General features: G+C 60.2%; 41 protein-coding genes and 1 tRNA gene. 25 read left to right on the top strand and 17 right to left on the bottom strand.

Annotated elements, in window-relative coordinates:
* Positions 1–139 precede the first annotated feature (139 nt).
* Positions 140–1,345, bottom strand: coding sequence for a tyrosine--tRNA ligase (tyrS, locus tag ACFOZ5_RS14725; protein WP_379888628.1), 1,206 nt, complete (start codon positions 1,343–1,345; stop codon positions 140–142).
* Positions 1,346–1,631: 286 nt separating this feature from the next.
* Here tyrS and ACFOZ5_RS14720 point away from each other — a divergent pair, with 286 nt between their 5' ends.
* Entirely contained in the window at positions 1,632–3,059 is a 1,428-nt protein-coding gene (locus ACFOZ5_RS14720) for an OapA family protein (RefSeq protein ID WP_379888626.1), read from the top strand.
* Between the two features lie 3 nt (positions 3,060–3,062).
* Complete coding sequence (locus ACFOZ5_RS14715) at positions 3,063–4,169, top strand: anhydro-N-acetylmuramic acid kinase (protein WP_379888624.1); 1,107 nt, start codon at positions 3,063–3,065, stop codon at positions 4,167–4,169.
* A 7-nt stretch (positions 4,170–4,176) separates the two neighbouring features.
* On the opposite strand, the gene erpA is transcribed toward ACFOZ5_RS14715, so the two are convergent.
* The 4 genes from erpA to argC are packed head-to-tail and all read right to left on the bottom strand — an operon-like array spanning position 4,177 to position 6,907.
* Positions 4,177–4,530: an iron-sulfur cluster insertion protein ErpA gene (gene erpA / locus ACFOZ5_RS14710; protein WP_379888622.1), complete on the bottom strand. Its 354-nt coding sequence runs from the start codon at positions 4,528–4,530 to the stop codon at positions 4,177–4,179.
* 60 nt (positions 4,531–4,590) lie between these two features.
* The gene (locus tag ACFOZ5_RS14705) at positions 4,591–5,097 is read right to left on the bottom strand and encodes a bactofilin family protein (protein WP_379888620.1); all 507 of its coding nucleotides are present in this window, start codon (positions 5,095–5,097) and stop codon (positions 4,591–4,593) included.
* Position 5,098: 1 nt separating this feature from the next.
* On the bottom strand, positions 5,099–5,839 hold the full coding sequence (locus ACFOZ5_RS14700; protein ID WP_379888618.1) for a DUF6776 family protein: 741 nt from the start codon (positions 5,837–5,839) through the stop codon (positions 5,099–5,101).
* A 30-nt stretch (positions 5,840–5,869) separates the two neighbouring features.
* Positions 5,870–6,907, bottom strand: coding sequence for an N-acetyl-gamma-glutamyl-phosphate reductase (gene argC / locus ACFOZ5_RS14695; RefSeq protein ID WP_379888616.1), 1,038 nt, complete (start codon positions 6,905–6,907; stop codon positions 5,870–5,872).
* A gap of 178 nt (positions 6,908–7,085) precedes the next feature.
* Between argC and ACFOZ5_RS14690 the strand changes: the two genes are divergently transcribed.
* The 5 genes from ACFOZ5_RS14690 to hemL all read left to right on the top strand — a co-directional run bounded on the left by ACFOZ5_RS14690 (position 7,086) and on the right by hemL (position 12,122).
* Entirely contained in the window at positions 7,086–8,861 is a 1,776-nt protein-coding gene (locus ACFOZ5_RS14690; RefSeq protein ID WP_379888636.1) for a chloride channel protein, read from the top strand.
* The gene (gene hemJ, locus ACFOZ5_RS14685) at positions 8,858–9,286 is read left to right on the top strand and encodes a protoporphyrinogen oxidase HemJ (protein ID WP_379888634.1); all 429 of its coding nucleotides are present in this window, start codon (positions 8,858–8,860) and stop codon (positions 9,284–9,286) included. The genes ACFOZ5_RS14690 and hemJ overlap by 4 nt, the downstream gene beginning before the upstream one ends.
* Positions 9,287–9,324: 38 nt before the next feature.
* Positions 9,325–10,092, top strand: a complete 768-nt coding sequence (thiD, locus tag ACFOZ5_RS14680) for a bifunctional hydroxymethylpyrimidine kinase/phosphomethylpyrimidine kinase (protein ID WP_379888632.1) — start codon at positions 9,325–9,327, stop codon at positions 10,090–10,092.
* The gene (thiE, locus tag ACFOZ5_RS14675; RefSeq protein WP_379888614.1) at positions 10,089–10,757 is read left to right on the top strand and encodes a thiamine phosphate synthase; all 669 of its coding nucleotides are present in this window, start codon (positions 10,089–10,091) and stop codon (positions 10,755–10,757) included. The genes thiD and thiE overlap by 4 nt, the downstream gene beginning before the upstream one ends.
* A gap of 84 nt (positions 10,758–10,841) precedes the next feature.
* Complete coding sequence (hemL, locus tag ACFOZ5_RS14670; protein WP_379888612.1) at positions 10,842–12,122, top strand: glutamate-1-semialdehyde 2,1-aminomutase; 1,281 nt, start codon at positions 10,842–10,844, stop codon at positions 12,120–12,122.
* A 20-nt stretch (positions 12,123–12,142) separates the two neighbouring features.
* Here hemL and ACFOZ5_RS14665 read toward each other — a convergent pair whose 3' ends face one another.
* The 4 genes from ACFOZ5_RS14665 to ACFOZ5_RS14650 form a co-directional block, all read right to left on the bottom strand.
* Complete coding sequence (locus tag ACFOZ5_RS14665; RefSeq protein ID WP_379888610.1) at positions 12,143–13,465, bottom strand: tetratricopeptide repeat protein; 1,323 nt, start codon at positions 13,463–13,465, stop codon at positions 12,143–12,145.
* Positions 13,466–13,536: 71 nt separating this feature from the next.
* Positions 13,537–14,019, bottom strand: coding sequence for a hypothetical protein (locus ACFOZ5_RS14660; protein WP_379888608.1), 483 nt, complete (start codon positions 14,017–14,019; stop codon positions 13,537–13,539).
* Complete coding sequence (locus ACFOZ5_RS14655) at positions 14,016–14,699, bottom strand: anti-sigma factor family protein (protein WP_379888606.1); 684 nt, start codon at positions 14,697–14,699, stop codon at positions 14,016–14,018. The genes ACFOZ5_RS14660 and ACFOZ5_RS14655 overlap by 4 nt, the downstream gene beginning before the upstream one ends.
* A gap of 14 nt (positions 14,700–14,713) precedes the next feature.
* A complete protein-coding gene (locus ACFOZ5_RS14650; protein WP_379888604.1) occupies positions 14,714–15,250 on the bottom strand; it encodes an RNA polymerase sigma factor in 537 nt (178 codons plus the stop codon).
* 302 nt (positions 15,251–15,552) lie between these two features.
* On the opposite strand from ACFOZ5_RS14650, the gene ACFOZ5_RS14645 reads away from it, so the two are divergent.
* Positions 15,553–16,482, top strand: coding sequence for a DUF4382 domain-containing protein (locus ACFOZ5_RS14645; RefSeq protein WP_379888602.1), 930 nt, complete (start codon positions 15,553–15,555; stop codon positions 16,480–16,482).
* 57 nt (positions 16,483–16,539) lie between these two features.
* On the opposite strand, the gene ACFOZ5_RS14640 is transcribed toward ACFOZ5_RS14645, so the two are convergent.
* Complete coding sequence (locus ACFOZ5_RS14640; protein WP_379888600.1) at positions 16,540–17,103, bottom strand: tetratricopeptide repeat protein; 564 nt, start codon at positions 17,101–17,103, stop codon at positions 16,540–16,542.
* Positions 17,100–19,424 carry a penicillin-binding protein 1B gene (gene mrcB / locus ACFOZ5_RS14635; RefSeq protein ID WP_379888598.1) on the bottom strand — a complete coding sequence of 775 codons (2,325 nt, stop codon included), beginning with the start codon at positions 19,422–19,424 and terminating at the stop codon, positions 17,100–17,102. Before mrcB ends, ACFOZ5_RS14640 begins: the two co-directional genes overlap by 4 nt.
* 123 nt (positions 19,425–19,547) lie before the next feature.
* On the opposite strand from mrcB, the gene ACFOZ5_RS14630 reads away from it, so the two are divergent.
* Positions 19,548–21,131, top strand: coding sequence for a bifunctional aminoglycoside phosphotransferase/ATP-binding protein (locus ACFOZ5_RS14630; protein ID WP_379888596.1), 1,584 nt, complete (start codon positions 19,548–19,550; stop codon positions 21,129–21,131).
* Positions 21,131–21,475, top strand: a complete 345-nt coding sequence (locus tag ACFOZ5_RS14625; RefSeq protein ID WP_379888595.1) for a Rieske (2Fe-2S) protein — start codon at positions 21,131–21,133, stop codon at positions 21,473–21,475. Before ACFOZ5_RS14630 ends, ACFOZ5_RS14625 begins: the two co-directional genes overlap by 1 nt.
* Here ACFOZ5_RS14625 and sfsA read toward each other — a convergent pair.
* Positions 21,470–22,192 carry a DNA/RNA nuclease SfsA gene (gene sfsA, locus ACFOZ5_RS14620; protein ID WP_379888594.1) on the bottom strand — a complete coding sequence of 241 codons (723 nt, stop codon included), beginning with the start codon at positions 22,190–22,192 and terminating at the stop codon, positions 21,470–21,472. The two genes, ACFOZ5_RS14625 and sfsA, sit on opposite strands and share 6 nt — an antisense overlap.
* A 182-nt stretch (positions 22,193–22,374) precedes the next feature.
* Between sfsA and dksA the strand changes: the two genes are divergently transcribed.
* The 10 genes from dksA (at position 22,375) to pgi (ending at position 34,773) form a co-directional block, all read left to right on the top strand.
* A complete protein-coding gene (gene dksA / locus ACFOZ5_RS14615; protein ID WP_379888592.1) occupies positions 22,375–22,815 on the top strand; it encodes an RNA polymerase-binding protein DksA in 441 nt (146 codons plus the stop codon).
* 58 nt (positions 22,816–22,873) lie between these two features.
* Positions 22,874–23,755 (top strand): tRNA glutamyl-Q(34) synthetase GluQRS, encoded by an 882-nt coding sequence (gene gluQRS, locus ACFOZ5_RS14610; protein WP_379888590.1) that lies wholly within the window; start codon positions 22,874–22,876, stop codon positions 23,753–23,755.
* Positions 23,756–23,852: 97 nt separating this feature from the next.
* Positions 23,853–24,029 (top strand): hypothetical protein, encoded by a 177-nt coding sequence (locus ACFOZ5_RS14605; protein ID WP_379888588.1) that lies wholly within the window; start codon positions 23,853–23,855, stop codon positions 24,027–24,029.
* Positions 24,019–26,976, top strand: coding sequence for an ATP-binding protein (locus ACFOZ5_RS14600; protein WP_379888586.1), 2,958 nt, complete (start codon positions 24,019–24,021; stop codon positions 26,974–26,976). Before ACFOZ5_RS14605 ends, ACFOZ5_RS14600 begins: the two co-directional genes overlap by 11 nt.
* An 8-nt stretch (positions 26,977–26,984) precedes the next feature.
* Complete coding sequence (locus tag ACFOZ5_RS14595) at positions 26,985–28,385, top strand: sigma-54-dependent transcriptional regulator (RefSeq protein ID WP_379888630.1); 1,401 nt, start codon at positions 26,985–26,987, stop codon at positions 28,383–28,385.
* An 833-nt stretch (positions 28,386–29,218) separates the two neighbouring features.
* On the top strand, positions 29,219–30,580 hold the full coding sequence (pcnB, locus tag ACFOZ5_RS14590) for a polynucleotide adenylyltransferase PcnB (RefSeq protein ID WP_379888584.1): 1,362 nt from the start codon (positions 29,219–29,221) through the stop codon (positions 30,578–30,580).
* Positions 30,577–31,080: a 2-amino-4-hydroxy-6-hydroxymethyldihydropteridine diphosphokinase gene (gene folK, locus ACFOZ5_RS14585; protein WP_379888582.1), complete on the top strand. Its 504-nt coding sequence runs from the start codon at positions 30,577–30,579 to the stop codon at positions 31,078–31,080. Before pcnB ends, folK (ACFOZ5_RS14585) begins: the two co-directional genes overlap by 4 nt.
* A gap of 379 nt (positions 31,081–31,459) precedes the next feature.
* Entirely contained in the window at positions 31,460–32,251 is a 792-nt protein-coding gene (gene panB / locus ACFOZ5_RS14580) for a 3-methyl-2-oxobutanoate hydroxymethyltransferase (protein ID WP_379888580.1), read from the top strand.
* Positions 32,251–33,099, top strand: a complete 849-nt coding sequence (gene panC, locus ACFOZ5_RS14575) for a pantoate--beta-alanine ligase (RefSeq protein ID WP_379888578.1) — start codon at positions 32,251–32,253, stop codon at positions 33,097–33,099. The genes panB and panC overlap by 1 nt, the downstream gene beginning before the upstream one ends.
* A gap of 24 nt (positions 33,100–33,123) precedes the next feature.
* Positions 33,124–34,773 carry a glucose-6-phosphate isomerase gene (gene pgi / locus ACFOZ5_RS14570; protein ID WP_379888576.1) on the top strand — a complete coding sequence of 550 codons (1,650 nt, stop codon included), beginning with the start codon at positions 33,124–33,126 and terminating at the stop codon, positions 34,771–34,773.
* 9 nt (positions 34,774–34,782) lie between these two features.
* Here the strand turns inward: pgi and folK (ACFOZ5_RS14565) are convergent, their stop codons facing one another.
* Positions 34,783–35,280, bottom strand: a complete 498-nt coding sequence (folK, locus tag ACFOZ5_RS14565) for a 2-amino-4-hydroxy-6-hydroxymethyldihydropteridine diphosphokinase (protein WP_379888574.1) — start codon at positions 35,278–35,280, stop codon at positions 34,783–34,785.
* Positions 35,277–35,636 (bottom strand): dihydroneopterin aldolase, encoded by a 360-nt coding sequence (folB, locus tag ACFOZ5_RS14560; RefSeq protein ID WP_379888572.1) that lies wholly within the window; start codon positions 35,634–35,636, stop codon positions 35,277–35,279. Before folB ends, folK (ACFOZ5_RS14565) begins: the two co-directional genes overlap by 4 nt.
* A gap of 108 nt (positions 35,637–35,744) precedes the next feature.
* On the opposite strand from folB, the gene plsY reads away from it, so the two are divergent.
* Complete coding sequence (gene plsY, locus ACFOZ5_RS14555) at positions 35,745–36,338, top strand: glycerol-3-phosphate 1-O-acyltransferase PlsY (RefSeq protein WP_379888570.1); 594 nt, start codon at positions 35,745–35,747, stop codon at positions 36,336–36,338.
* A 22-nt stretch (positions 36,339–36,360) separates the two neighbouring features.
* Here the strand turns inward: plsY and tsaD are convergent, their stop codons facing one another.
* Positions 36,361–37,413, bottom strand: coding sequence for a tRNA (adenosine(37)-N6)-threonylcarbamoyltransferase complex transferase subunit TsaD (gene tsaD, locus ACFOZ5_RS14550; RefSeq protein WP_379888568.1), 1,053 nt, complete (start codon positions 37,411–37,413; stop codon positions 36,361–36,363).
* Positions 37,414–37,636: 223 nt separating this feature from the next.
* Here tsaD and rpsU point away from each other — a divergent pair, with 223 nt between their 5' ends.
* The 4 genes from rpsU to ACFOZ5_RS14530 all read left to right on the top strand — a co-directional run bounded on the left by rpsU (position 37,637) and on the right by ACFOZ5_RS14530 (position 41,972).
* Positions 37,637–37,852, top strand: coding sequence for a 30S ribosomal protein S21 (gene rpsU, locus ACFOZ5_RS14545; protein WP_007153483.1), 216 nt, complete (start codon positions 37,637–37,639; stop codon positions 37,850–37,852).
* A 176-nt stretch (positions 37,853–38,028) separates the two neighbouring features.
* Positions 38,029–39,783, top strand: a complete 1,755-nt coding sequence (gene dnaG, locus ACFOZ5_RS14540) for a DNA primase (protein WP_379888566.1) — start codon at positions 38,029–38,031, stop codon at positions 39,781–39,783.
* A 191-nt stretch (positions 39,784–39,974) separates the two neighbouring features.
* Positions 39,975–41,813, top strand: coding sequence for an RNA polymerase sigma factor RpoD (gene rpoD, locus ACFOZ5_RS14535; RefSeq protein WP_379888564.1), 1,839 nt, complete (start codon positions 39,975–39,977; stop codon positions 41,811–41,813).
* Positions 41,814–41,895: 82 nt separating this feature from the next.
* A tRNA-Ile gene (locus ACFOZ5_RS14530) sits at positions 41,896–41,972 on the top strand.
* A gap of 911 nt (positions 41,973–42,883) precedes the next feature.
* Here ACFOZ5_RS14530 and ACFOZ5_RS14525 read toward each other — a convergent pair.
* Together ACFOZ5_RS14525 and ACFOZ5_RS14520 are read right to left on the bottom strand one after the other, a co-directional pair.
* A complete protein-coding gene (locus tag ACFOZ5_RS14525) occupies positions 42,884–43,906 on the bottom strand; it encodes a phage integrase (RefSeq protein ID WP_379888562.1) in 1,023 nt (340 codons plus the stop codon).
* A gap of 244 nt (positions 43,907–44,150) precedes the next feature.
* A partial coding sequence (locus tag ACFOZ5_RS14520; RefSeq protein ID WP_379888560.1) for a hypothetical protein occupies positions 44,151–44,398 on the bottom strand: 248 nt, incomplete at its 5' end.

Genomic DNA, 44,398 nt, shown 5'->3' with positions numbered 1-44,398 from the left:
CTCAACCCTAACAACCGCTTACTTCGTCATCCCGGGTCGCCGTTGCCGGCGTTCCCTGTCGAAGTGGGGCGCATTCTACAGCGCTGGCGTTTTCTGTCAACGACCTTTCAGAAAAAAGTTTCAGTTTCTTTAAAATCGATCAATCGACGATCAAAACCCGGGCGATCTTCTTCTTCCCGGCCTGGATGACAACACTTTCACCCCTGGCAAACCGGCGGCCGCTGTCTTCCAGCTGGTCTCCATTGATATAGACAGCCCCCCGCCCCAGGACATCACGGGCGGCAGCGCCGTTCTTTACCAGCCCGGCCAGCCGAAGGACGGCGGAGACGGGAAGATCCTCCTGACCTTCCAATGAGACCTCCACCTCCGGAACGTTCTCGGGAATCGCCCCCAGGGCGACGCGGTTGCCGGCAGACTTGTGCGCACTGGCAGCCGCTTCCGCATCGTGGAAGCGGGTAATGATCTCTTCCGCCAGGATCTTCTTGTAGTCCTGAGGGTTGGCTCCACCCTCAACAGCCCGGCGATATTCCTCTACCTCCGCCAGCGGCCGGAAGCTGAGCAGTTCAAAATAACGCCACAAGAGCTGGTCAGGTATAGAGAGCAGCTTGGTGTACATTTCGCCGGGCGAATCATTCACCCCGATATAGTTGCCCAGAGACTTGGACATTTTCTGGACGCCATCCAGCCCCTCCAGGATCGGCATGGTCAGAATGACCTGAGCCTCCTGCCCGTAATGCTTCTGCAGGATACGCCCCATCAGCAGGTTGAACTTCTGGTCAGTACCCCCCAACTCAACATCCGCCTTCAGGGCTACCGAGTCATAACCCTGTACCAACGGATAGAGGAACTCATGGATGGCGATGGGCTGCTCGGCACGGTAACGCTTGTCAAAGTCATCCCGCTCCAGCATGCGCGCGACGGTGTACTGCCCCGCAAGGCGAATCATATCGGCAGCGGTAAGCTTGCTCATCCAGTCGGAGTTAAAGACGACCGTCGTCTTTTCAGGGTCCAGGATCCGGAACACCTGCTCTTTATAGGTAATGGCGTTCTGCTTTACCTGCTCTTCGGTCAACGGCGGCCGCGTGGCGCTTTTACCCGTGGGGTCGCCAATCATGCCGGTGAAGTCACCAATCAGAAAGATGACTTCATGCCCCAGATCCTGGAATTGGCGCAGTTTGTTGATAAGCACGGTATGCCCCAGGTGAAGGTCCGGAGCGGTTGGATCAAACCCCGCCTTGATCTTCAGCGGGCGCCCCTGGCGAAGCTTTTCGACCAGAGCCTCCTCTGGAATCAGCTCGTCCACTCCACGCTTGATTATCGCCAGCGCCTCATCAACAGATGCCATAAACCTTGAACCCCATAGCAAAAACAGGCGCGTCCGTTACAGTCCCCAACAAAAGTAAGCTGAGCGTAACCGCAAACCCTGATACATTTAGACCGTTGCCGGCTCCCCGGCTCCGAAAAGAAAGCCGGGGGATTATATCAGCCGAATCAGGAAAATCTGCCGTCACACCTTGAATTCAACGTGACAATGCGCGCTTTTTATACGATTCAGCATGCTCTATACTTGAGCCACTACTTGAAACAGATCACACAAGCTACCGACGTAGCGAAAAAAACAGGTTGTTGACGTGATTAAAACGCTCCCCAAGATTCATTTGATCGCCGTTGCAGGTATTAGCCTCGTGGTTGGTTCCGTTCTGGTATTCAGCCCCAGTGCGGACGTTGAAGCCAAACGTATGACGATTGCTCTGGAAACCCCGGGCACCGCAAATACGGCCCCGGCTGATGACGCCAGCCTGGACAGCACCCAACCCGAAGCCCGGACAGACTCAGCCCCCCTGGCTGACGCATCGACTCCGGCGGCAGCTGAACAGACCCCGCCGGTTATAGAAGAAGCAGCCCAACCGGCGCCGCCGTCAGAGCCGGAACTGGAATGGACCGAGTTCAGGATTGAAAGCGGCGACACATTGTCCACACTGTTCAGCGAAGCGGGCTTCAATGATGGCCTGATGCTTTCGGTGATCCATGGCGGGGGCGAAGCCGACAAGCTGCAGCATCTCTACGTCGGTGAGCAACTGGCATTCGGCGCCACACCCGAAGGCGAACTGAAAGAAGTGCGCCTGGAACGCAACCGGCTTGAATCCCTCGTTATTGAACACACCGACGATGGCTACACCGGCGAGGTAGTCACCCGTGAGCCGGAGCCGCGGATGGCCTTCGCATCCGGCGAGATCCAGGGGTCGCTTTACCTGGCCGGCAAGGAAGCCGGGCTTGACGACCGCATCACCATGGAACTGGCCGGGATCTTTGGCTGGGATATCGACTTCGTCTACGACATCCGCAAGGGTGACAGCTTCGAGGTGGTGTACGAAGAACTCTACCTCGACGGTGAAAAGATCGACGATGGCAAGATCGTCGCCGCCCGCTTCGTGAACCGCGGCCGTGAAGTCATTGCACTTCACTACACGGATACCAATGGCGACAGCGACTACTACTCCCCGGATGGCAACAGCATGCGCAAAGCGTTCCTGCGCACGCCGATCAACGCCCGCATCTCGTCACCCTTCAACCTGCAGCGGCGCCACCCGGTGCTTGACGTGGTCCGCCCTCATGAAGGCACCGATTATGCCGCTCCGGTCGGCACGCCCATCAAGGCAGCCGGTGATGGCCGGGTTTCCTTCGCCGGATGGAAGGGTGGCTATGGTCGCACGGTGGTACTGAGCCATGGCGACAACATCACCACCCTGTACGCCCATATGAGCAAGCTCGGCAAGAACATCAACAACGGCACTCGCGTCAAGCAGGGACAGACCATCGGTTATGTTGGCGCGTCCGGCATGGTGACCGGCGCCCACCTGCATTATGAATTCCGCCTGAATGGCGTGGCCCGGAATTCGCGCACCATCGACCTGCCGGAGGCCAACCCGGTACCGGAAAGCGAACTGGCCCGCTTCAAGGCAGCCACCCAGCAACAGATTGCCCAGCTGAACACCCTGGGCGAGGGCTTCCGCCAGATCGCCATGGCCGAGGAAGCCATTTCCGACGACGAGCAGTAATCAATGCCCCTCTACATTGGCCTCATGTCAGGCACCAGCATGGACGGTATCGACGCCGCGCTGGTTGACCTGGATGAGGCCGGGTTAGGGGCAACTCTGCTTGCCACCCATAGCGAACCTATTCCAACCCCTCTCTACCACTCCATCATCAACCTCAGCCAGAATCGCGGCAGCCCTGATGAGCTGGGGCATTGCGACCGGGGCCTTGGCGAGTGCTTTGCCAGGGCAACCCAGAACCTTCTGGAAACCGCTGGTTACGGGGGAGCCGTTATCGCTATTGGCAGCCATGGTCAGACGATCCGCCATCAGCCTGAGGGCGAGCACCCTTTTTCACTCCAGCTTGGCGACCCGAACGTCATTGCCGAGCGCACCGGCATCACCACCGTGGCAGACTTCCGACGTCGCGACATGGCCGCGGGTGGCCAGGGGGCACCGCTGGTACCTGCATTCCACCACGCAGTGTTTTCCTCACCCCATGAGCACCGCGTACTTCTGAACATTGGCGGCATCGCCAATATCAGCTGGCTACGTGCCGGGGCTTCAGAAGCGTCCGGCGGCTTCGACACAGGGCCGGGCAACGGCCTGATGGACGCCTGGTGCCGGCGCCATACTGGCGAGGCCTACGATGAAGGAGGACGCTGGGCTCAAAGCGGCAAGGTTATCGCGCCGCTTCTTGATCAGTTGCTGACCGAGCCGTATTTTTCGTTGCCGGCTCCCAAGAGTACCGGCAAGGAACTCTTCAACCTGAACTGGCTGGATGCCCGGCTGGAGACCCAGCCCGACTACGCTCCGGAGGATGTGCAGCGAACGCTGCTGGAATTGACGGCCCAGTCCGTTGCCACGGCATTGCCGGGGGACCGCCCCCTCAGCCTGTACGTTTGTGGCGGGGGCGCCCTGAACACGGCGCTGATGTCACGACTGGGTGAGTTACTCGACAGCAAGAGTGTAACGGTGAGAACGACCACCGATCTGGGCATTGCCCCCGAGTGGGTGGAAGCCGCAGCCTTTGCCTGGCTGGCCAGGCAAACCATGAACGGGCTGGCCGGTAACGTACCTGGCGTTACCGGTGCCACCGGACCACGAATACTGGGTGCTATCTACCCTGCATGACCGCTTATCAGATCGCGAACGACGACCCGCAGCCACAGGTTGATGTGGCATTGGGGTTCTGAACCACAAACTGGGAACCCTGCAGACCTTCCTGATAATCGACGGTAGCACCAACCAGATACTGGTAACTCATGGGATCCACCAGCAGGGTTACGCCATCCCGTTCGACCGCAGTGTCCTCATCTTCCTGGCTGTCATCGAAGGAGAAGCCGTACTGGAAACCGGAACAGCCCCCGCCAGTGACGAAAACCCGCAGCCTGAGATCGGGGTTGCCCTCCTCCTCAACGAGTTCTTTCACCTTGGCGACCGCGTTGTCACTGAAAAACAGCGGTACCGCTATCTGTTCCTGCACTGCGCTCAATTCTGCCTCCCGACATCATGTTAATGACGTCATTATGGTATTCCTGAGTGTTTTGATCAACTACTCAGCAGCCTTGCGTTCATCAATCGGTACGGCCCCGGGCTCGCCGGGGCTGTCTTCCGGCAGATCATCGCCGGCACGCTCCACTGGCTCCGGCTTTCCGGGGCCGGCGAGGCGTCTCGGTAGACTATCAGGGTCCTTGCTGTGGACCATATTGCCGTTTACCGAGGCACCCGCTTCCATTTCGATCAGGTTATAATAGACGTTTCCGGTAATGGCGGCTTTTCCGGCCAGTTCAAGGTGCGCCAGCGCATACACGTCACCCTTCACCGTACCATTGATCACGATATTGGGGGCAACAATATCACCCTCCACTTCGCCGCACTCCGAGAGACGTAGCAGTGCGTTGTCGGCCTGCTCATCCGACACCACACACCCTTTTACCCGCCCGTCGATATGAAGGCCACCGGTAAAGTGAATATCACCCTCCACTCGGGTTTTCGCTGATATCAGGGTATCGAAACGACCGTGGGGACGTTTGGCTTTTGTTTTTTTCTTGCTGAACATATCAATTCTCCGCCAGCTGCCGCCATTCGAAGGTCCGCTCCGCCTGTGAGGCCTTGCTTCCTTCAGCCTTGGCAACCACCTGAACTTCATAGGGTTCAAAATTGTCAGGCAAGGTCAGCGTCCCTTCCACGTCCTGGAAATAACGGAAGCGGAAACGGACACCCAGATCCTCGACATCCTCTGACAGGTCCCTCAGTGGGATGACTTCCTGTTCACCTTTCTGCTCCCCTATGATATTCACTGCCACCACGCCCGAAATGTAGCTTTTGTTGTCACCTACCTGTGTCAGCACCAGTTTGAAGTCGTACCGTCGCTCGCCACGCACGTCCCTGAGTGTCAGGCGATCGACCTGCAACCCCTTGCTGGCTTCCGACGGTGCCATAATGTTTCGGTAAAAAGTGAGATCCGCTTCCAGATTGGCGATGGTCGACTCAAGGCCGGCAATGGTATTGCGGGCCGCATTCAGGGCCTGTTCATCGATAGCCTGGCTCCTTTCCAGGCGAACCTTTTGCTGCCGGACCTGGTCATACTCCTCCTTTACAGAGGATAGTTCCCGGGCAAGTGAAGGTCGACTCTGGGCAACATCCTCAATGCGGTAACCACCCTGGGACCAGCCCACACCATAGCCAACCAGCCCACTCAGCAAACACAGGATCAGCACCCCAACCACCCGCCAGGGGTGGGGCTTTCGCCGCCTTGGAACAATGACGAATTCTTCCTGGGGATGTCTCGTATCAGCCAAGGTGAAAGCCTCCGGCGACCATCAACAGGGTCATGGCAGCAGAGCGGGTGCCTGCAGGCCAGCCCGCTCGTCTAGACCGAACATGATGTTCATGTTCTGGACCGCCTGCCCGGCCGCCCCCTTGACCAGATTGTCGATGACCGAGCTGACAATCACGATGGGGCTGTCTTCCTGCCGGTGCAACGCCATACGGCAGCTGTTCTCGCCACGGACACTGCGGGTTTCCGGGTGGCTACCGAAAGGCATCACATCCACGAACGGCTCATCCCGGTACCGGTCCTCGAACAGGCCCTGCAGACGATCAAAGTCAGCCGGGTTATCAAGCTCGGCATAGAGTGTGGCCTCGATCCCACGGACCATTGGCACCAGGTGAGGCACAAAGCTGATGCCCACTTTGCCGCCGGCAGCCTGTTCCAGACCCTGACGTATTTCTGGCAGGTGCCGATGGCCAGAGGCTCCGTAAGCTTTGAAGCTTTCGCCCACCTCGCCGTGGAGCATGCCGATCTTGCCCTGACGCCCGGCACCACTGGCACCGGACTTGGCATCGGCCACCAGGTGACCGGTGCGGACCAGGCCGTTTTCCAGCAACGGCAGGAACCCCAGCTGGACAGCGGTGGGGTAGCAGCCGGGGTTGGCCACCAGCTCAGCGTTGCGTATGGCATCACGGGCCACTTCCGGCAGACCGTACACGGCCTTTTCTGCCCATTCCGCCGTGTCATGGGGCATGCCGTACCAGCGTGCCCATACGTCCAGATCCTTGATGCGGAAATCGGCAGACAGATCCACAATACGAACGCCCCGGGCCAGCAGCTCGGGTGCCATACGCATGGCCACACCATGGGGCGTGGCGAAGAACACCAGGTCACACTGTGCCAATACCTCCACATCCGGCTCGGTGAACGCCAGGTCGTAGTAGCCACGGAGATTGGTGTACATATCGGCTACAGCCATGCCGGCTTCCGTTCGGGAGGTAATACAGGCAACCTCCACCTGCGGATGTGTGGCCAGAATCCTGAGCAACTCGACCCCTGTGTAGCCTGTGCCGCCGACAATACCTGCTTTAATCACCGATCTCTCCTGTTTCTGGAAGCGCCTTGCTATAAGTTATTCGGACAAACTCCAAGTCTATCATGATAAACCAGTGTCTTATTGCAGCTGAGCGCGGGCTGGTTACAATGACCCACAAACTGCAGCATTAATGCAACCCTCCCGGGTACCTGAAGGAGCCAGTGCCAATGGCGACGCCATGGAGAAGCTGAAAAAACAACTGAGCGACAACCTGTTTCCCAGGTTCCGGCGCCGTCTTGCCGGGGTTGACGCCCTGCCCCAGCTGGCATTACTGGGTTTGCTGTCGGGAGTGGTCACTGGCGCCGTCATCCTGCTTTTCCGTTTCGCCATTGAATGGCCCCTGAGCCACTTTCTTCCCGCCGGCAATGCCGAAAACTTCGAGGCATTGCACTGGCTCACCCGGGGCGCCCTGCCATTGGCTGGGGCTCTGCTGCTCGGGTTGCTGCTGAACCAGCTGGCCAGTCGTGACCGCAAGGTGGGCGTGGTCCATGTCATGGAACGCCTGAATTACCACCAGGGCTACATTCCCCTCCGCAGCGCTGTAATCCAGTTTATTACCGGCGTGACTACCGTGATTACGGGCCAGTCCGCCGGCCGGGAAGGGCCCGCTGTGCACCTGGGCGCCACCTTCTCCAGTCTGATGGGGCAGTATATGCGGCTGCCCAACAACAGCATCCGCACCCTGGTAGCCTGCGGTTGTGCCGCCGCCATATCGGCCTCGTTCAACACCCCGATTGCCGGCGTTATCTTCGCCATGGAAGTGGTGATGATGGAATATACCATCGCCGGTTTCACGCCGATTATCCTGGCGGCGGTCAGTTCGGCCATCGTGACACACGCGGTCTATGGCGCCGAGCCGGCTTTCTCGGTGCCGGCACTGACCATGAACTCGCTGATGGAGATCCCCTGGATCATCGCCATTGCCCTTGTCATCGGGGTGGCGGCGGCCGGCTTTATTCACCTGCTATCGTGGGCCAGCCGCTATCAGCATCGCTCGATCCTGCTGCGGCTCGGGGCCGCCGGCCTGCTGATGGTGCCCTTCGCCATTCTGATTCCGGAAGTAATGGGCATCGGCTACGACACAGTGACCGGCGCCATTTACGGTCAGGTCGGATTCTGGCTGCTGCTGGGAGTGGGCGTTGCGAAACTGGTGGTAACCGCTTTGACCATTGGCCTTGGCATGCCCAGCGGCATCATAGGCCCAACGCTGTTCATCGGCGCTACTCTGGGTGGAGCCATGGGGCTGATCGGTGCCGCGGTGGCCCCGACAGTGACATCCTCGGTGGGCTTCTACGCCATGCTCGGCATGGGGGCCATGATGGGAGCCGTACTGCAGGCCCCGCTGGCGGCGCTGATGGCTCTGCTGGAATTGACCCGCAACCCCAATATCATTCTGCCCGCGATGCTGATCATCACCACCGCCACGCTGGTCACCAGCGAGGTGTTCGGCAAGAAATCGGTGTTCCTGACCATGCTCCAGAACCAGGGGCTCAGCTACCACAACTCTCCCATCGTACAGGCTTTACGACGGGTTTCCGTGGGGGCGATCATGGAGCGCAGCGTTACCCGGACCGACCGGGAGATCACGCTGGATGACGCCCGCAAACTGCTGAAGAATGAACCCAAATGGCTGGTGGTAGAGGGGAACAGCGGCCCCACGGCGGTGTTGCCATCGGCCGACCTCGCCCGCTTTATGGAACACCTGAAAAAACGGGCGTCGGAGGACGACAGGCCCATGCCCGAGGTGATCGACCTGATGGAGATGCCGGCCAACCGCCGCGACATCGCCCCCATCCAGTATCAGGCCACCCTGGAAGAGGCCCTGGACCAGTTCGAGTCGTCACAGGCGGAAGCCCTGTACGTGCAGCGCCAGGTGGCACCGATGATCCAGCGGATCTACGGCGTCGTTCTTAAATCCGATATTGAAAGTTACTACCAATACCGACGGAGCTGACCATGCTTTGGGTAAAAGCCCTGCATATTATTTCACTGGTGTGCTGGTTTGCCGGCATTTTCTACCTGCCCCGCCTGTTCGTGTATCACGCCGCCTGCGAGGACCAGCCGGGGCGCGACCGCTTCAAGGTGATGGAACGCAAGCTCTACCGGGGCATCACCACCCCCTCCATGATCGCCACTGTCGTCTTCGGCATCTGGTTACTGAGCTACAATGTCTCCGGTTATTTCAGCCAGGGCTGGATTCACGCCAAGCTCGCCCTGGTTGCCCTGTTGATCGTCTATCACTTCTACTGCGGCCACCTGGTGAAAGTCTTCCGGGATGACCGAAACCAGCGTAGCCATGTGTTTTATCGGTGGTTCAACGAGTTGCCGGTACTCGCCCTCGTCGCCATCGTTATACTGGCCGTCGTCAAACCCTTCTGAGGAGGTGCGCCATCAAACTTCATCAACGCCCGCATGTGCTGATCCTGTCCGGGCTGGACCCGTCCGGCGGGGCTGGCCTGCAGGCCGACATTCAGGCCGTTACCGCTCTGGGCGGCCACCCCCTGCCGGTGCTCAGTTGTCTGACCGTGCAGGACACCCGCAACGTCTATAACGCAGCTCCGGTGGATGCCGACCTGATCCGCCAGCAGCTGGAGACCCTGGCCGGCGATTGCCGGATCGACGCTGTCAAAACCGGCGCTATGGGCAATGCCGATGTGGCGGGAGTGCTCGCGGATTTTCTCGAGCAGCGTGCTGAGCTGCCGCTGACTCTGGACCCGGTCATCAAGGCCGCAGGCGGGGGCGATCTGGCCGATGAGGCATTGCTGACCGCCATGAAGACCCGGCTCTTCCCCCGGGCCGAGGTTATCACTCCCAATGCCATTGAACTGACCATGCTGGGTGACCGTGACAGCGAAGAGGCAGCCGCGGGTGCGCTGATGGATCAGGGCTGTTCCGGTGTACTGGCCACTGGCGGTCACGGCACCGGCCCCACCATTATCAACGCCCTGTACCGCCCAGGCCAGGCGGTGCGCTACTGGCAGATTGAACGGGTAGGTGGCGAGTACCACGGTACCGGCTGCACCCTGGCAGCCGCTATTGCCGCAGGCCGCGCGGCCGGGCTGACACTGGAAGAGGCTATCGAACAGGCCCAGCGGTTCGTGGCTGGCGCCATCAACCATGCCCTGGCGGTCGGCCATGGGCAACCGGTTCCGGACCGGGGAGCCGCCTGGCCCGGGGAATCATGACCACACCCGTGTTTGCCAAAGGTCTGCGGCCCGGACTTTATGCCATTACCGACGGCAAGCTGCTCCCGGAGGCCAAGCTGGTACCGGCAGTGGAGGCTGCGCTGCGGGGCGGAGCCGTGCTCGTTCAGTACCGGGAGAAGTCGCTGCCCCACTCGGAGCGTTTACGGCAAGCCAGAGCCCTCAACGAGTGCTGCCGGGCCTACGATGTACCACTGATCATCAACGATGACCCGGAGCTGGCGCTGGCCTGCCGTGCCGCCGGTGTTCATCTCGGCCAGCAGGATATCCCCGTGGCGGAAGCCCGCCGCCTGCTCGGAGATGAGGCCATCGTCGGTGCTACCTGCCACGGACAATTGGCACTGGCCGAGCAGGCAGCAAAGCAGGGTGCTGACTACCTGGCCTTTGGCCGCTTCTACTCCTCAGGCACCAAACCCGGCGCTCCGGCTGCAATACCGGACGTGCTTGCACAAGCCAGCCGTTTCGGGCTGCCTTGCACCGCCATCGGGGGTATTACCGTGAACAACGGGGCGCCCCTGATCCGGGCCGGGGCCGACCTGCTGGCGGTTGTCGGGGGCCTGTTCTCGGGTGACATCGCGCAAATCGAGGAGCGGGCCCGGGCCTTCACCCGGCTGTTTGCGGAACACCACCCCCTTTTCAAACTCTGATAGGATTGCGGTCACTTCGTTTACCGAGTCCTGACCGGACTCCCGACTTCACTCTACTCTGGCGACCCCCAAGGAGCCGCAGACATGAACCATTCGGAAACCCTGTTCGAACAGGCACAAAAGTACATCCCCGGCGGTGTAAATTCCCCCGTTCGCGCCTTCAAGGGCGTCGGTGGCACCCCCATCTTCTTCAAGCACGCAGAAGGGGCGTATCTTTATGACGAGGATGACAAGCGTTATATCGACTACGTGGGCTCATGGGGCCCGATGATCGTGGGTCACTCCAACGAGGCTATCAAGCAGGCGCTGCACAAGCAGATTGACCTCGGGGTCGGCTATGGCGCCCCCACGGCCATCGAGACCGAAATGGCCAAGAAAGTCTGCGAACTGGTGCCCTCCATCGAGCTGGTGCGCATGGTGAACAGTGGCACCGAAGCCACCATGAGTGCCGTCCGGCTGGCCCGGGGCTACACCGGTCGTGACAAGATCATCAAGTTCGAGGGCTGCTACCACGGCCATGTCGATTCATTGCTGGTGAAAGCGGGCTCTGGCGCGCTGACCCTGGGCGTGCCCAACTCCCCGGGCATCCCCGCCAGCCTGGCCGAACACACCATCACCCTCACCTATAACGACAGCGAAGGTGTCCGCAAGGCGTTCGAGGAACTCGGTGACCAGGTGGCCGCCGTGATCGTGGAGCCGGTGGCGGGCAATATGAACTGCATTCCGCCGGTGCCCGGTTTCCTGGAGACCCTGCGGAAAGTGTGTGACGAGCACGGCTCAGTACTGATATTTGACGAGGTGATGACCGGTTTCAGGGTGTCTTTGGGCGGTGCCCAGGGCCACTACGGCGTTACCCCGGACCTGACAGCGCTGGGCAAGGTCATCGGTGGCGGCCTGCCGGTGGGGGCGTTCGGCGGCAAGCGCGAAATCATGGAACACATTTCACCGCTGGGGCCGGTGTACCAGGCGGGCACCCTGTCCGGGAACCCTCTGGCCATGACCGCAGGCCTGACCACCCTGAACCTGATCTCCGAGGAAGGGTTCCACGACCGCCTGACCGAGAAAACCGAGACCCTGTGCGAAGGATTTCGACAGGCCGCCGAAAAGACCGGCATTCCGCTGACGGTGCAGAGCGCCGGCGCCATGTTCGGCCTGTTCTTTACCGACGAGCCGGAAGTGAGCCGGTTCGATCAGGTAATGAACTGCGATGTGGAGCGCTTCAAGGCGTTCTTCCAGGGCATGCTGAAAGAAGGCGTGTACCTGGCACCCTCGGCCTTCGAGGCCGGGTTCACCAGCGCGGCGCTCAGTGATGAGGATATCGCACAAACCGTGGCTGCCGCCGAGAGAGTCATGGCGACGCTGTAAAGACGGATTCGGGAAGACCCTCAAAAGGTCTTCCCGACCCCCAGCCACAGGTTATAGCGATCGTAGTCGTACCCGTCCAGGCTGCTCTGGTTCGATTCATAAAGCCACTCACTGCTTACGAACCAGTCTGCCGTCACCTGCCAGTCCACCAGCACGGAAGCCGACCAGCGCTCATCCTCGCGCTCTTCCGAGACCGCCCCACTGGTGGTCTGCCATTGATAGTCCCCCTGGTAGTCACTACGCCGGAAGGCGGTTTTGCCGGTAAGGGTCAGATCCCCGGTCACGGCCTTGCGCCAGCTCAGTTCTATCCGCTGACGAAAAGGCGAGACACTGGACGCATAGTCGGCCTCCCGGATGTTCTCGCGATCGGCCAGCTCCAGTCCCAGCTCAACGCCCAGCACGCCGCCCCACTGGTTCTGCTGAACGCCGGTTTCAAGTTTATATTGCCAGCCGTCATATTCCGGGAACTCAGGCCCACCTGACACAGCCGCCACCTCCAGTTGCGCATAGCAACGGCTCAGCGCTCCACAATCATTCCTCCTGGCCGTGGTACGCACGCCGTAGTAAGACTCAACACGGTCCGAGTGTAGCCACCAGTGGCGCGTAAACACGGTTGCGCGAAGATCAGCGGCCGATAGCCGGGCCTTTCCGCCTAACCCACCCTCCAGCAGGCTCAGATTGGACTCGGACTCCCCGGGAAAGCGCTGATGGTAAGCGAGACCGTTCCAGGACCAGGTTCCGGAGTTTGTGGAGAAGGCGTCGAAATCAGAGCCCAGGACCAGAAGCCCATCGTAATAAACGTCCGCGGACCCAGAGGATGCCGAATCCGGCAACTGGTCAACATTGGAATCGTAGCCGCCCCCTAACATGACAAGCCCCGTCGGACGCGCTTCTGCCGGTGTGCCGGGAGCGGTTAATCGCTCCAGCTGGCGCTGGGATAACCTGCGGATCTTGTCGTTCTGTGATTCGGTGGACAGCGTCAGGAAAAGATCGCGGGCATCCGCCGGGTTCTCGGTGGCCAGGGCGACCAACCCCAGGTTATATCGGGCCAGGTCACGGTGCGGGGTATCCAGAAGCGACTGGAACTCCCGGGCTGCGGCGTCGTATCGTGCCAACTGGTAGTTCGCCACCCCCAGGTTATAGGTCAGTGCCGTGCTATCGACCCCCGACTCCCGAGCTTTGAGGAGGTAGTGCCGGGCCTGACCGGCGTCACCGGCCTGAAACGCCGCTACGCCCTTTTCGAGCAGCAGCGTCCCCTCACCGGCAGACGGCCCCTGTGCATGACAGACCACTGCCGGGAGCAGAAAGAGTGATGCGGAAAGGATGGCCCTGATACCCTGCAAACTGCGCCTCAACCGATAACAAGAAGTCGCACGAAGTCTACCATGCCATCAGCCAAGAGAGCGCGAAATCATCAAGGTCGATTGCTGTTGCCCGGGCGGTCATCAGGAGGTCCGGCGTGATCAGGACGACCCGGCCGGTCAGGGCGGCCAGAGTTTCCGGGCCTGTCGTCCGGCGAGGCTGACCTGCGGGCGTCCGACCGGCGTTCCCGAGCATTGTCTGAAGCTTCCTCACGCACCTCCGAAGGATTGAATTCCGGCCGGTTACGACCCTGCCCCGGAGGCCCGTCGCCCATGAAGGGGTTGTCGGTATTGCGATTGTTTTCAGCCCCGCCGGAGCTGCCCGGACTATCACGGCCAGGTACCGGCTCGGGTAACTCGATTTCCCGGGTAACGGCCCCGGTCAGATCATCGTCGGTCACCATGCGCATGGTGACACCCAGGTCGTCATCGGCAATCGCAATCGGAGACGCCAGACAGAACACAAGACTCCCCAGCACCAATGTCCGGGGACGACAGCCTTGCCACAGATTGCAGATCTTCACCTTGTCTCTCACTCCTTTGCTCCCGGTTGCACCAGCTCACCGGGTATGGGCGTCCGAAATGTTTTCTTGCGATTGCCGTCATCCAGCCTGGCCACCAGCTCCGCCTCCGCCGGATAGAGCACACGTAAAGGCAGGGTCAGCACATTGTCACCGGCGCTGAGGTCCACATGCCAGCTCAGCGAGTGGCGACCGGGGAACGGCTCCAATTCCACATTGTCAGGCAACTCCAGGGTCAACCGGACATTCTCCAGCGGCTCGCTGGAGGAGAACGCGAGGCGAACCTGTCGCACTTCTGGCTCCCAGGTTTCCAGACGGGATGCGGTCTGCTCCATGGTACCGGTGTGATTCCAGTACGTCAGTGGCCAGAGTACCAGAGCAAACAGAACAACCGCCGCCACCGCGATCCCCCTGCGCCAGGAGTTCAGAAAAGGGTTGTGTTCATCCGTGCCGACCGCCCGGAATACCCGCTCCTCGATATCCTCCGCCATGGGCTCGTTCGGGGCGGCTTCAGCCACCAGTCGCTGAACCTCACGAGCCCAATCCAGATAGGTACCGCACGGCCCACAGAAAGCGGCATGGTTGAACAGACGTACCTGATCGTCGCGGGGCAGGTCCCCGGATAACAGCGCATCCATATTGGCCCGCAGTTCCCCGCAACTCATTTCAATCTCCGAATCCATGTGATCAGACATATCTCATCCATCCATTATTTCAGAAGACGCTGGGGCGCCCCCGAGGGTTCCAGTTTATCTTCCACTTTCTGCCTCAGAGCCGAGCGGATCCGGTGCAAACGGGATTTGAGGGTGCCCACGGGCAGGCCCACCACCTCGGAGAGATCATCAAGCCGCCAGTGATCCACATCATGGAGTAACAGCAAGGTTCTGTGATCCGCGGGCAGGGTGTCGAGCAATTCCCGAACCAGGGGTTGCAACCTGTCCTGCTCCAACCTGCCAACCGGGCCAGGTTGCTCGTCCGGCACGGACTCCAGCCAGGACTGCAGTCCCTCGGGGTCAGCAAATTCCCCCTCAAACCGCAACGACCTGCGAGCACGACGCCGCGTATCGTCCACAAACTGGCGGTACAGGACCTTATTAAGCCACGCCCCGGGCCGGTCCAGCGCCTCCAGCTCACCCAGCTTCCCGTAGAGCTTCACCACCACGTCCTGGACAAGGTCTTCCGCATCTTCCCGCTGCCCGGTCAGGCGGTAGGCGAATCGGTACATGGTACCGAGATGTGGCTGCACACGATCTTCAAACCGCTGACGTCGTGAACGCCTAAAAGGAATCAATGCCACTGCGAAGACCTTTGGTGTTGTTACTGCAAACGTGCCTTATACCAGAAAACCCGCCGGACAATAGCGACCCACTGTCCCCGGATACAAACCGTTGCGTTATTCACATTTCATTACAAAAGAAAAACGGAACCCTCCGGCGCCCGATGTCGTGAAAACAACAGGGTGTCAGTCATCCAAGGCCTGTCGACACCCCCAGACTGACAATCGATCGCACATAGCCCTGACTAACAACCAGGCTCGGAGGAGCATTCATGAAATACCCGGTCATCAAGACTCTAAGCATAGCAACTCTGGCTGCGGCCGTAGCCGCCTGTGGTGGCAGTGGTAGCGGTGGAAGTGACAGCGAAGCAACGACTGGCACTGCATCACTGAGCCTGACCGACGCCCCAACCGGCGAGTTTTCAAAAGTGGTGATCACCTTTACTGGCGTCATACTCAAACCTGCCGATGGTGAAGCCATCGAGTTCCCATTTGACCAGCCCAGGGAGCTGGATCTTCTGACCTTGCAGAACGGGGAGACCGCCACACTTCTTGACGAGGTGGAAGTTGCCGCCGGAGAGTATTCGTGGATTCGACTGACCCTCGATGAGGATAACCTTTATGTTGTCGATGACAGTGATGGCAGTGGCGGCCAGAAAACACTCGCGGTTCCGTCGGGCGCACAGACCGGCCTGAAGCTCGTCAGCGGGTTTACTGTGGCCGCCGGAGGCACCCACAACTTCACGATTGACTTTGACGCCCGCAAATCCATTGTCAATCCGCAAGGTAATGGCGTGGCCGATTACTTCCTGAAGCCGGCACTGCGTCTGGTGAACAACCTTGAGGTGGGAGCCATTGTCGGGGAAGTTGATTATGGCAGCATCAATCAGGATGAAAACCTGACGGCCTGCGACTACGAAGGCTCGGTTTATGTCTACGAAGGCACAGACGTTACGCCAACAGACTTGAACGTCAATACCGAGGGCGGCCCCCTGATGTCTGTTCCTGTCAACAATGAGGACCAGACTGGCCTGTACGATTACAAGGCAGCGTTCCTGCCGGCAGGCGACTATACCCTCAGCTATTCCTGCCAGCACGACGATAACGAGCAGGACGATACACTGGAATTCCTGGGAACACAGACCGTGACTGTCGTCGCCAGTGAGGAAGCCACAGCGCAAACCATCCCGCTGGCCGAGTAAACCCTGAGCTCAAACCGACCGTCCGGGAAAGCCCCTGCCCTGCAGGGGCTTTCCCGTTTACAGCTGGCTGGCCCGGCGCTCCGCCTGCTCGGCACCAGCCACGTTGCCCCGTTCGCGACGGATGCTGGCAAGCAGTTCCCAGCCGGCTTTCTGCAGGCGGGTATTGTTGCCGGACAGGGACAGACCCTTCAGGGTGAACTGCTCGGCGGCACCCAGGTTGCCAGTGCGGACGTAGGCCTCTGACAGCTTGAAGTAGACCTGGGCTGATCGTGGCGAGATACGCTGGGCCCGCTCCAGCTGGCTCAGGGCGGCTTCCGGCTTGCCCTGGGCCATCAGGTCATCGGCCTGCTGGATCAGGCTGGCGGCCGCCGGTGACAGGTCATCACCCTGCTCCTGATAGCCCGGGCTCGGAGCACGATCCTCTTCCTCCCGCTCCGGTTGCTCGGAAAGACGCTCGGTACGGTCACGACCATCCTCCTCTACCGTTGGCGGCTGTGGCGCCCGGTCGGTGTCAGGAGACCGGTCACCACCGCCAGGCGGCGCGTAGATATCCGAGGCACAACCGGCCAGGCCCACGGACAGGGCGCCCAGCAACATCAAATTCCGCAAATTCTGAGTCATTCAAACAATCCTTCAAACCAGCCGCGCAGGCGTCTTGAGAAGTCTCCGCCGCACCCTTCAAAGTCCGTCGGCTCGCTGCCGACGATAAAGGGAATCAGCCTCGCATTTTCGCAGTACTCATCAGTGAGCGCCCGCTTTTCACTGTTTACCCAGTGGTACTCTACGCCATCCGGTACCACCGGTGAAAAACTGTGCTGGGGCGCCCGGGCCATGAACCGGGTCCATACCGGCAACGCTCCGGACGACCCGGTAAGCGAGGTGGGGCCATTGTCATCGCGGCCCACCCAGGTCACCGCCAGCAGGTCGCCACTGAATCCCGCGAACCAGCTGTCGCGACCGTCATCCGTGGTGCCGGTCTTGCCAGCCAGGCCCAGGCTGTCGGGTATGGTGTAATAGGCGGACCGGCCAGTGCCTTCCCGCATTACCTCCTGCATGGCGTACTGTACGAGATGCACCGCTGCGGGGTCCGCCACCTGGTTCACCTCCAGATTGTAGCGGTTAAGCACTTCGCCCCGGGCATCGGTCACATCGCGGATCGTGCGCAGGGGGGTGTTGAAGCCGGATGTTGCCAGCCCCTGGTAGATCTGGGCCACAGCCACCGGCTCCAGGTCCACTGACCCGAGAAGCAGGGACGGATAGGGGCTGATGGCGGACGTCACGCCGAAATCCTGCAGGGTTTCGGTCACTGCCGGCACCCCCACGTCGAGACCGACGCGAACCGCCGGCAGGTTCCAGGACCTGGACAGGGCCATATGCAGCGGCACCTCGCCCCGTTGCTTACGGTCAAAGTTGCGGGGCTCCCAACGCTGGCCGTTCTCGAACTCCAGCGCCAGCCCCGAATCCCGCACCGGCGTGATCAGGGTGTAGCGGTCCGGTGCCGACAGTGCTGTCAGGTACACAAACGGCTTTACCAGGGAGCCGATGGGCCTTTTGGCATCAAGGGCACGATTGAATCCGGCAAAGGATGCGTCGCGCCCACCCACCAGTGCCAGCACCTCCCCGCTGTCGCGGGCGGTGACTACCATGGCCGCCTCCAGACGGGTATCGGTGGCTCGCTTGTCCAGCTCATCCAGGGTGCTGGTCACCGCGGTTTCCGCCTGCTCCTGGATCGCCGGATGCAAGGTGGTGAAAATGCGCAGACCTTCACTCTGCAAGTCTTCCTGGCGGTAGTCCCGCGCCAGGTGTCGCCGCACCAGGTCAATGAAGGCCGGATAGCGGTTCTCGGACCAGGACGGCCGGCGGGTGACCCCGAGGGGTTTGGCCCGGGCCTGGCTGGCGGTCTGTGCATCAATACCGCCATGCTGCTCCAGCAGGTCGATCACCAGGTTGCGGCGATTCTCGGCTCGCTCGGGGTTGCGCCGTGGATCGTAGTAGCTGGGCCCCTTGACCATACCCACCAGCAATGCCGACTCGTGCAACTCCAGATCCTGGAAGCGCTTGCGGAAGTAGAACTGTGAGGCCAGGCCGAAGCCGTTGATGCTGCGGTTGCCCGCCTGCCCAAGGTAGACCTCGTTGAGATAGGTTTCCAGGATATCCGGCTTGTCGTAGTGCCACTCCAGCAGCAGCGACATGATGGCTTCATTGCCCTTGCGGATAAGGGTCTGGTCCCGGGTCAGAAAGAAGTTTTTCACCAGTTGCTGGGTCAGCGTACTGCCGCCCTGCACTATCCGCCCTGCCTTGATATTCGCCACCATGGCACGGGCGATTGACAGAGGGGCCACGCCAAAATGATCGTAGAAATTGCGGTCCTCAGTGACCAGCAACGCCTCCTCGAACAGGGGCGGCGCATCGTCCAGGCTCACCAGCACCCGGTCCTCCCGGTGTGCCGGGTAGATGCCACCGATCTCTGCCGGGGCCACGCGAACCACAGGTGACCGGGCACCTTCCAGCACCTGGAAACCGGCCACCCGATTACCGGAGATGGTCAGGGAAAGCCGACGCCGCGGCTCCTCGCCATCCGCAAAGTCGAAGCCCCGGGTGGCAATAATGAAACGGCTGCCATTCTGCTGCCAGGTACCGGCCTGCCGGCCATCGCCGCTGCGGTACCCGGCCAACGCCAGTTCCTGACGCAGGGCGGCAGTGCTTATGCTGGCGCCATCGTACAGTTCCAGCGGACGGGCATAGACCCGGGATGGCACCTCGAAGCGGCGCCCTTCGAAACGGGAAGTAACCACCGCATCCAGGTAGACGGTCCAGCCGGCCAGTAACACCAACATCACCAGCCCCACGCGCCAGAGCAGGGACCAGAGGCGCTGACTGAATCGGGGGCGGGAGTTTCGGGTGGAGGATTTCTTGCGTTTGGGAGGCGATTTCTTAGGCATCCGAGGATTATAACCAAACCGCACCACCCGCCGTCATCCGTTGTCGGTGTTATTTGTGTAATGTGGCCGTTATGATAGGAAGGTCACGGCATTCCGGACCCAACACTGACCAAGGAGCACACTGTGAGCGACGCACCGGCCGCTACCCTGATCGAAAATCTGCAAGATCCGGCGCTATACGACCATCCGGTCGAGGGTTTCCAGGTCCTGGAAACCCACATCTCACAGGTCATTCTTACCGGCGACTATGCCTACAAGATCAAGAAGCCCATGGATTTCGGTTTTCTGGACTTCTCCACCCTCGAAAAGCGACGTCACTTCTGCGAGGAGGAATTGCGCCTCAATCGCCGGCTGGCGGCTCCCCTCTACCTTGAAGTGGTGCCCATTACCGGCTCCCCGGAAGCCCCGCAATTCAATGGCAGTGACGAGCCGTTCGAGTACGCCATCCGTATGCGCCAGTTCCGCCAGGATCAGCTTTTCGACGGCCTTCAGGAGCGGGGCGAACTGACACCGGCACTGCTCAGCGAACTCGCTGAGCAGGCCGCCCGGTTCCACGATCAACTGCCACCGGTGCCGGACGACAAACCCCTGGGCACCCCAGAAGCCGTGTTCATGGCAATGCAGGAAAATTTTGACCAGATCCGGCCCCTGCTCGACAACGATCCGGCGCTGACCGATCAGCTTGCCGCCCTGGAGGGCTGGACCCGCGCCACCTTCGAGCGCCAGCAGGACCTGATCGCCCAACGTCGGGCGGACGGCTTCGTACGCGAATGCCATGGTGACCTGCACCTGGCCAACATCACCACCTACGAAGGCAGGGTCACGGTATTCGACTGCATCGAGTTCAGCGAACCCTTCCGCTGGATTGATGTGATCAACGACCTGGCCTTCCTGCTCATGGACCTGGAGTCCCGACGGGAATTTGCCCTGGCCAGCCATACCCTGAACGCCTACCTGGAATGGCGGGGTGACTTCGATGGCCTGGCCCTGCTGCCGCTGTACAAGGCCTATCGCGCCATGGTGCGGGCCAAGATCGCCCTGTTCACCCGGGGTAACGACGGCCTGTCGCAACAGGAGAAGGACGGCCTGCTGCAGAAATACCGGGACTACGCGAACCTGGCAGAGCACTACACCGAGATCCCCAATCCGTTCCTGCTGGCCACCACCGGGCTGTCCGCCAGCGGCAAATCCACCGTCAGCCACGCCCTGGCCTGCGAACTGAGCCTGGTGCGTCTTCGCTCAGACGTGGAACGCAAGCGCATGGCTGGCATGGGGCCTCTGGACAGCTCCCGATCCGGTATTGGCGAGAACCTGTACACTGAAGAGGCCAACCGCAAGACCTACCACCGCCTGGCGGATCTGTCGAAGCAGTTGCTGCAGGCCGGCTTCGGGGTCATCGTGGACGCCGCCTGCCTGCGGGAAAACGAACGGGAGCTGCTGGACAGTGTCGCGGAGAACCTGGGCATGCCCTTCGCGCTTATCCATTGTGAGGCGCCGGAAGACACCCGCCGTCAGTGGATCCGCGCCCGCCAGGGTGATGCATCCGAGGCTGACGAAACCCTGCTGGAACAACAGAAACAGTGGGAAGAACCGCTGTCCGAACTGGAAAAAACCCACACCATCCACATCCACACCGACGAGAGCCTGGCCGCCGGCGAACTGGCTCACCGTATCCGCGCACACTTCGGAACGGATAGCGGGTTCTGATGGTTGAGGGATACCCCGACGTTGGCTGGGTGACCGTCTGTCCCGATGAGGAAGTGGCTAACGACCAGTTCCGGGAATTCCACCTGGGCGACCAGCCCTGTTTCCTGTTTCGCCGACGGGGCGAGCTCCACGCCTACCGCAACCAGTGTCCGCACCTGGGCATTCCCCTGAACTGGATGCCGGAAAAGTTCATGGACCTGGACAACTGCTTTATACACTGCGCCACCCACGGCGCCCTGTTCACGCCGGAATCCGGTGACTGCATCGCCGGCCCCTGCCAGGGCGACCGACTTATTCCGGTAAAAGTCAGGGTCAGCGGCGGGGTAATAGAAGCCAGCCTATAGAACAACGGGCAGCTCACGGACCAGGGCCAGGCTCCCGGACGGGTTGCCGTCCCGGGCCAGCTCCGCCTGCCACGCCATGAGTTCCACGCCGGCCGCGGAGGCTTCCCGCAGAAGCTTGCCGTAGGCCGGGTCGATATGGTCCGCCGGTCGCACTTCCGTCACGCCGGTATGATTGACACAGAACAGCAGCACCGCTCGATCTCCGGCCCGCACCTGCGCCATCAGCTCCCTCAGGTGCTTCTGGCCACGGAGTGTCACCGCATCGGGGAAATACCCCACCCCGGCTTCACACAGGGTGACGTTCTTCACCTCCACCCAGGCATCGGCCAGTTCCGCGTGATCCGACAGGTACAGGTCAATCCGGCTTTTTTCCTCGCCATAGCGTACTTCCGATCGAACCGAGCCATAGCCCACCAGCGGGGCGATGGCACCCGCCTCTACCGCTGCCCTGGCCTGGGCGTTGGGGCGGACCGTATTGACGCATGCCAGCTCGCCCGGTGCTGTTTCCACCAGTTCCCAGGTATAGCGAAGCTTGCGCTTCGGGTTGCTGGCCGGGCTCAGCCAGACCCGGGCGTCGTCAGGCTGACACCCCATCATGGACCCGGTATTGGGGCAGTGCGCTGTCACCGTTTCGCCATCCGGCAGTCGCACATCCGCAAGAAACCGCTTGTACCGTTTGAGCAGCCGCCCTTCGATGAGATCTTCCGGGAAATTCATGATGTCCCCATGGTCGGTGGTTAGGATGTACAATGTTTGGTTGAAGGTACTGGCACCCCCGCAACAGATCTGCTATTTTCCGCAGATTCCCGAGGGGCCGTAAGGTTCCCGTTTCAGACGGGCGCAGCACACAAGCAACAATACTGTGCCCTTTTGGAGTTTTAATAGAGAGGCCGGGTCACATGGCAAATACCGCAGAACAGACACGCGAGCGTTTTACCAACTTCACCCCCTATGAAGCCAAGAAGGGTGAAGAATACATGAGCCCCGAGATGCTGCAACACTTCCGCGGCCTGCTGATGCAGTGGCGGCAGGAACTCATGGAAGAAGTTGACCGCACCATGCATCACATGCAGGAAGACGCAGCCAATTACGCTGACCCGAGCGATCGCGCCTCCCAGGAAGAAGAGTTCTCACTGGAACTCCGCACCCGTGACCGGGAACGCAAACTGATCAAGAAGATCGACAAGACCATCGACCGTATCGACAAGGACGACTACGGCTTCTGCGACCAGTGCGGCGTCGAGATCGGCATCCGTCGTCTGGAAGCCCGGCCTACCGCCACCCTGTGCATCGACTGCAAGACACTGGCCGAGATCCGCGAGCGCCAGACCGGCATCTGACCCCTTCGGTTCCACATCAACGTGAGGGTCAGCCGGCCCTCACGCAGGAATGCCTTCCATGACCGCTTCCGGGTATCGCGGGCGTTTTGCCCCCTCGCCCACTGGCCCTCTGCATTTTGGCTCACTGGTCACCGCTGTTGCCAGCTACCTTGAAGCCCACAGTCGCAACGGCGAGTGGCTGGTAAGAATCGAAGATCTGGACCCCCTGCGGGAGAGCCCGGAGGCAGCGGACCAGATCCTCCACAGCCTGACACGGCACGAGCTTCACTGGCACGGCGACGTCCGTTACCAGTCGACCCGACTCGATGGTTACCGGCAACTGGCAAACCAGCTGGTGGAACGTGGCCGGGCCTACTACTGCGGCTGTTCCCGCAAGGAACTGAAGGCCAGCGACGGGCACCACCCGTATCACTGCCGCACGGGCGGCCCCCTGCCCCCGGACAGACCTCTGGCCATCCGCTTTACCCTCAACAACGAAAACGCCCACTGGTATGACCGAATTCTTGGAGCTCAGCACCAGAGCGTCCGGGCCGAGGTGGACGACCCGGTGATCATCCGCAAGGAAGGTTTCGTGGCTTACCAGCTGGCCGTGGTGGTGGACGACATCGACCAGGGCATCACGGATGTGGTCCGGGGCTCCGACCTGCTGGAAACCACAGCCCAGCAACGTCAGATATGCCAGGCCCTGAATGGCACTTCTCCCGACTGGGCCCATATTCCGGTGGTACTCAACCGTCAGGGCCAGAAGCTGAGCAAGCAGAACCATGCTCCGGCACTGGATGACACCCGGCCCGGACGGAACCTCTGGCACGCTCTGTCAACGCTCGGCCAACACCCCCCGCAAACGCTTCAGAACGATACACCAGAGCGGATACTTGGCTGGGCCCTGGCACACTGGTCGCTTGACCACATCCCCCTGCAGCACACCCGGGAGCCGTGAATTCGCTCTTCCGGGGCCGGGGCCAAGACGGGCACACTGACAGTCACCCCTGGCCCATGGTATAAACCCGGGGATCAACGGCCCGGGTAAACATCTGATGTATATCTATCGCCTGGTTTTTCTGCTGATTCTGGCTGTGTATATCTTTTCACCGAACATTCTGGACTGGTGGGTATCACCGGATAACGCCTGGTACTCCCCCTACCTCTTCTGGAGCAGCCTCATTGCCGTAGGCATCTGGCTGGAATGGCAACGGGACCCCAATGAGTTTTAGCCTGCCAGTACTGATTGTTATCAGCCTGGGTTACCTGCTGACGCTGTTCGGTATCGCCCATGCGACCGAACGGGGCCGGCTGCCCGGTCGCTGGGCTCGAAACCCGCTGGTCTATACCCTCAGTCTCGGCGTCTATGCCGGCACCTGGGCTGTGTACGGGGCTGTCGGTGTGGCCGCCGAATATGGTTATGGCTTCCTGGCCTATTACCTGGGCATCAGCGGTGCCTTCCTGCTGGCGCCGGTGCTGCTTAACCCGATCATGCGCATTGGCCGAGCCTACCAGCTCACCTCACTGGCGGACCTGTTTGCCTTCCGGTACCGCAGTCAGTGGGCCGGCACCCTGGTGACTCTCACCACCGGCGTATCACTGATGGCCCTGCTTAGCATGCAGATCAAGGCGGTGGCGGACAGCGCCAACCTGCTCACACCGGCCGCATCACCGGAAGTCATCAGCTTCCTGTTCAGCTTTATCGTGGTGCTGTTTGCCATGTTGTTCGGTTCCCGCCGGGACCAGACATCGGGCAGCCACCAGGGGCTGGTAGTCGCCATCGCCTTCGACTCCATCGTCAAACTCGTTGCGATGCTGTTATTGGGTGGCACCATCCTGTTCTCGGTGTTCGACGGCCTGAGCGGCCTGGAGGAGTGGCTGGCGATTCCCTCGAGTGGTGCCAGTGCACTGAGCCTGACTGTCGACGACGGCAGCTGGCGGGCTCTGATGCTGATGTCCTTTGCCGGCGCGCTGGTGCTGCCGCACATGTATCACATGATCTTCAGCGAAAACCCGAGCCCCCGGTCGCTGTCACGGGCAAGCTGGGGGCTTCCCCTCTACCTGTTGCTGCTGGGCCTGCCGGTACCGCTGATTCTCTGGGGCGGCATGGCCCTGCCGGTCAGCGACGAGCCCACACTCTTTGCCATCAGCACCGCCCAGGCCCTGGGCAGCCCATGGCTGACCATACTGATGTACATTGCCGGCCTGTCCGCTGCCAGCGGACTGATGATTGTCAGCACCCTGGCCCTGGCCGGCATGGTACTGAACCATGTGGTGCTGCCCCTGCGCACCCCCAGGGACCAGGCGGACATCTACCGCTGGCTGCGCTGGACCAAGCGCATGCTCATCGCCATTATCATTTTCGCGGCGCTGCTGTTCCACGAATTGCTCGGGCGCGACCTCGACCTGTCCACCCTGGGCATACTGGCCCTGTCCGGGGTGCTGCATCTGCTACCCGGGGCACTGGGGGTGATCTACTGGCCAGAGGGCAACCGCAAGGGGCTGATCAGCGGCCTGCTTGCGGGCCTGTTCCTGTGGACGGTCACCCTGGTGCTGCCACTGTCCCATGCCGCCGAGCCGCTGAACTGGCTGCCGATCACGCCGGAATACGACAGCTGGCATATCTTTACCTTTATCAGCCTGGGCGTGAACATCGTCATTTTCGCCCTGGTGTCCATCATCAGTCCCACCAGCCCGGAGGAAACCGGGGCAGCCCAGGCCTGTTCGCTGGGGGCCCTGTCCCGCCCACAACGGCGGGAGCTGATTGCCGCTTCGTCAGCGGATTTTGTGCGCCAGCTTGCCGAGCCACTCGGTTTCAACGTCGCCAAGCGGGAAGTGGTCAGGGCCCTCGAACAGCTGGAGCTGCCGCCGGTGGAATACCGCCCCTACCAGCTACGCCGGCTGCGTGACCAGATCGAGATCAATCTCTCCGGCCTGATGGGGCCATCCGTGGCCCAGGACCTGGTACAACGCCACCTGGGCTTCAAACCCATGGCGAGCAGTCGCACAGCCCAGGACATACAGTATGTGGAGCGGGCCCTGGGGGAATACGAAAACCGCCTCACCGGCCTTGCCGGCGAGCTGGACAACCTGCGGCGCCACTACCGGCAGACCCTGCAGAACCTGCCCATACCCGCCTGTTCGGTAGGAGACGACGGTGAAATCCTGATGTGGAACCAGGCCATGGCTGAGCTGACCAGCATTTCCGCCGACGAGGTGGTCGGCGCACGCCTGCTGGCCCTGCCCGCCCACTGGCGGGACCTGCTGGAAGAGTTTGTCCTGGGCCCTGACCTGCGACGCTACAAGCATCGCCTGGACCTCAAGGGGCGACCCCACTGGCTGAACCTGCACAAGGCGGCGCTGGCTGGCCCGGATCACCCCGAAGGGGGCAGCATCATTCTGGTGGAAGACCAGACCGAAACCCGTCTGCTGGAAGACGAGCTGATGCACAGCGAGCGCCTGGCGTCAGTCGGTCGGCTGGCGGCCGGGGTGGCCCATGAGGTGGGCAACCCGGTCACCGGCATCTCCTCCCTGGCCCAGAACCTGAAACTGGAGACTGACAATCCGGACATCCTGGAAACCGCCGACCAGATCCAGCAACAGACCCGGCGTATTTCCAACATCCTGCAATCGCTGATGAACTTTGCCCGTACCGGCAACCACGCACAGGCCAACCGCTATGAGCCGGTGCGAATCCGCCGCTGTGTGGACGAATCCATAAACCTGCTGTCCCTGAGCGACAGGGGGCGCGGCGTTGACTACATCAACGACTGCCCCGAGGATGTGATGATTCTCGGTGACGAACAGCGGCTGGTGCAGGTCTTTGTCAACCTGCTGGCCAACGCCCGGGACGCGTCACCGGCGGGTGGGCGCATCACGGTCAGTGGAAACCGCGACGAATACTCCGCTATTATCGAGGTCGCCGACGAAGGAACCGGCATACCCACTGAACAGCTCGACCATATCTTCGAGCCTTTCTATACCACCAAGGGCGCCAACCAGGGCACTGGCCTGGGGCTGTCACTGGTGTACAGCATTATCGAGGAACACTACGGCACCATCAGCGTTGAGAGTCCCGCCGACACGGAGAGCGGGCGTGGTACTCTGATGCGGCTGAAACTACCCGCCTACGAGGCCGACAGCAATGACGGTGATGAAGGGGATGACCAAGGGGCATGACAGATACGATGCATCGCATACTGATTGTAGAAGACGAAGAGATTATCCGCTCAGCCCTGCGCAAGCTGCTTCAGCACAACGGCTATGAGGTAGCGGTTGCCGAGTCGGTGGAAGGTGCCACCGGCGAGTACGATCTTGACGCTTTCGACCTCATCATCTCCGATCTGCGCCTGCCCGGTGAAGCCGGCACCAGCCTGATCGGACATGCCCCCGGGGTGCCGGTGCTGATCATGACCAGCTATGCCAGCCTGCGCTCGGCCGTGGACTCCATGAAAAAAGGGGCTGTTGAGTACATTGCCAAGCCTTTTGACCACGATGAGATGCTGGCCGCAGTCGAGGGTATTCTGGCGGAGAACACCCGCCCGGCGGAAGCCGGCGACGACGAGGCCACCAAATCCGACAACACCGGCAGCGACCCGGCCGACATCATGTACGGTCAATGCGCGGCCATGCAGCGGGTATTTACCCTGATCCGCAAAGTGGCCCCCACCGAAACCACCGTACTGATCCAGGGCGAATCCGGTACCGGCAAGGAACTGGCCGCCAGGGCTCTGCACCTGTTGTCCCCGCGGGCCAGCCATCCGCTGATCTCGGTGAACTGCGCGGCGATCCCGGAAAGCCTGATCGAATCAGAACTTTTCGGCCATGAGAAGGGCGCGTTCACCGGTGCGGTGTCGGCCCGTACCGGCCTGATTGAGGCCGCCGATGGTGGCAGCCTGTTCCTGGACGAGATTGGTGAGCTGCCCCCCGAAGCCCAGGCCCGGTTGCTGCGAGTGCTGCAGGAAGGAGAGATCCGCAAGGTCGGCTCCACCCAGAGCCGCCAGGTCAGCGTGCGGATGATTGCCGCCACCCACCGCAACCTCAAGGCCATGACCCGCACCGGCGAGTTCCGGGAAGATCTTTACTATCGCCTGAACGTCATGCAGATCCGCATCCCGCCCCTGCGGGAACGCCAGGGCGATGTGCTGGGCCTGTCCAAACGCTTCCTGGCCCGGCAGGCAGACAGGATGAACAAACCTGGCCTCAGCCTGACTCCCGAGGCCATGAAAGCCATGGAGCGCCATCGCTGGCCCGGCAACGTGAGGGAACTGGAAAACGCCATCGAGCGGGCTTCTATCCTGGCGGACGGTGATGTCATCACCCCGGACCAGCTGGACCTGGATATAGAGACCGGTGACGACTACGCCATTCCCAGCAGCCTGGTGGAAGGCGACAATGAGCAGACGCGACCGCCATCACGGGAGGCCGACTCAGGCAGCGACCTGTCTCTGGAGGATTATTTCCAGCACTTCGTACTGGAGAATCAGGACCGCATGAGCGAAACCGAGCTGGCGCAGAAGCTGGGCATCAGCCGCAAATCCCTGTGGGAGCGCCGGCAACGCCTGGGCATACCACGCAAGAAAAGCTGACCCCCACCCCACATTGTCGGTTGATCATCCCCCCCCTCCTCGCTTACCCGCACCAATGCCCGATGGTTACCACGGTGTTACCGGCTGCTCTCCCCTCGGTAACACTTGGGGTGTTACCCGGTGTTACCGCACGAAACACGACATAATGGAAAACCGAGACATGAGTAACACTAACCGCGGATTTTTTATTCCTAAAACCCATTAGAAATTACTATATTGTTGTTTTTTAAGTTATTTTAAAACCTGGCACGCGCACTGCAACACTCTTAGTGCACAACAACAAAAACAATGTGACAAAGCAGCGCTACAACAAAAACAAAAAGCTGCAGAAAAAGCGCCCGGCAACAAAAACAAAAATAGGGCGTGAGCGAACTGAGTGTTTTGGGTGCTGAGCTTTTTTAGTGGTGCCCTGGCTTGTGAGAGCTGCAGTAGTAGAGAAGAAACGCCTTCCAGGTGTCGCTACCACTGCCGAAAGTGATCATGCAGTCACTACCGCTCTCTGTATTCAAAGCGTTCCGTTTGCAGAATTGAGGGCCTCAACTGAGGTCAAAGCAAGCAAATAGCCTGCCAACAATAAAAACCGCAACAACAAAAACAATGCAGATCGTCTACTCTTTCCGGGCGGGTTCGCAACAGCGTTCCCGCCTTTTGATTTTCTGGCCTACCAGTAATGCCACCATGGTCAACACGCCAACATGGGCAAATCCTGCTCAAACCGTTAAACTCTCCCTCCTGTGCGGATGGCACCGACCGAAGAACCGTGCCCGTCCCGACAATATAGAACCACGGTCAGCCCCGGAGCCGGGCCACCAACTAGCAGTTCATGGATTTCAATGCTGAGAAACATACAGAAAAAAGTTCGCGCCCTGTTTCCCTCGAAGGCCCCGGCCAGACCGGTCTACCAGCGACAGGAAATTCCCCGGGATCAGCACAACGTGTCACGCTCGATGATCAGCGAGCCGGCGAAGAAAGTGCTGAACCGCCTCAATAAGGCAGGCTTCGAAGCCTACCTGGTGGGCGGGGGCGTCCGCGATATCCTGCTGGGGGAACAACCCAAGGATTTCGATATCGCCACCGACGCCACACCGGAAGAGGTGCACGAGCTTTTCCGCAACTCCCGCCTGATCGGTCGGCGATTCCGTATTGTTCATGTGCTGTTCGGCCGGGAAGTCATTGAGGTCACCACCTTTCGCGGCAACGCCGACAATGTGGACGCCGACGATGGCGATGACCGCAAGACCAACGAACATGGCCTGCTGCTGCGTGACAACGTCTACGGCAATCAGGAAGAGGATGCCCTGCGCAGGGATTTCACGGTCAACGCGCTGTACTACTGCATCCGCGACTTCACCGTTGTTGATTATGCCGGCGGCGTCGACGACCTCCACAACCGCCAGTTGAGATTAATCGGCGACCCGGAAACCCGCTATCGCGAAGACCCGGTGCGGATGCTGAGGGCGGTGCGGTTTGCCGCCAAGCTGGACTTTGCCATTGAGCCGGTCACCGAAGCGCCGATCCGCGAACTGGCCCCGCTGCTGACCCACATTCCCCCGGCACGCCTGTTTGAGGAAGTGCTCAAGCTGTTTTCCGCCGGTTACGGGGAAACCACCTGGCACCTTTTGCAGCAATATGATCTTCTGGCGCCATTGTTTCCGGAGACGGTCCGCGCCATAGATGAGGGCCAGCCGGACGAGTTGATCGTCAAGGCTCTGCAGAATACCGATGACCGCCTGCGCCAGGGCAAGTCAGTGACACCCTATTTCATGTTCGCTGCCCTGCTGTGGCCAGCCCTGCAGGCGGAATGGCAGCGGCGCCAGGACAACGGTGAACCAGCGCAGCCGGCACTGCACCAGTCCATTGGCAAGGTGATTGGCCGGCAGGTGCAGGCCATCTCCATACCCAAGCGCTTCTCGGGCCCCATGAAAGAGATCTGGGAACTACAGATGCGCTTGCCCCGACGTCAGGGCAAACGCGCCTATGCCATCATGGAGCACCCCCGGTTCCGGGCCGCCTACGACTTCCTGCTGGTGCGGGAAGCCGCTGGCGAGATCGAACCGGGGCTTGGCCAGTGGTGGACGGATTTCCAGGCGGCCGATGACCGTGAACGGGAGCGGATGCTCAGTCAGTTGGGCCAGCAAGGCCCCCGCAAGCGCCGCCGGGGTCGCAAACCGGCCAGCCAGAGGCAGGACGGATGAGCGAGGGGGTTGAGGCCTGGATCGGGCTTGGCAGCAACCTGGAGGAGCCACTCCAGCAACTGGCCAGTGCCGTTACCGCACTGGCCATGCTGCCCCGATCCACACTGCTAGATCAGTCACCCTTCTATCGCAGCCGCCCCATGGGCCCCCAGGACCAGCCGGATTTCGTCAACGGCGTTGTATTACTGCAGACCAGCCTGCCGGCGGAAAGCCTGCTGAACGAGCTGCAACGGCTGGAGCAACAGCAGGGCCGGGTGCGCGAACGCCACTGGGGCCCTCGGACCCTGGACCTGGACCTGCTGCTTTACGGTTGCGAAACCATTCATACCGAGCGCCTGACGGTACCCCACCCCGGCATTGCCGGGCGCGACTTCGTACTGTGCCCTATGCTGGACATTGAACCCGGGGTGACCCTGCCGGATGGCCGCAGCATTCAGGACCTCCTCGCCCGTTGCACTGACAGCCACTTACAGCGACTGGACAGTGTCCCGTCTGGCTAATTCCTTAACCTACTGAGCTTCTGAAAAGCCGAAGAGCTAGGCGTGCTGGTGAAGGTTTGGTGGTTCCAAATCGAGCCAGCAGAACGACGCTATTCGGCTTTTCAGGAGCTCCCGAAGGGCTTGCCTCTGAGGACTCTGAGCCTGTGTTGCCAGTCTTTGATGTGGAACCACACCACACCGGCAGACTGGCGCCTTGGTCAGAGCCCTCAGAGGCAAGCAGTAGATTAAGGAATTAGCCAGACGGGACACTAGGCACCTCTTGCCTCACCACCGCCCCACCATTAACCTTAGAGGGTCCCTGGACGGGAGCAGGTGGCAATAACGCCACAGGATCCCGACGCTCAACCCGTCACATCACTCCAGTAAAGGCGTCTTATCTATGGCCGTTACCATCAACACCCTGCGAGACTACAAGGACAAGGGCGAAGCCTTTGCCGTGCTGACCGCCTATGACGCGGCTTTTGCCCAGGTTGTCAGTGAAGCCGGTGTCGACGTCATGCTCATCGGCGACTCACTGGGCATGGTTCTGCAGGGCAATGACAGCACACTTCCTGTCACCCTCGAGGAAATGTGCTATCACACCCGCTGCGTGGCCGCCGGCAACCGGGGCTCCCTGATCATGGCTGACATGCCCTTCATGAGCTATGGCACGGTTCCCGATGCCCTGGACAACGCTGCCGAACTGATGCGCGCCGGCGCCCATATGGTCAAGCTGGAAGGTACCGACTGGATGAAAGACACCATCGCCGCACTCAGCGAGCGGGGTGTGCCGGTCTGTGCCCACCTGGGCCTGACGCCCCAGTTCGTGAACAAGCTGGGCGGATACAAGGTCCAGGGCCGCGACGAAAAACAGGCGGAGCTGATGATAGAGCACGCTTGCGACCTGGTGGCCGCCGGCGCCGATGTCATCCTGCTGGAGTGTGTGCCCGCACCGCTGGCGGCCCGCATCACCCAGGCCGTGGAGGCTCCGGTGATCGGTATTGGTGCGGGCAAGGACACCGATGCCCAGGTTCTGGTCCTACACGACATGCTGGGCATTCCCGAAGGCCGCAAGGCCAAGTTCGTCAAGAACTTCCTGGTCGAAGGCGGCAGCATTCCCGGCGCTATCCAGGCCTACGTCAAGGCCGTTCGCGAACGCACCTTCCCCGGCGAGGAGCATACGTTCAAGTAATGCGTACCACACATACCATCAAGGAACTCAGGGCGATCGTTCGCAGCTATCGCTCCCAGGGCAAGCGCGTGGGCCTGGTGCCCACCATGGGCAACCTCCACGAAGGCCACCTGGCACTGGTGCGCCGCGCCCGGGAAGCAGCAGATGTAGTGGTCACCAGCATCTTCGTCAATCCCATGCAGTTTGGCGCCGGCGAGGATCTGGACACCTACCCCCGCACACTGGCGGAAGACCAGCGCAGGCTGGAAGCAGAGGGCAACACCCTGCTGTTTACCCCCCCGGTGAAGGAGATCTACCCCGACGGACTGGCCCGACAGACCCAGGTGGTCGTGCCCGAGGTAAGCGAAGGCCACTGCGGTGCCAGCCGCCCGGGTCACTTCGAAGGGGTGGCCACGGTGGTGACCATGCTGTTCAATATGGTGCAGCCCGACGTCGCGGTGTTCGGTGAAAAGGACTACCAACAGCTGGCGGTTATCCGCAAAATGGTGCACGACCTGTTTATCCCGGTAGACGTCATCGGCCTGCCCACCATGCGGGAGAGCGACGGGCTGGCCATGAGCTCACGCAATGGTTTCCTGTCCACGGACGAACGCAAGGTGGCACCAGCCTTGCATCAGGTACTTTCGGAAACCGGCAAGGCAATTGCCGATGGCAACAATGACTTTGCCGATCTGGAAGCCACGGCCCGCGACACACTCAACGCCCGGGGCTTCCGACCGGACTACTTCAATATCGTCAATAGCCATACCCTGAAGCCGGCAGTACCCGGAGACCGCCAGATTACCGTGCTGGCGGCAGCTTTCCTGGGAACAACGCGATTGATAGATAACCTGTCCGTCGAACGCTAACTCCCTCCAGCGAAAGGAAGCGATATGACCAAGGAAAGTTCTCCGCTTGTCCGCAAACCTGAATGGCTGTCCCTGCGTGAACACAAGGCCTCCCTCACTGCCACCCACATGCGGGAGCTGTTCCGGGGCGACCCGGAGCGATTCCACCGCTTTTCCATTGAGGCCGCCGGTCTGCGCCTGGACTATTCCAAGAACCGCATCAACCGTGACACCCTGCCCCTGCTGACGGACCTGGCACAGTCCTGCCAACTGCCGGACGCCATCAAGGCCATGTTCTCCGGCGCTGCCATCAACAACACTGAGAATCGCCCCGCCCTGCACACCGCCCTGCGGGCCCCCGCAGGCAGCGACATCCGGGTTAACGGCGAGAACATCGTGCCGGAAATCCGGGCCACCCTGGACCGCATGGAAAGCTTCGTGGACCAGGTACACCAGGGCAAACTGACCGGTTTCCGGGGCGACACGCTCACCGACGTTGTATCCATCGGTATCGGCGGCTCGTACCTGGGCCCCTGCATGGTCACCGAAGCACTGAAACCACTGGCCCGGGATGGCGTCCACTGCCACTACGTGGCCAATATAGACGGCACGGATATCAGCGAAGTGCTGCGGCAGGTCAAGCCGGAAAACACCCTGTTCCTGGTGCAATCCAAGTCTTTTGGCACCCAGGAGACCCTGGCCAACGGCGAGCTGGCCCGCCAATGGTTGCTGGATGCAGGCGCCAGCGAGGCCGACCTGGAACATCACTTCGTGGCGGTTACCGCCAATAGCGGAGCAGCCCGGGACTTCGGCATCCACGAGGACGCCATCTTCCCCATGTGGGACTGGGTGGGCGGTCGCTATTCTCTCTGGTCCGCTATTGGCCTGCCCATTGCGCTGACTCTGGGCATGGACCAGTTCCGCCGCCTGCTGGACGGTGCCCGGGCCATGGACGAACACTTCCGCGACGCCCCTCTGCAGGACAACATGCCAGTGGTTATGGCACTGCTGGGGGTCTGGTACATAAATTTCTGGGGCGCGGACACCCACGCCATCCTCACCTATGATGAATACCTGAAAAACCTTCCCGACTATCTCCAGCAACTGGACATGGAAAGCAATGGCAAACGGGTGGACCGCGATGGCCGGCCCGTGGACTACGCAACCGGCCCGGTGATCTGGGGAGGAGTCGGCGCCAATGGACAACATGCCTACCACCAGTTGCTGCACCAGGGTACGGTGCTGTCACCGGCGGATTTCATCATCCCCCTGAACAGCCACAATCCGGTGGCCCATCACCATGCCACCCTGTTTGCCAACTGCCTGGCCCAGAGTCAGGCCCTGATGCAGGGCAAGACAGAGGATGAGGCCCGGGCCGAGCTGCAGGTCCAGGGCCTGGCTGCCGATGACGTTGAGCGACTGGCGCCCCACAAGGTTGTTACCGGCAACAAACCGTCCAACACCCTGGTGTTCGACAAGGCATCGCCTGAGACCATTGGCGCCCTCGTGGCACTCTATGAGCACCGCACCTTTGTTCAGGGCGTGATCTGGAACCTGAACTCGTTTGATCAGTGGGGGGTGGAGCTGGGCAAGCAGCTGGGCAAACCCATCCTTCAGCAACTGGACGAGGGTGTCAGCGATGACAACCTGGACAGCTCTACTGCCGGTCTGATGAGGCTGTTCCGGGGCGAATAGTCCGGGGGACTATGACCAGCGGAAATCCACTGGCCATAGCCTCTGGTCACTGCGGTAGGCCCGCCACAACTCGCGGTAGGTGCGCCCGTCGACAGGGTGACGGCAATCGCCGGCCAGGTCCGCCAGGGGCCTCAGAACAAACGCGTTGAGCAGGATCTCCTCCCTCGGGATCTCCACGCCGTCCCGGGGCCGGTCCAGGTCGCCATAGGTAAGGATATCGAGATCAAGGGTGCGGGGGCTAAAACGACGGGCGTTGACCTTGCGGCCGTGCTCCACCTCAATCGCCTTCAGGCAACGGCTAAGGTCGGCTACCGTCATACCGGTACGTAGGCCAACCACCAGGTTGAGGAACGGCGAACCGTCAAAGCCCACCGCCTCACTCTCATAGACCGGCGACACCTGAAGCTCGCCGAATTCCCGGGTCAGGGCATCAAGCCCGGCACGGATATGGCGCTCGCGGTCGACGTTGCTGCCTACCCCGATAAAAACCTGCACCGTTGCGCTCATGACCAGTCACCACGCTGGATACGCACGCCCACCTGACGGGCCGCAGGCACTGCCCCCGGCTTCCAGAGCGTCAGACGAAGCGCCGGAATCGCGAAGGTTACCATCAGGTCTGCAGCCAGTTTTTCTGCCGCGGTCTCCAGCAGCGCTGGCTGGCAACGCTCGAAAAAGGCCTGCACGTATTCACTCACGGCGGCATAGTCCAGCGCCTGCCGAACATCATCGGACGCGGCGGCAGGGCGGTTGTCCCAGGCCATTTCCAGATCCACCCGTAATTGCTGGAGGATCTCCCGCTCCCAGTCATAGACGCCAATCACCGTTTCCACGGCCAGGCCTTCGATCAATACGCTGTCGGTCAAAGCTTGTGTCCCGTCTGGTTAATTCGGTGATCGAGAATTTGCTGATTGAACCGCTGCTGGCAACGGGATAAGGTCGTTGGTTTCGGACTTCAGGGCACCCGACCAATCATGGACGTAGCCAGCCAACCGCTTCTGCTGATCACCATCTGCGCCTTTGCCTACCTGCTGGGCTCGGTGTTGTTTGCCATCCCCATCTGCCAGTTGTCGGGGCTTCCTGATCCCCGTGCGCTGGGGTCCCGCAACCCGGGCGCCACCAACGTTTACCGCAGCGGCGGCCCGCTGCCCGCCGCCGTCACCCTGCTGCTGGACGCCCTGAAAGGCGCCCTGCCCGTCTGGCTGGCGCAACAGTCCGACTTTTCCGTATTTGCCCAGGCCATGGTCGCGCTGTGCGCGGTTACCGGCCACATGGTACCGGTCTGGTACCGGTTCCAGGGCGGCAAGGGCGTGGCCACGGCCCTGGGTTGTGGCCTGGTGCTGGCACCGCTGACCACCGCTCTGCTGTCGCTGGTCTGGCTGGTGGTGCTGTGGCGCTGGCGAATCTCCGCCCTGGCCTCGGTGATCGCACTCGGCTCCGGCCCGGTCATCAGCGTCCTGCTCGAACCGGAGACCCTGCCCATGTTTGGCCTGCTTGCGATTGTAATCGTCATACGCCATCGCAATAACCTGATACGTCTGGCCCAGGGCCGGGAAAGCCGGTTCTAGTCTCCCGTCCGGGCAAATCACGCTAAGCCAGACCGTCGATCCGTGGTTCCAGCAGCCCCGGCAGGGTATCCATCGGCCAGCGCGGCTTCGCCACAATCCTGTCGCCATCCCGCTGACCCGCAAGCAGGCGCTGACAACCGGCATAGGCGATCATCGCGCCATTATCCGTGCAGAACTCCGGCCGGGCATAGAATACAGACGCCTTTTTCTTTCCCGCCATGGCTTCCAGTGCTGCGCGCAGCCTGCGGTTGGCACTGACGCCGCCCGCCATCACCAGACGGTCACAGTCCGCCGCCTCCAGGGCCCGGCGGCATTTGATGACCAGGGTATCCACCACGGCGCTCTCGAATGCCAGCGCTATGTCGGCGCGGGTCTGGTCATTCCAGTTGCCGGCCTGCTTCTCGGCGGTCACGGTATTGAGGGTAAAGGTTTTCAGGCCGCTGAAGCTGAATTCCAGGCCGGGGCGATCCGTCATCGGGCGCGGGAAGCGATAGGCCCCTTCGTGGCCCTTTTCCGCCAGTGCCGCAACCCGCGGCCCACCGGGGTAATCCAGCTCCAGCATCTTGGCAGTCTTGTCGAAAGCCTCACCGGCGGCATCATCCACCGACTCACCCAGCAATTCGTACTGGCCGATGCCCTCCACCTTGACCAGTTGGGTGTGTCCACCGGAAACCAGCAACGCCACAAACGGGAAAGCCGGGGGATTGTCTTCCAGCATGGGCGCCAGCAGGTGGCCCTCCATGTGGTGAATACCCAGCACCGGCACATCCAGGGCCAGACCCAGGGCATGGGCCACAGAGCCACCCACCATCAGCGCCCCCACCAGGCCGGGGCCAGCGGTATAGGCAATGCCGGCAATGTCATGACGCTGGCAGCCGGCCTTGGCCAGCACCTCATCACACAGGGGCAACAGCTTGCGCACATGATCCCGGGATGCCAGCTCCGGGACGACGCCGCCGTAGTCGGCGTGCAGGTCGGTCTGACTGAACAGGGCGTCGGCCAGCAGGCCACGTTCGCTGTCGTAAAGTGCCACCCCGGTTTCATCGCAGGACGTTTCGATGCCCAGAATCAGCATGGGTCGGTACCTCAGGTTTGGTGTCCCGTCCGGGTAATTCGTACGAATTACCCGGACGGGACACCAGTGGAGAAAATTGGCGGCATTCTAGCAGAAACAGTAGCGATAGTTTCACCAGACAATTGACGATCAACACCCACAGGCGCTATCATTGCCGCCCTTAAATAGGACTGGCCGATTTTTGTCCAATATTTCAAACCGAATTCAAGGTAGGTGATCTTTAATGCCAGCTGTTAAAGTGAAAGAGAATGAACCGTTTGACGTAGCGCTGCGTCGTTTCAAGCGTTCCTGCGAAAAAGCGGGTGTGCTCTCGGAAGTTCGTCGTCGCGAACACTACGAGAAGCCCACTGCCGTTCGCAAACGCAAGGCTGCCGCTGCCGTCAAGCGTCATCTCAAGAAGCTTCAGCGGGAACAGCGCAAGTTCGAGCGCCTGTACTAAGAACGGTCGACGCCCTGCCCGGCAGGGTTTTGAACCCGTTCATGGCGCGACAGACCTGTCAGCCACATACTGACAGACATGCGTGATACCAATGCCGTCGGGGCACTGTTCCGGCGGCATTTTGCGCTTGTCTCAACCAGTGCAACCGGCGCGGTTACGGCCCTTCAGGAGTAGGCATGAGCGGACTGATCCCCCAGCACTTTATTGAAAACCTGCTGGACAGGACAGACCTTGCCGAACTTATTGGTTCCCGCATTACCCTCAAGAAAGCCGGCGCCAACTACAAAGCCTGCTGCCCCTTCCATGATGAGAAGACTCCCTCGTTCAACGTCCGGCCGGACAAGGGCTTCTATCACTGTTTCGGATGTGGTGCTCACGGCGATGCCATCAGCTTTGTGCGGGAGTTCGAGGGGCTGGACTTCACCGCCGCCGTAGAGGAGCTGGCTCGTCGGGCCGGTCTTGAAGTGCCCTATGACAAGGTGGCCAGCCAGCAAATCCGCCAGGCTAGGACGCTGACCGACGCACTGGATTTTGCCAACCAGTTCTATCGCAACCGCCTGGCCAGTCAGGAAGGTGAGCTGGCGCGGGACTACCTGAACAAAAGAGGCCTGGATCAGCAGGTTATCGAGCTGTACCAGATCGGCTTCGCCCCCGGCGCGGGTACGGCGCTTTACAGCGCCGCCAGCGAAGAGTTGCGCAAGCCGCTGATCGAAACCGGCACCGTATCGGATAAATATGGTCGCCCCCGGGATCTGTTCCGCAACCGGGTCATGTTTCCGATCCGCAACACCCGTGGTCGCACCGTCGCTTTCGGCGGCCGCACACTGGGGGACGACAAGGCAAAGTACATCAACTCGCCGGAGTCGGACGCGTTCCACAAGAGCCGGGAGATATACGGCCTGTTCGAGGCCCGCCAGGCGCTACGCCGCGTCGACAAGCTGCTGGTGGTTGAAGGTTACATGGACGTGATCGCCCTGGCCCAGTACGGCATTCATTATGCTGTTGCCGCCATGGGTACCGCTACCAATCAGGACAGTCTGAACGCACTGCTGAAGCAGACACGGCACCTGGTTTTCTGCTTCGACGGCGACACGGCCGGGTATCGGGCCGCGGACCGGGCCATGGAGAATGCACTGGAACTGCTGGCCGATGGTATTCACCTGCAGTTCCTGATGTTGCCAGACCAGGAGGACCCCGACACCCTGATCCGCAAGGAGGGGGCCGAGGCCTTTGAGCGTCGCATCAGCGAGGCCAAGCCCCTGTCCCGGTATCTGTTTGACCGCATGCAGGAAGGCCTCGACCTGGCCTTGCCGGAAAATCAGGGTGAGCTGCGCTCCCGGGTGGAGCCGATGCTCAACAAGATGCCGCAGGGCAGCCTGCGCAACGCCATGTGGCAGGAGATGATGCGGCTTTGCCGGCCGCCGAGGCGCTGGCAGAGCTACGGCAATGGCCGGGACAGCTACCGGTCAGGCGGCCAGAGCAATGTCGCCGCACCTCAGGAACGGGTGCAAGTGCGACTTAGCCGAACCCATATGCTATGCCTGGCCATGCTGGAAGCGCCGGAGATGGCAGAAGAACTGAAAGACCTGTGCCGCCAGGATCGTCAGCTGGACAGGGCCGCCGGCTTTGCCGACTGGCTCAGCCAGAATGGCATCAAAACCCGCCGCCAGGTTTACCAGCGGCTGGCCCGGTCGCCGGAGGAACAGCAGCGCTTTCGCTCACTGTTCGATGGCATCGAGCATTTACCGGCGCGACAGGAAGCTCTGGACAGCGCCCGCTCCCTGCTGGCTCCCGACCAGGAGGCGCGGCAGAAGCAACGCTTGCGCGCCCTGGCGGAAAAGGCCCGGGACCTGAACTTTGCCGACCTGAGCCCGGAAGAGCGTCAACAGCTCAAGGCCTCATTGGCGGGGAGTAAGGAAAAACACGGATAGAGACTGGGGAAAGTGCCAGTCAAATCAGACGTTTTCGAGAGAAAAGATTGCAAGCAAAGGATTTTTTCGAAGACGACTTGAAACCGGAACCACTGATCACCATCTAACCATTCGGTGGCAGTCGTTTCTCGCGACAGCTATAATGGTTGTTTAACTTTTTTCCTTTTTACCATCAAGTTCACAGGGTGTCTATGTCAGGCAATTCTCAGAAATCCCGTTTGAAAGACCTCATTGCCCGAGGAAAAGAGCAAGGTTACCTGACTTACGCCGAGGTCAACGACCATTTGCCTGAGGATATCGCGGATCCGGATCAGGTAGAAGACATTATTCGCATGATTAACGACATGGGTATCCAGGTCAGCGAGGAGACTCCTGACGCCGACACCCTGATCATGACCGAAGGCGACTCCACCGCTGATGAGGCCGCCGCAGCAGAAGCCGCCGCCGCCCTGGCCGCGGTGGAATCCGACGCTGGCCGCACCACCGACCCGGTGCGCATGTACATGCGTGAAATGGGCACGGTGGAGCTGCTGACCCGCGAGGGTGAGATCGTTATCGCCAAGCGCATCGAGGAGGGCATCCGCGATGTAATGGCGGCCATCGCCCATTTCCCGGGCACCGCCGGTACCGTGATCCAGGCATACAACCGCATCATCGAGAACGAAGGTCGCATCAGCGATATCGTGACCGGCTTCCTGGACCCGGACGACGCCGAACCGTTCATGGGCGAAGACACCACTGATACCACGGACACTGACACCTCCAGCGACGACGATGACGACGACTCCGAGGAGGAAAAAGAGAGCGGTCCGGATCCGGAAGAAACCCGCCTGCGCTTCGAACTGCTGCAGGAAAAACTTGCCGTAGCCGAAGAGTGCCTGGAAAAGTACGGCCGCGCGAACAAAAAGACCCAGCAGACCCTGAATGAGCTTGGCCAGGTCTTCGCGCCGTTCAAGCTGGCCAACAAGGCCTTTGAAGAGCTGGTTAAGGTGGTGCGGTCCACCAATGAGCTGGTCCGTGAGAACGAGCGCGCCATCATGCGTATCTGCGTCCGTGAATGCCGTATGGACCGGAAGGAGTTCATCAAGTCCTTCCCCGGCAACGAGACCAACCTGGACTGGGCGGAGAAAATCGCCCGCTCCCGCAAGCCTTATGCCTCTGCGATCAGCGAACGCCTGGACGAGATCGTCCGCCTGCAGAAGCGCATTGCCAATGTGCAGGCTGAAGTGGACCTGGACATCCCTGACATCAAGGAAATCAACCGTCGCGTCTCCATCGGCGAAGCCAAGGCCCGTCGTGCCAAGAAGGAAATGGTCGAGGCCAACCTGCGGCTGGTAATCTCCATTGCCAAGAAGTACACCAACCGGGGCCTGCAGTTCCTGGACCTGATTCAGGAAGGCAACATCGGCCTGATGAAGGCGGTGGACAAGTTCGAGTATCGCCGTGGCTACAAGTTCTCAACCTATGCCACCTGGTGGATTCGTCAGGCCATCACCCGCTCCATTGCGGACCAGGCCCGCACCATTCGTATTCCTGTGCACATGATCGAAACCATCAACAAGCTCAACCGCATCTCACGTCAGATGCTGCAGGAGATGGGCCGCGAGCCCACGCCGGAAGAGCTGGGCGAGCGCATGGAGATGCCGGAGGACAAGATCCGCAAGGTACTGAAGATCGCGAAAGAGCCGATCTCCATGGAAACCCCCATTGGCGACGACGAAGACAGCCATCTGGGCGACTTCATCGAGGACATCCAGGCCCTCTCCCCGGTGGATTCCGCCACCGCCGAAGGCCTGCGGGAAGCCACCCGCTCCGTCCTTGCGGGCCTCACCGCCCGGGAGTCCAAGGTACTGCGCATGCGCTTCGGCATCGAGATGAACACCGACCACACCCTGGAAGAAGTCGGCAAACAGTTCGACGTCACCCGGGAGCGTATCCGTCAGATCGAAGCCAAGGCCCTTCGCAAACTGCGTCACCCGTCACGGTCTGACCACCTGCGCGGCTTTATTGACGACCAGGGCAACGGTTAAACCGGCCAACACAGTAGCGGGCGCCATGCCTCAACGGTATAATGGCGCCCGCTTTGTTTCTACTACCATTTTTTGAAGAAAAGGGCCTATAGCTCAGTTGGTTAGAGCAGGGGACTCATAATCCCTTGGTCGCTGGTTCGAGTCCAGCTGGGCCCACCACTCCTTTCAAACACTTAGGCGCTATTCTCCTCTTTTTCTCCAATCATTAGAGGTGAGGTGACCACATAGTGTCCACAAAAAAATTCCGTAAGTTCTTCAATCAATTAACAATTGAAGATTATCTCCTCCTGGAACTCGTAGCGCATCACAACGATATGACGCCTTACGAGGTGTCCTCTCTTGTTTTGGCCTCTTGGCTTCACGGTATTGAACCTAAGTTGGATAAGGGGGCTGCCTCGTCGCCGTCGCTGTCGGTCGCAGATGCGTTAAAAACGTCCGGGGCGGGGTCTAGCAACCCCCGATGCGAGCGGAGCGACCACGGGGGTTGCTAGACCCTGTCACGGGCGTTTAGCTTCTGGAATAAGACCTACAGCGACGGCGACGAGGTAGCCCCCTACCCCCAAGTTAGATTCTTTGGGGGCTGCCTTTGAGCCTGAGCAGAGGGAGCATCGGGCAGAATTTGATCACCGTTATACCGCTGTGTTATATTAATGGTGCTGGTTATAACCCAGCATCATTAAAACCCAACACAGGTAAACAGTATGACAAGCGCAAACGGTGACAAACCGATCAGCTCGAAAAGCAATCGATCACAATCTGATCGATTATACCACACTCTCATCCCAACTCTTTTCCAAAGGACCTTAGAGACTTCCCCACCGCCTCCTGCCAACGATTCAAGCCCTCCAAGCGGCTTGCCAGCAACACACGAATACATCCAGCTTTCACTCTTTGATGAGGAACTAGGTCATGAAAACTCAAAAGGGTAAGAAGATAGTTGTGGTTAGAGAATATACCCGGGTGATTAAAGGAAAGGCGGTGAAGACACGCCCCCACCGCCGATCGACACCCAACTAGGAAAGTAGTTTCCAGGGAAGGCAAAGCCGCTGGTGGCAGCCAGCGGCTTTCACTTATGAAACCACACTTGGTTCTTTTCTTTCAAGATTTACCACTGGGTTTTTGGTTGTTGCCTCAACGAGGTGCTCGGGAGCAAAGTGTGCATATCTCATGGTCATTTGTAGCGACGAATGGTCTAGAATTTTTTGCAGAACCAGAATATTTCCACCATTCATCATGAAATGGCTGGCAAACGTGTGCCTGAAGACATGAGTTCTTTGCCCCTTGGGTAACGCTATTCCGCACTCCTTCAAAACCTCACTGATTACGCCATACGAATCTTTGAATAGCCTTCCCCTTCTTTTCCTAGCGTGCTGTCTAATCTCTTGATAAAGCTCTCGATCTATGGGTATATACCTTGGCTTACCGTTTTTCGTGCTATAGAACGCCACATGGTTTTGGGCTATGTGCTCTACTCGCAGTGTTTCAGCCTCTGACCATCGAGCACCGGTCGAAAGACATATTTTCGTCGTCAGATAGCAATCCTGATCCCGCAAGCCCTTTAGATAGTTCAGTAGCAGCTTAATGTCATCAGACTGTAGATAGGTAAGCTCAGTTGGCTCATCCTTTAGCTTTCTAATGTTCCGCAAAGGGTTGCCCTTGTCCCAGTCACCAGTCCGCTCAAGCTCATTGAATAAAGCCTTCAGGTAAGCCAGGTCGTGATTGACCGTGGAAGGCGATGCCCCAGCCTCCAGCCTCTTTTTCCTAAATTCAACGAACCACTTGTCCGTAATCTCTGAAGCCAAGGGGTCTGAGGCCAGATTGGATAGCTTGAGGAGCTTTTTGTATCGGCTCTTTCCGTCTTTGAGGTTGGCTCCATGATTCTTAAACCACGTTTCAATAAGCGCTGCCAGAGACCTTGAGTCCTTCTGTGGAGGCATCCATTCTGGCTGTTTGGTTACCTTGGCCCTAACGTAGGCTTCGTAGCGAACCGCTTCGGCCTTCGCCTTAAACTTCTTTCGATACCTTCGGCTTCCGCGACCGTTAGGACGAAAGTCCGCGAGCCATTCACCACTTTCCAATTTTCGGACGGTCACTGTTTCTTTCCCCCTTCCAAAGCAACGACGGCCGTGCGCTGGGCTAGCGGCGATGGCGAGGATCAATGAGCAAGCCCAGGGCGCGACCGTAAACGTCCCTGTAACACGTTTCATAGAAAACGATCGAGATCGTTTCTAAACCACATAAAACCATAGTGAGCCATTCATGGAAACCAACCCTTTGCAGAACAGTGACTTAGATGTTCATTGACTTAATATATACAAGGTATATACCCTGTATATATTATCGTACAGGTGAAACCAAATGGTATATACCTTTAGCAAGACCCAAAAACGCAAACTTAAGGGCTACTTCCAAACCCGAACCAAGGAAGGTATGCACGGATACGGCAGGGAATCCGTTGCTACCATGCCAATTGAGCGCGCCTTCTGTGAGTACTGGTTTGGCGTATTCAATGAATACTTTAGTGATCCCCGCTTCCGTGCCGAGTTTGGCCCGCCCGACAAAGTCCCCTGGTTCGCTGATGAGAT

Origin of the sequence: Marinobacter lacisalsi (genome assembly GCF_042651045.1) — a bacterium.
Classification (GTDB): Bacteria; Pseudomonadota; Gammaproteobacteria; order Pseudomonadales; family Oleiphilaceae; genus Marinobacter; species Marinobacter lacisalsi.
The sequence above is the reverse complement of the archived record's forward strand: the minus strand, read 5'-3'. Positions and strand labels throughout refer to the sequence as shown.

What these genes read in the sequence shown, in the direction of transcription:
- tyrS (WP_379888628.1), bottom strand. Translation starts at nt 1,345, where the DNA reads ATGGCATCTGTTGATGAGGCGCTGGCGATAATCAAGCGTGGAGTGGAC.
- ACFOZ5_RS14715 (WP_379888624.1), top strand. Translation starts at nt 3,063, where the DNA reads ATGCCCCTCTACATTGGCCTCATGTCAGGCACCAGCATGGACGGTATC.
- ACFOZ5_RS14705 (WP_379888620.1), bottom strand. Translation starts at nt 5,097, where the DNA reads ATGTTCAGCAAGAAAAAAACAAAAGCCAAACGTCCCCACGGTCGTTTC.
- ACFOZ5_RS14690 (WP_379888636.1), top strand. Translation starts at nt 7,086, where the DNA reads ATGGAGAAGCTGAAAAAACAACTGAGCGACAACCTGTTTCCCAGGTTC.
- thiE (WP_379888614.1), top strand. Translation starts at nt 10,089, where the DNA reads ATGACCACACCCGTGTTTGCCAAAGGTCTGCGGCCCGGACTTTATGCC.
- hemL (WP_379888612.1), top strand. Translation starts at nt 10,842, where the DNA reads ATGAACCATTCGGAAACCCTGTTCGAACAGGCACAAAAGTACATCCCC.
- ACFOZ5_RS14655 (WP_379888606.1), bottom strand. Translation starts at nt 14,699, where the DNA reads ATGTCTGATCACATGGATTCGGAGATTGAAATGAGTTGCGGGGAACTG.
- ACFOZ5_RS14645 (WP_379888602.1), top strand. Translation starts at nt 15,553, where the DNA reads ATGAAATACCCGGTCATCAAGACTCTAAGCATAGCAACTCTGGCTGCG.
- ACFOZ5_RS14640 (WP_379888600.1), bottom strand. Translation starts at nt 17,103, where the DNA reads ATGACTCAGAATTTGCGGAATTTGATGTTGCTGGGCGCCCTGTCCGTG.
- mrcB (WP_379888598.1), bottom strand. Translation starts at nt 19,424, where the DNA reads ATGCCTAAGAAATCGCCTCCCAAACGCAAGAAATCCTCCACCCGAAAC.
- ACFOZ5_RS14625 (WP_379888595.1), top strand. Translation starts at nt 21,131, where the DNA reads ATGGTTGAGGGATACCCCGACGTTGGCTGGGTGACCGTCTGTCCCGAT.
- sfsA (WP_379888594.1), bottom strand. Translation starts at nt 22,192, where the DNA reads ATGAATTTCCCGGAAGATCTCATCGAAGGGCGGCTGCTCAAACGGTAC.
- dksA (WP_379888592.1), top strand. Translation starts at nt 22,375, where the DNA reads ATGGCAAATACCGCAGAACAGACACGCGAGCGTTTTACCAACTTCACC.
- gluQRS (WP_379888590.1), top strand. Translation starts at nt 22,874, where the DNA reads ATGACCGCTTCCGGGTATCGCGGGCGTTTTGCCCCCTCGCCCACTGGC.
- ACFOZ5_RS14605 (WP_379888588.1), top strand. Translation starts at nt 23,853, where the DNA reads ATGTATATCTATCGCCTGGTTTTTCTGCTGATTCTGGCTGTGTATATC.
- ACFOZ5_RS14600 (WP_379888586.1), top strand. Translation starts at nt 24,019, where the DNA reads ATGAGTTTTAGCCTGCCAGTACTGATTGTTATCAGCCTGGGTTACCTG.
- ACFOZ5_RS14595 (WP_379888630.1), top strand. Translation starts at nt 26,985, where the DNA reads ATGCATCGCATACTGATTGTAGAAGACGAAGAGATTATCCGCTCAGCC.
- pcnB (WP_379888584.1), top strand. Translation starts at nt 29,219, where the DNA reads ATGCTGAGAAACATACAGAAAAAAGTTCGCGCCCTGTTTCCCTCGAAG.
- folK (WP_379888582.1), top strand. Translation starts at nt 30,577, where the DNA reads ATGAGCGAGGGGGTTGAGGCCTGGATCGGGCTTGGCAGCAACCTGGAG.
- panB (WP_379888580.1), top strand. Translation starts at nt 31,460, where the DNA reads ATGGCCGTTACCATCAACACCCTGCGAGACTACAAGGACAAGGGCGAA.
- panC (WP_379888578.1), top strand. Translation starts at nt 32,251, where the DNA reads ATGCGTACCACACATACCATCAAGGAACTCAGGGCGATCGTTCGCAGC.
- pgi (WP_379888576.1), top strand. Translation starts at nt 33,124, where the DNA reads ATGACCAAGGAAAGTTCTCCGCTTGTCCGCAAACCTGAATGGCTGTCC.
- folK (WP_379888574.1), bottom strand. Translation starts at nt 35,280, where the DNA reads ATGAGCGCAACGGTGCAGGTTTTTATCGGGGTAGGCAGCAACGTCGAC.
- plsY (WP_379888570.1), top strand. Translation starts at nt 35,745, where the DNA reads ATGGACGTAGCCAGCCAACCGCTTCTGCTGATCACCATCTGCGCCTTT.
- tsaD (WP_379888568.1), bottom strand. Translation starts at nt 37,413, where the DNA reads ATGCTGATTCTGGGCATCGAAACGTCCTGCGATGAAACCGGGGTGGCA.
- rpsU (WP_007153483.1), top strand. Translation starts at nt 37,637, where the DNA reads ATGCCAGCTGTTAAAGTGAAAGAGAATGAACCGTTTGACGTAGCGCTG.
- dnaG (WP_379888566.1), top strand. Translation starts at nt 38,029, where the DNA reads ATGAGCGGACTGATCCCCCAGCACTTTATTGAAAACCTGCTGGACAGG.
- rpoD (WP_379888564.1), top strand. Translation starts at nt 39,975, where the DNA reads ATGTCAGGCAATTCTCAGAAATCCCGTTTGAAAGACCTCATTGCCCGA.